Below are 55,978 nucleotides of genomic sequence, written 5' to 3'. Positions count from 1 at the left end.
AATATTGCCGCCGATCATCAGTACGACGCCAAACTCACCGACGGTATGCGCGAAGCCGAGGATCGCCGCTGTAATGAAACCCGGACGCGCGAGCGGCAGGATTACCCTGAAAAAAGTGTCCCAGGGATTGGCGCGCAAGGTCGCGGCCACTTCGAGTGGGCGGGCGCCGATCGCCGAAAACGCGTTCTGCAGCGGTTGCACCACAAACGGCATCGAATACAACACCGAGCCGATCACCAGGCCAGTGAAGCTGAACGTGAGCGTGCCCAGCCCCAGCCACTGGGTGAACTGACCCAAAAAACCGTTCGGGCCCATCACCAGCAACAGATAGAACCCGATAACGGTGGGCGGCAGCACCAAGGGCAGGGCGACAATTGCCCCGACCGGGCCGCGCAGCCACGAGCGAGTACGCGACAGCCAAAGGGCTATCGGAGTGCCGACAACCAACAGGATCGCGGTTGTCAGTGACGCCAGTTTCAGGGTCAGCCAGATCGCCGCGAAATCAGCACTCGTCAGCGACATTTAGAGCGGGTAACCGTAGGACTTGATAACCGCAGCGGCTTTCGGGCCTTTGAGGTATTCAACCAGCGCCTTGGTCGCCGCGTTGTCTTTGCCTTTGTTGAGGATCACGGCGTCCTGTTTGATCGGGTCGTGCATGTCGGCCGGTACGATCCACGCCGAACCGCTGCTGACTTTGCCGTCCTTGTAGATCTGCGAGAGGGCGACGAAGCCCAGCTCTGCGTTGCCGGTGGACACGAACTGATAAGCCTGGGTGATGTTCTGGCCTTCAACGATCTTCGCTTTGGTGGCTTCAGTCAGTTTCAGTTTTTCCAATACCTGGGTCGCAGCCAGACCGTAAGGCGCGGCTTTCGGGTTGGCGATGGAGAGATGCTGGTACTGGTTTTTCTTCAGCACTTCGCCGTTGGCGTCGACGTAGCCTTCTTTGGCCGACCAAAGCGCAAGGGTGCCGACGGCGTAGGTGAAGCGCGAGCCTTTGACCGTGTCGCCTTCTTTTTCGAGTTTTTCCGGGGTGGTGTCGTCGGCGGACAGGAAGACCTCAAACGGCGCGCCGTTTTTGATCTGGGCGTAGAACTGGCCAGTTGCGCCATAGGCTGCTACCAGTTTGTGGCCGGTTTCTTTTTCGAAATCAGCGGCGATGGCCTGGATCGGCGCGGTGAAGTTCGCGGCAACGGCGACCTGGACTTCATCGGCCTGGACAGCGCCGACCGCGAAAACGGCCAGCAATGAAGCCAGGCAGGTGGGGGCAAGACGTAAGGCACGAATGGTCATGTAGCAGCTCCGTTGATGACAAAAGCACGGGCAGTTGTTATTGGAAGTGGGCTGCGCCGAAGTAAAGATGTTTCGCTATATACGGAAATATATAGCGAAATGCCGCCAAACGGAACGCGACGAGAAGAGACATGATTGTTTTTAATGAAACGAGCGCCACGCTCAGGTGCGCGGCGTGAGTTTTTCGAGTGCGCCGGCAGCGAGTTGTTGAGTCAGTTCAGCACTGCTCAGTTCTTTGCCCAAGGTGAATGCCTGACCTGCCCAGAGATTGCTGAAATCCGCCTCACCCTTGGCGCGTAACGGCATCAGTGCGCCGCCGGCCAGTGGAAACGCCGGTGCTTTGCTTGAGATCGGGCCCAATTCGCGCATCACCCGATTGACGATGCCTCGCGCCGGGCGGCCGGTAAAAAGATTAGTGACAGCGGTTTCGCTTTCCTTGGCGGTGCGCAAGGCTTTGTGGTGTGAGGCGCTGACCTTGGCTTCCGGGGTGAACAAATAAGCCGTGCCGACCTGAACCGCCGACGCGCCCAGCACGAATGCCGCCGCCACACCCCGTGCGTCGCCGATCCCGCCAGCGGCAATCACCGGCACATTCACGGCATCGACAATTTGCGGCACCAAGGCAAAGGTGCCGACCTGAGTGTTCAAATCCTCGCTGAGGAAAATCCCTCGGTGACCACCCGCTTCGTAGCCCATGGCGATGATCGCGTCACAGCCGTGCTGTTCGAGCCAGATGGCTTCCTCGACCGTGGTGGCCGATGACAGGATTTTCGCGCCCGTGGCCTTGACCCGATCGAGCAAGGATTTCTCCGGCAGGCCGAAGTGAAAACTCACCACGGGTGGGCGAAATTCTTCGAGTACTTCGCAAGCGGCGGCGTCGAACGGTGCGCGGTTGGACGCCGGGGTTGGTGCATCGAAATCGACTCCGAGCTCGCGGTAGTACGGCTCCAGAAGGTTTTTCCAGTTCTGAGCACGTTGCTCATCGGCGACCGGCGTCTGATGGCAGAAAAAGTTGACGTTGTAAGGGCGTTGGGTGTGTTGGCGGATGGTCGTCAACGCTTCGCGCAACTGCTCGATGCTCAGCATCGCCGCCGGCATTGAGCCGAGGCCTCCGGCATTGCAAGTGGCGATGACCATGGACGAATTCGTCGCTCCGGCCATGGGGCCCTGGATGATCGGCAATTCGATGCCAAGCAGATCAAGAATGCGTGTATCGGGCCAGTGGCTCATGGTCAAGCTTCTCCGACGACAGAACAGGGCAGGGACGGTAGAGGCGTTTTTTAACAGCAATCCTGGATGGAGGCCAGCCGGGATACAAATCTCCTCGTCAACGTAGATTCAATCCGGCGGCCTCAATCCTGAAGACACGGGCGGCTTCGGAGAATCAACCGGCGAATTCGGCATTTAGCGGAAAGTCGGGTAGGGCGATGGGTTGCTTTATGTTATTTCGACTGCACGCAAACCTGAAAAACACACTGAGGAGCGCTCATGTTCAACGGCATCTTGATTGAAAAAGACGACAGCGGTTACCGGGCCAGTTTGCAGCCGATCAGCGACGACAAACTGCCGGAAGGTGACGTGACGGTGCGTGTTGCCTACAGCACGTTGAATTTCAAGGATGGCCTCGCGATCACTGGCAGCAGTCCCGTGGTGCGCCAGTTTCCGATGGTGCCGGGGATCGACCTGGCGGGCACTGTGGAGGCGAGCTCGCACGCCGACTACAACGTCGGCGATCAGGTGTTGCTAAACGGTTGGGGTGTCGGTGAAAGCCACTGGGGCGGCCTGGCGCAGAAGGCGCGATTGAAGGGTGACTGGCTTATTGCGCTACCCAAAGCCTTCACCGCTGCGCAATCCATGGCGATCGGCACCGCCGGCTACACGGCGATGCTGTGCATTCTGGCGCTGGAACACAATGGTGTGACTCCGGAGCAGGGCGAGGTGTTGGTCACGGGCGCCAACGGTGGTGTTGGCAGTTTTGCCATCGCCCTGCTGAACAGACTGGGCTATCGCGTGGTGGCGTCGACCGGTCGGGTTTCGGAGCACGATTACCTGACGCAACTGGGCGCAAGCGAGATCATCGATCGTGCAACGTTGTCCGAACCGGGCAAGCCTCTGGCCAAGGAGCGCTGGGCCGCCGTCATCGACTCGGTCGGCAGCCACACCTTGGCCAACGCTTGCGCGAGCACGCGTGCAAACGGCACCGTCGCCGCGTGCGGTCTGGCACAAGGCATGGATTTCCCGGCATCGGTCGCGCCATTCATTCTGCGTGGCGTGACCTTGGCCGGCATTAACAGCGTGACCCAGCCCAAAGCCCGCCGGATACAAGCCTGGGATCGCCTGGCGAAAGACCTCGATTTAGATTTGCTGCCGCTGATCAGCCGGGAAATCGCCCTGAGCGAAACCCTCGAGGCTGCGCAGCAGTTGCTCGCCGGGAAGCTGCGCGGCCGGGTTGTCGTTGACGTCAATCGCTGATATCCAGGCTGATCTCGCGCTCCAGCAACTGGCGTTTGCGCTCCACGCCCCAGCGATAGCCTGACAGGTTGCCGTCGCTGCGCACCACGCGATGGCAAGGGATGGCCACCGCCAGCTTGTTTGCGCCGCAGGCCTGGGCGACCGCGCGCACGGCGTTGGGCGAGCCGATGCTATGGGCGATGTCGGCGTAGCTGGCGGTGCTGCCAATCGGAATGTTGCGCAACGCCTGCCAGACACGTTCCTGAAACGCCGTGCCGCGAACGTCCAGCGGCAAATCCAGGCCGAGCGCGGGCGCTTCGATGAACCCGACAACCCGGGCGATCAATTGCTCGAAACCGCCATCGGCGCCGATCAGGTTCGCCCGGCGGAACTGATCCTGCAGGTCGCACACCAGTTGATGCGGATCGTCACCCAGCAGAATTGCGCAGACGCCGCGTTCGCTTTGCGCGACCAGAATCGCGCCGAGTGAACATTGACCGACGGCAAAACGAATGTCGTTGTTTTGTCCCGCAGCACGATAATCCGTGGGTTTCATGCCCAGCAAGTGATCGGCCGTTTCGTAGAAGCGACTGTTGGAATTGAAACCTGCCTCATATAAAGCGTCAGTCACCGAGTTGCCATTGGCCAGGCGTTCGCGAACTTTGCGTGAGCGATGAGCCGCGCCATAACCTTTCGGCGTCAGGCCGGTCACGGTTTTGAAGATCCGGTGGAAATGGAATGGGCTCAGGCCTGCCGAGTCGGCCAGTTGGCTCAAGGGTGGCAATGTTTCGGCGGACTCGATTTGTCGGCAGGCCGCCGCAACTGTCGCGGCGTGTTGCGCGTTGATGTCGCTCTGATCCTTCCCGGCACGTTTGCTCGGGCGGTAACCCGCCGCTTCTGCCGCTTGGGCGCTGTCGAAAAACTCGACGTTTTTCGGCTTTGGCAAACGCGACAGACTGCTTGGGCGGCAATAGACACCGGTGGTTTTCACTGCGTACACAAACTGCCCGTCGGCTTGCGCGTCGCGGGCAACGACTGCGGCCCAGCGTGGATCATCTTCAGTGTTGAGCGTCGAGAGCGTTTTCATTGCAGAGCGTCCATTGACCTGTTTCAGTCAGGTTAACCGGCGGCGTCCAGCGCAACACTCCGGGCCTTGCGGTCAAACTCATCGATTATCCGGCCTTGCGAAATGTCAGGTTGATGCGCTGCTCGCCAAGTCGTGGATGATGGCCCGGCTTGATCGGCAGCACGCCATGAAAGCGTAGCCGGTCGACCCCACCCCAGACCACCATGTCGCCGTGCAACAAGGGAATGCGCTGGCTCTTGTCGCCGCGTGCGAAGCCGCCAAACAGGAACATTGCCGGCAAGCCCAGTGACAGGGAAATGATCGGTAAGCCGTAGTCCTTTTCGTCTTTGTCCTGATGTAGCGACATCTTGGCACCGGGAAGATAGCGGTTGATCAGGCAGGAATCGGCTGCAAAGTCGGGGAATCCCGCGACTCGTGCTGCGTCCTGCGCCAGTTTGGCGAATACACCCGGCATCGTTGGCCAGCGAGAACCGGTCAAAGGATCAACAGTCGAATAGCGATAGCCGCTGCGATCGGTGACCCAGCCCAGGTCGCCGCAACTGCTGGTGGCGACCGACATGCTGAAGCCGCCGGGGGTGACCATGTGACGCGAGCAACTGTGCTGCAGAACATCTTTCAATGCCGGCAACAGCAGATCCATGCAGGGCAGGGCGAAGCCACGCAACACCCAAGATTGTTCGCCAATCTGCTCATTGCGCGGGTCTTGCTCGGTTTCGTTCTCTGCGAACAGATCAAAAGTGCTCGGTTGCATACTCGTCACAGTGCGTCGTGGAAAATGATGCCCAGCGTATGCCGATTGCCGCTGTGCAAGCGACTGACGCCGTGGCGCATGGTCACGCGATAATCGCCGCGCAGGCCTTTGACCGGCCGCTGATTGACGGCGAAGATCAGCGCGTCGCCTTTTTTCAGGCCTACCACCATCGGGCGCGATTGCCTGCGTGGCCGCTGTTCCGTCAATACGAACTCGCCTCCGCTGAAATCCTGGTCAGGCTCTGACAGAAGAATCGCCACTTGCAACGGGAAAACGTGTTCACCGTACAGATCCTGATGCAGACAGTTGTAGTCCTGCGGGCCGTATTGCAGCAACAGCGGCGTAGGACGTTGCTGACCGGCGGCTTTGCATTGCTCGAGGAAATCAGCGTGTTGCGCCGGGAAACGTTCCTGCAATGTCATCCTTTCGTACCAGCGGTTGGCGAGCGGCACGAGATGCGAATACAGCGCCGTGCGTAATCGTTGCACCAGCGCCGGCAGTGGATAGCGGAAATACTTGTACTCACCACGACCGAATCCATGACGCCCCATGACGACCTGCGAGCGAAATGGCTCGCTTTGCGGATACAACGCGCTAAGCCGGTCGCAGGCTTCGGGCGGTAACAGCGCCCGGATGACGGCGCAGCCTTGCTGATTCAACTGATCGTTCAGGCTGGCCCAATCGAGCGAATCGAGAGGATTGGTGGGATGGGACATGATTGGCTGGCTCCTTGACTCAAGGTCGAGGCGGGCAGTCTGGTCGACGAGGAGGGCCGGAACACTCCGCTGCTTGCGGTCGAACTTGCCACAGGCGCAGCGGATATTCAAAGGGTGAGGCGATTAAAGGGCTTTGCTGACACTGATGTCGCTGATCACGTCATCGCTTTGGCCATGCAAGGCATCCAGCGCGGCTTTGGCTTCTTCTGCCGTGCCGTTTTCCAGTTGGGCGAACTCGAAACGGCGCTCGCCATTGAGTTTGTACTTGATCACGTATTTGGTCGTTTGGGCCACGGTGATGATACCTGTGTGCGTTGAGCGCGATTCAGCTGAGCTTGGTGCTGGAACGGCGAATGATCTTGATCGAGTGCGTCAGGGTCGGCTTGCGCGTGACGCTGATGGCGCGCCGGTTGACGGTGTCGATGGTGATGTTCCAGAAACCGGTGCTCGGTGCAGTAATGCGGGCCGGGAAGGTGTCGAATGCACCGCCATGGTAAGTGTGACGACCGCCATTTTTGAAACTGCGGAAGTTGGCGTCGTTCATCAGACGGATGTTGCAGGTTTGCGAGCATTGGATGACGACGATGTCGTCTTCGTTGAGGTGCTCGCGTTGGTGGATGAATTTCATGGGCGCCTCCAGAAGGGCTTTTTCTACAAAATCAAATCGATAGCGTGTCGAATGGCGCGAGTTTATCAGCCTGTACGGGTTAATATCCGGCCGAGTCACGCTGGATTCATAATTTAAAGCGCTTATTCGCGCCTCGATGCGCGATAAATGCAGTGAACCTTCGGAGAAAAACGGCCGTCGTGCTGTCCGAGGGTCTTTATCGGAGGTTTTATATGAAGTGGGGTGTGGCATGCCTGCCAGTCGTATTGGCAATGAGTGGTTGCGCAAGCGTTACGGAAATCAATGAAACCTTGCCCACTATGAACGTGATCTCCGGCAAGAAGCCCCATGAATATGCTCAGTGCCTGACCGAAAAACTGGCCGCCAGCCGTGGCGCCTTGCAGATCGAGTCGCATAAGGATGGCGTACGAGTCATCGTTCCGCAGAAGCTTTCTTCCGGTCCTGCTGCCGTTTTCGACATCGAAGACCGCTCCGGCGGCAGCAGCATCAAGCTGCACGAGCGTATTTCCAATGTGCCGCTTCGTCCCAAGGATGTGCCCAATGCCGCCACGGCGTGCATTTCGGGCTGATAGAATGCGGCCGTTAGATGCCGTCAAAGTCATGCTTTGACGGCATTGTCATTCAGGGAGCAGTAGATGAAGCGAGAGCAAGTACGGGAGCGACATTCAGAAGGGCTGATCACCGCGACCCACGTGATCCAGAATCCGGCGAATTCGGGCGAGTGGATCGTATTCTTCAAAAAGAGTGCAGGCCGCAGCTACTTTCTGGTGGACGATAACGATGAGGTTGAGTCTTTCGGCAGACTGGATGATTTGATCGAAGTCGTTCGGGGTCTGGGCATCAAGTTCGCCGAAATTCACATGTAAGCCTATTTGCACACCACGACGACGCTGCGGGTTTTGTAGTTACCGACGTCGACGCCCAAGGTCTTGTCGCTTTCCTCAGGGGCCGGGGTGCCATCTGTGCCGACGATGCGGTAACCGGTGCCCGCACATGAGGCTTCGGCCTTCTCGTAGCAGCTTGCCCAAGAGTTCGCTTCGCCGGAGCACTCAATGCTCAGGCCTTGTTCGCCGTTGTTCAGATAGGTCGTCTGAGAGGTCGCGCAGCCACTCAGGGCCAGAACCGCGAGCAGTGGCAGGATTCGATTCATGTTGTGACTGATCATAAAGTTGTCTTCAAGGGGAAAGGGCTACACGCTCTGACAGCGCCAGTGTGAAAAGGTTATAGCGATTGGCCACGACTGTTTGCATTCAGACAAAAAAAGCCCTGCGCGATGGCAGGGCTCTGATTGATGCTAAGGATCAGTCTTGATCCTTGCCCCGGCGCTTTGGCGCAGCCGGGGTGTCCGAGAACACTGCTGCGACTTCGGCAGCCATTGCTTCGGTAGGGAATGGCCCGGCAATGTGTTCGCCATTGGAGGTGGTGAGATTCCATTGGCCATCTTTCATCTTGTTGACCAAATACCCGTTGACGATCTTTGTAGCGGCCATCTGTTTGTCCTGTCGGTTGGATCGAATGCGCCATGATAGCGGCAAATGCTCGCAACAGGGGCAGATGAGCGTATGGTGGTACGGTTTGCCAGCGTCTTGGAATGCTCGCTTTTGTTGATGTCGAAACATCAGCGGAACTATCAGCAGGATTATTTCTCTATGATGGCATCGGTTAGCCAGCGCGGGGCATTGTAAGGTGCACGCCGCCTGATTAGACTTCGCCGAAACTCGTACACACAGCCTTTTCAAGGACTTATATGATCAAGAAATGCTTGTTCCCAGCAGCCGGTTACGGTACTCGCTTCCTGCCAGCGACTAAAGCCATGCCCAAAGAAATGCTGCCGGTGGTAAACAAGCCACTGATCCAGTACGGCGTTGAAGAAGCACTGGATGCCGGATTGACCGAGATCTCCATCGTTACCGGTCGTGGTAAGCGTGCTCTGGAAGACCATTTCGACATCAGCTACGAGCTGGAAAACCAGATCAAGGGCACCGACAAGGAAAAATACCTGGTCGGCATCCGCAAGCTGCTGGATGAGTGCTCCTTCTCCTACACCCGTCAGACGGAAATGAAAGGCCTCGGCCACGCCATTCTGACCGGTCGACCGCTGATCGGTGACGAACCGTTCGCCGTTGTTCTCGCGGATGACCTTTGCGTCAACCTGGAAGGCGATGGCGTTCTGACCCAGATGGTCAAACTGTACAAGCAGTTCCGTTGCTCGATCGTTGCGATCCAAGAGGTCGATCCTCAAGAAACCAACAAGTACGGCGTCATCGCAGGCGAAATGATCCGCGACGACATCTACCGCGTTCACAGCATGGTCGAGAAGCCGAAGCCGGAAGACGCGCCGTCGAACTTGGCGATCATCGGCCGTTACATCCTGACTCCGGACATTTTCGACCTGATCGAACAGACCGAACCAGGCAAGGGTGGCGAAATCCAGATCACCGATGCCCTGATGAAACAAGCCCAGAACGGCTGCGTAATGGCCTACAAGTTCAAGGGCAAGCGTTTCGATTGCGGTGGTGCTGAAGGTTACATCGACGCGACCAACTTCTGCTTTGAAAACTTCTACAAGACGGGCAAGGCTTACTGATAGCGCTTGATCGAACTGTATGAAAAAGCCACCTTCGGGTGGCTTTTTCGTTTTCCGCCCCCATAACCATCGGCAGTGCTTGCCCAAGCTGTATCTGTGGGTATGCTGATCGCCTGCCGAGGAGATTGAAATGGCCTACGATTTTGACCTTTATGTGATTGGCGCCGGTTCCGGCGGTGTGCGGGCTGCGCGTTTTGCTGCCGGGTTTGGTGCGAAAGTCGCTGTGGCGGAGAGCCGTTACCTGGGAGGCACTTGCGTCAACGTCGGCTGCGTGCCGAAAAAACTGTTGGTCTATGGGGCGCATTTCGCCGAAGACTTTGAGCAGGCATCAGGTTTCGGCTGGAGCTTGGGCGAGGCCGATTTCGATTGGGCGACCCTGATCGCCAACAAGGATCGTGAGATCAATCGTCTCAACGGCATCTACCGCAACCTGCTGGTCAACAGCGGTGTGACCTTGCATGAGGGCCACGCAAAGATCGTCGACCCGCATCAAGTCGAGATCAATGGTGAGCGCTTCACCGCCAAAAACATTCTGATTGCCACGGGTGGCTGGCCGCAGATCCCGGAAATTCCCGGGCATGAGCACGCGATCGGCTCCAACGAGGCGTTCTTCCTTAAAGAACTGCCCAAGCGGGTATTGGTGGTAGGCGGTGGTTACATTGCCGTGGAGTTTGCCGGCATCTTTCAAGGTCTGGGCGCCGAGACGACGTTGCTGTACCGCGGTGATCTGTTCTTGCGGGGCTTTGACGGTTCGGTGCGTAAGCATCTGCAGGAAGAGCTGACCAAGCGCGGTATGGATTTGCAATTCAATGCCGACATTGCGCGCATCGACAAGCAGGCCGACGGCAGCCTCAAAGCTACGCTGAAGGATGGCCGCGCCCTTGAAGCCGACTGCGTGTTCTATGCGACGGGTCGCCGCCCGATGCTGGACAACCTCGGGCTGGAAAACACCGGCGTCACGCTGGATGAAAAAGGCTTCGTCAAAGTCGACGATTTGTATCAGACGGATGAGCCTTCGATTCTGGCCCTGGGCGACGTCATCGGTCGCGTGCAACTCACACCGGTGGCATTGGCCGAAGGCATGGCGGTGGCGCGGCGGCTGTTCAAGCCGGAGCACTATCGCCCAGTGGATTACAAGATGATTCCAACAGCGGTGTTCAGCTTGCCGAACATCGGGACTGTGGGATTGACCGAAGAAGAGGCGCGCACGGCCGGACATGAAGTCGTCATCTTCGAAAGCCGCTTCCGCCCGATGAAATTGACCCTGACGGACTGTCAGGAGCGCACGCTGATGAAACTGGTTGTCGACGCCAAGACTGACAAGGTGCTGGGTTGCCACATGGTCGGCCCGGATGCCGGTGAAATCATTCAGGGCTTGGCGATTGCCTTGAAGGCTGGCGCGACCAAAGGCGACTTCGACGATACCATCGGGGTACACCCGACGGCCGCCGAAGAGTTCGTCACCATGCGCACGCCGGTCGGCGATTAAGCGTCCTTGCCTGTGTCTGGCGCTGTCCTGTCGGCAGCTGCCAGGCGCAGGCTTTCATCCAGGCTCGCCTGAGCCGTCGCCAGTTGTTTCTCCAGTGACTGATTGAGCTGCGTCTGCTCATCGACGTTCAGCTTGAGTGTCTGGCTTTCCATCAAGGCAGCGCGCAGACGCTCCTGGAGGAGGGTGCGCTCGCCATCGACGCGGGCTGCCTGCTCCAATAGCTGATCCTGACGCTGATTGCTGTGCTTGAGTTGATCCTGCAATAGGCTCAGTTCGCGCAATGTCCCGCGGTTTTCCGTCAGCAAGCGTTCGTTGTCGCGATGCAGTTGGGTGATCTCGTCCTGCCGTACCAGCGCACTTTGCTGTGCCTGGCGCAATTCCATCTGAATCTGCTGAAGTTGCCCTTCGTGGCGGCTCTGTTCCTGTTCGCGTTGTTCCTTGACGGCGTTGCGATAGTGCTCGAGCGCTTCGCGTGAGTGCAGGTGCTTTTCTTCCAGAGAGCGAATCTGCTCGTCCTTGTCTTTCAACCGCAGTTCGAAATCGGCGAGCGCCTGATTCAGTCCGGCGTTGCGGGTTTGTTCGGTCTGCAGCATCGAACGGGTGTCTCGCAGCGCTTCTGATTCGCGCTCCAGTGCTGCGCCTAGAACGTCGTGCTGGTGCTCCAGCTGGGTGTGGGCTTGCTGGAGTTCTGTTAGTTCTGCTTCGAGCGCATGCCGCTGCTGATCAAACTCCGCCTGGGCTTGTTCGATGGGTTCCTTAGCCTGTTCCTTGAGGCGCTGGGCCAGGCGCGAAACAAGTGCTGTGAGCTCGTCATCGATGGGTTTGGCAGAAGTTTCGGTAAGTTCGGTGCCGTCATCCAGCTCCTTCAAATAGCGGTGGATTGTGGTTTTTGAGCCGGTATTGCCCATCTCGATGCGTACTGCATCGATGCTCGGATGTTCGCCTCGGGCAATGATCGCTGTGCGCGCTATCTGAACCAGAGCTTTGGTGATGCCGCCACGGGCCATGATGACTCCTACGATTACGTACTGTGGTACATGCCACTAAAGTACGCAGTGTACCACGGACGCTTGTTAATTCAATTAACCACTTATCAGGCGCGGGATATACTCGTATTATCCCGTGTGATGACCTGAATCCGGTTTCAAACGCCTTTCACCCAGTACGACAGTGAGAAAACCAGCCATGAGCGATATGGATCGCTACCTGCAAGCCGCCACCCGCGATAACACGCGCCGCAGCTATCGCGCGGCCGTCGAACATTTCGAATCGGTGTGGGGCGGTTTCTTGCCGGCGACTGCCGAAAGCGTGGCGCGTTATCTGGTGGCGCATGCCGGTGTGCTGTCGATCAACACCTTGAAACTGCGTCTGTCGGCATTGGCGCAATGGCATAACAGCCAAGGTTTTGTCGATCCAACGAAAGCACCGATGGTGCGCAAGGTGCTGAAGGGCATTCGCGCCTTGCATCCGGCACAAGAGAAGCAGGCAGAGCCGCTGCAGCTGCAGCATTTGGAACAAGCGGTGACATGGCTCGAAAAAGAAGCCGAAGAGGCGAGCGCGCAACAGAATCGTCCCGTACTGCTCAGGGCGTTGCGTGACAGGGCGCTGATCCTTCTGGGCTTCTGGCGCGGCTTTCGCAGCGACGAGTTGTGCCGCTTGCAGATTGAGCATGTGCAGGCCCGCGCTGGTAGCGGTATCACGCTGTACGTGCCGCGCAGCAAAAGCGACCGGGACAATCTCGGCAACACCTATCAGACGCCCGCATTGTTGCGCTTGTGTCCGGTTCAGGCGTACATCGTCTGGATGGCCGAAGCGGCGCTGGTACGCGGCCCGGTGTTCCGTGGCATCGACCGCTGGGGCAATCTGAGCGAAGAAGGTTTGCACGCCAACAGCATTATTCCGCTATTGCGTCAGGCTTTGGAGCGCGCTGGAATCCCGGCCGAGCATTACACCAGTCACTCTTTGCGTCGCGGCTTTGCCACCTGGGCGCATCAAAGCGGCTGGGATTTGAAATCACTGATGGCCTACGTTGGCTGGAAGGACATGAAATCCGCGATGCGCTATGTTGAGGCGACCCCCTTTCAGGGGATGGCCCGGATTACGGAAAAGCCGTTGCCGACGTAGATATCGTTTTCTTCTATTAATACAGTCGCCTAATAGCGAAAACAAATCAGCAACATCAGGTTTGCCAATGAGCCATCCGTCACGTGAGTGGGTAGGATTCACCCCATCAACTTCACAACCCCTGACGGAGAGTCATCGATGCCTATCATCAACAGCCAAGTAAAACCGTTCAAAGCTACCGCGTTCAAAAATGGCGACTTCGTTCAAGTCTCGGACGCTGACTTGAAAGGCAAGTGGTCTGTCGTATTCTTCTACCCAGCCGACTTCACCTTCGTTTGCCCAACCGAGCTGGAAGACCTGGCCGACAACTACGCCGCGTTCCAGAAGCTGGGCGTAGAGATCTACAGCGTTTCCACCGACACCCACTTTGCTCACGCTGCCTGGCACAACACTTCGCCAGCCATCGGCAAAATCCAGTACACCATGATCGGCGATCCGACTCAGGTCATCTCCCGTAACTTTGACGTACTGATCGAAGAAGCGGGTTTGGCTGACCGTGGCACCTTCGTGATCAACCCTGAAGGCCAGATCAAAATCGTTGAGCTGAACGATGGCGGCGTTGGCCGTGACGCTTCCGAGCTGCTGCGCAAAATCAAGGCTGCTCAATACGTCGCTGCTCACCCAGGCGAAGTTTGCCCAGCCAAGTGGAAAGAAGGCGAGGCGACCCTGGCTCCGTCCCTGGATCTGGTCGGCAAGATCTAAGTCTGTGACGCGCTACTCAGGGCGGAACTCCGCACCTACTCAGTAAGCTGCACCGCCCTGTAAAACGCCCGGGCGAGATTCGCTCGGGCGTTTTTTATTGTCTCGAATAAAGGAAATCGCCCGTATGTTGGACGCCAATCTTAAAGCCCAGTTGAAATCGTACCTGGAACGGGTCACCCAACCGATCGAGATCGTTGCTTCACTCGACGACGGTGCGAAATCCCGGGAAATGCTCGAACTGCTGAAAGACGTTGCCAGTCTTTCCAGCCTAATTACTTTGATCGACAGCGGTGACGATGCTCGCAAACCATCGTTCTCGATCAATCGTCCGGGTGCTGACATCAGCCTGCGTTTCGCCGGCATCCCGATGGGCCACGAATTCACTTCGCTGGTGCTGGCTTTGCTGCAAGTCGGCGGCCACCCGTCGAAAGCCAGTGCCGACGTGATCGAACAGATTCGCTCGCTCAAAGGCGAATTCAACTTCGAAACGTACTTCTCGCTGTCCTGCCAGAACTGCCCGGACGTTGTTCAGGCGCTGAATCTGATGGCGGTGCTGAACCCGAACATCCGCCACGTCGCCATCGACGGCGCGCTGTTCCAGGATGAGGTCAATGATCGCAAGATCATGGCCGTGCCAAGCCTCTACCTGAATGGCGAGAACTTCGGCCAGGGCCGCATGGGCCTGGAAGAAATCCTGGCGAAGCTCGACACCGGAGCCATTGAGCGCCAGGCTGAAAAAATCAGCGGCAAAGACGCCTTTGACGTGCTGGTAGTCGGCGGTGGCCCGGCCGGTGCCTCGGCAGCGATTTATGCTGCACGCAAAGGCATTCGTACCGGCGTGGCGGCTGAACGTTTTGGCGGCCAGGTGCTGGACACCATGGCCATCGAAAACTTTATCTCGGTGCAAGAAACCGAAGGGCCGAAACTGGCCACGGCGCTGGAAGAACACGTCAAGCAATACGACGTGGACATCATGAACCTGCAACGCGCCGACAAACTGATTCCGGGCAAGAATGGCGAGCTGCACGAAGTCCACTTCGCCAGCGGCGCGACCCTCAAAGCCAAGAGCGTGATTCTGGCGACCGGCGCACGGTGGCGTGAAATGAACGTACCGGGCGAGCAGCAATACCGCAACAAAGGCGTGGCGTACTGCCCGCACTGCGACGGTCCGCTGTTCAAAGGCAAGCGCGTGGCGGTGATCGGCGGCGGTAACTCCGGCGTTGAAGCAGCCATCGACCTGGCCGGTATCGTTTCACACGTCACCTTGCTGGAGTTCGATGTACAACTGCGCGCCGATGCGGTATTGCAGCGCAAGTTGCACAGCCTGTCGAATGTGACCGTGATCACTAGCGCGCAAACGACCGAAGTGACCGGTGACGGGCAGAAGGTCAACGGCTTGCGTTACAAGGATCGCCAGACTGACGAAGTGCGTAATGTCGAGCTGGAAGGGATTTTTGTTCAGATCGGTCTGCTGCCCAACACCGATTGGCTCAAAGGCACCATCGAGCTGTCGCCACGCGGCGAGATCATCGTCGACAACCGTGGTGAGACATCCGTCCCGGGCATCTTCGCTGCCGGTGACGTGACCACCGTGCCGTACAAGCAGATTGTGATTGCGGTGGGAGAGGGCGCCAAGGCTTCGCTGAGTGCCTTCGATCACTTGATCCGGACGTCGGCTCCGGCGTAAGCAAAGCTGAAAATGCAAAAAACCCATGAGCGATCATGGGTTTTTTTTTGCAGATCAAAAGATCGCAGCCTGCGGCAGCGTTTACATATAATCGCCTGACCTGGCTTTTACAGCGGTGCAGGCTGAATGATTTCGACCCAGTAGCCATCCGGATCCTTGATGAATGCCAGGCTTTTCATGCGGCCATCGCTAAGACGCTTCTGGAAATCGCAGCCCAGCTCTTCGAAACGTGCGCAAGCAGAGACGATGTCCGGCACCGAAATGCAGATGTGGCCAAAGCCGCGCGGATCGGTGTTGCCATTGTGATAGGCGAAGTCGGCATCGTTTTCGGTGCCGTGGTTGTGGGTCAGTTCCAGGATGCCGGGAATCGACTTCATCCACTCGGTACGTGCGGCGGCATCGGCGGGGATTTGCGCCTTGTCGACCAGTGCGAGGAAGTACAAGCTGAATTCCGCTTCCGGGAAGTCGCGCTTCTCGACAAGCGAGAAACCCAGCACGCGGGTATAGAAATCCAGCGATTGGGTGATGTCTTTGACACGCAGCATGGTGTGGTTGAAGACGAAGTTGCGGGTTGCGCTGTCTGGCGTAGCGGTAACGCCGGGGAAAGTATTCAGATCGTGCAGGCTCATAGGCCCTCCGTAACAATGGGGCAAGTGAATGGGCGCAATGATACGCATGCAGGCCGGCATCGCCAAACCGAAAGCGCGGGCTTGCCCTGTGGGCGGGTGAGCCTCAGACTTTGAGTCTCAACCCGCGAGTGCCTTTGGTAATGATTCGATCGTTCAAATCGCTTTTCGTTTTCTTCAGCTTGTCTGCCATCTCCGCGATGACCTGCGCACAGGATCCGGCGATCACTTGGCCCGAAGGCTGGCAGGTCGAGCCGGTGCCAGACACGACGGCAGAAGTTTCCCGCCAGCGCGCCGTCAAGAACGACGCCGATGGCAATCAGGTCATGGTGATGGAATTGACGATGAGCCGTGTTGAAAGCGGTCACCAAGTGAATCTGCAAGGCGTCTTGCTGGAGATGCGCAAGTCCGTACAGAAGGACTTTTTTCAAAGCGGATATCAGAGTGTCTGCAACAGAATCCACCCCTCAACGCTAGGATCTTTGTCGGCGTTGGAGACGACTTGCACGATCACCGAAAACGGGCGCCACGTGTTATCGCAAACTATGGTCGCGGCGGTCGACGCGAATAAAGCTTATGTTCTTTCCTATGCCGGCCAAGCGGAAATCTATAAGGCCAGTGAAGGGGAAATAGTGGCGGCCAGAAACAGCCTGAAACTTTAATCGTGACCTGTCCGATCAAACGCATGTTAGATACGCGAAGGGATTAAACAAAAAGTTAGTTTCATTTGTTAGATATTGTCGAAAAATAAAAAGCCCTGCATTGGCAGGGCTTTTTCGGTGCGGGTGCAACCTTAATTGCGCAGCCAGGAATCAACGGTGGCTGCACCGTATTGTTCTTTCCAGGCTTTCAGGCCGCGGTGGTTGCCGCCCTTGGTTTCGATCAGTTCGCCCGAGTGCGGGTTTTGATAAACCTTGACCACGCGCGCACGGCGGGTTTTTGGGGCCGCCCCTGATTGCAGGGAGGATTTCGTCGGGTTCGGATCAAGAATGGCGATGATTTCTTTCAGGCCCTTGCCGTAGGTCTTCATCAGCCCGAGAAGCTTTTCTTCGAATTCGATTTCTTTCTTGAGCCCGGCATCATTCTTCAGCGACTCCAGCTGCTTGAGCTGCTCCTGAAGGGCCTTTTCAGCTGCGCGAAATTCAGCGAGTCTGGACAATATCTTTACTCCAATAGTGTATTCGGCTGATACCAACCGCAAACAAAGCTATAAGCCAAGAGCCTTGAAGCGACTCGGTGATTATGGCTCACCTGTCAATCTTGCAACAGGCATCAAAAATTGTAGTAGTTAAATGGCCAAGAGTAAATCCTGAAGTTTTCTTCATGTAACAACAGTGGTCTTTTTGTATCAATTTGGTGCGTGCTGTCACCTCGCTTGTCTTCATCAGCCGATGTTAACGGTGACTTAATGCACTAATGAACTCGACGGCCGGCATCGGTTTTCCGAACAGATAACCCTGCATGAAATTAACGTGATGCTCGGACAGGTAATCGCTTTGCGCCTGTGTTTCGACCCCTTCGGCCACGATCCCCAAATCAAGTTTGACCGACAGTTCGATGATGCTGTCGAGGATATGCCCTGAAAGGGCATCAACGCCGATCATGGCGACAAAACTTTGATCGATCTTCAGGAAATCAACATTGAATTTGCGCAGATACGCAAGGCTTGAGTGGCCGGTACCGAAATCGTCAATGGCGATCATCACCCCCAGGGCATGCAACTGTTCGAACAGTTGATGGGTGGTATCGGTCGGTTCGATCAACTCGCGCTCGGTCAACTCAAGTACCAGGCTGACGCTTCCCGCAGCGAACGCAGCAAGGAATTCACGACAGTCCTCGACCAGTTCCAGATCCTGGCAATGATTGGCGGTAATGTTGATCCCGACGTGAAAAGGTGTGACGAAGGATGTCGATAACGGTCCCAGAAGCGCGGCAGTTTGCTTCATCAATGCGCGGGTCATCGGCACGATCAGCCCGGAATGCTCGGCGAACGGAATAAACAGATCCGGGCGTACCAGGCCTTCCTTTGGGTGATTCCAGCGCATCAGGACTTCGGCGCCCGACCATTGCTTGCTATCGCCGTGCACCACGGGTTGAAAGTACGGGATGAACTCTCCGGCCTCCAATGCTCGCAGCATTTCATGGCTGGGCGAAGTGGAGCGCTTTTGCAAAACGTGGCTGATGGCGCCGGACACCACCCCCAAAAACATGAGCAGGCTGAACAGCGGCGGGTATTCGTCGCTCATGTAATTCCAGACTTCTCCGTCGGGGAAACCTGCGGACACACTGAATGCATAGCGCGATGACGTCAGTGTGTTTTGCGCCACTGGTAATGGCGGCAGAGCCCCATGGTGTACGGTGCCGTCGTCTGTTATCCAATCACTGCCGATTTGCAACACCAGCAGCGTTTGCCGGCCAATCAGTCGCAGGATATTACTCAGGTGATAGCCATCGAGTGTGGTCAATGCGCCGCCGCGACCGTCGCTCAGGCGATAGACCAGTAGCGCCGTATTGGGCGTTACCGGATTACCGTTCATCAGCCACAATTTACCCTCGGTGTAATCGCCAGCATTGACCGCTTCGCGGTAGTCGCCGAACAACGAACTGCAATAGAGGTTGTCGTCCCACACCAGATTGGTAGAGCGCACGAAGGGGCGTCGAGTGACTTGTTCGCGCAAGGCCAGATTGACCTCGTTACAGGGTTTGCCGGCCAGCGGCAGTAACGCTTGCGCGGCATCAGCCGTGTTATCCAGCATCAGTTCAACTTGGCGCAACGCCTCGTCAGCCGTGCGTTGCGCAAATTGCTGCAAGGTGCGCTCGGCTTGCATGTAAAGAATCACGCTGCCGATCACCAGAGGCAGCAGGCCGCTGAGCAGTGTCAATGCAATCCGCGCGCTGCGTCTGCGGCGGGGCTTTACGGTCAGGGGCATAGGCGCGGCCTGTTACGAAATAGGAGGCTTTCGAAAGCAGGCGGGGCAAACTGGCACCTTCCCTGTGCATTCGGTCACAGGGATGATAGCTGCGCCGCACCACAAAGCGCTTGCACGCACCGCAAAAAAGCGGATTTTAGAGAGAGGGCAGACAAGCCCTTTTACGCTGTGTAGAATCGGTTTACGCATACAATAATAATCGTCTTCTGGCAGCAGAAGCCTCGCCCGCAAAAGCCTTGGGTCGACAATGAAGATATTCGGGTTTCAACTGATCTACGGTGACTTTCTCGCCCGCAGTGTGCGCGGCATTTCCTGCGCGCCACCCACCGGTCTCAGCATTACTGGCAACTAACCCTGGTTAATTGATAAGAATGATGAGGCGCCACCATGGCAGATTTATACGAAAACCCAATGGGCCTGATGGGCTTTGAGTTCATCGAGTTCGCATCGCCGACTCCTAATACCCTGGAGCCGATCTTCGAGATCATGGGCTTCACCAAGGTTGCGACCCACCGCTCCAAAGACGTGCATCTGTACCGTCAGGGCGGCATCAACCTGATCCTCAACAACGAACCCAACAGCGTGGCCTCGTACTTCGCCGCCGAGCACGGCCCGTCGGTGTGCGGCATGGCATTTCGGGTCAAGGATTCGCAAAAGGCCTACAACCGCGCCCTGGAAATCGGCGCCCAGCCGATCCACATCGAAACCGGTCCAATGGAACTGAACCTGCCCGCGATCAAAGGCATTGGCGGCGCGCCGCTGTACCTGATCGACCGTTTCGGCGAAGGCAGTTCCATCTATGACATCGACTTCGTGTTCATCGAAGGCGTTGATCGCAATCCGGTAGGCTCCGGCCTGAAAATCATCGACCACTTGACCCATAACGTTTATCGCGGCCGCATGGCCTACTGGGCAAACTTCTACGAGAAGTTGTTCAACTTCCGCGAAATCCGTTATTTCGACATCAAGGGCGAATACACCGGCCTGACCTCGAAAGCGATGACCGCGCCGGACGGCATGATCCGTATCCCGCTGAACGAAGAGTCGTCCAAGGGCGCCGGGCAGATCGAAGAGTTCCTGATGCAGTTCAACGGCGAGGGCATCCAGCACGTTGCGTTCCTCACGGATGACCTGATCAAGACCTGGGACTCGCTGAAGAAGATTGGCATGCGCTTCATGACCGCACCGCCGGATACCTACTACGAAATGCTCGAAGGCCGTCTGCCGAACCATGGCGAGCCGGTCGATCAATTGCAATCGCGCGGGATTCTGCTCGATGGCGCGTCCGAGTCTGGCGACAAGCGCCTGCTGTTGCAGATTTTCTCGGAAACCCTGATGGGCCCGGTGTTCTTCGAATTCATCCAGCGCAAGGGCGACGATGGGTTCGGCGAGGGTAACTTCAAGGCGCTGTTCGAGTCGATTGAGCGGGATCAGGTGCGTCGCGGTGTACTCGCGACCGAGTAACAGCTGATCGATGTAAAAAGCCCGGCCTGCAATTGATGCAGGCCGGGCTTTTTTTGGATCAAAAAGATCGCAGCCTTCGGCAGCTCTTACAGGGGTTTGCGTTGGCGTATCAAATGTTTGAACCCTTCAAAGATGAGTACGACCACAGCCATCCAGATTGGAATGTAGGTCAGCCATTCGCCGGGCTTGATGCTCTCGCCCAACAGCAGCGCCACAGCCAGCAACAACACTGGCTCGACGTAACTCAACAAGCCGAACAGGCTGAATGGCAACAGTCGACTGGCGATGATGTACACCACCAGCGCCGAAGCACTGATCAAACCGAGTAGCGGGATCAGCCAGGAAAGCGCCGGATACTGATCGAAGACCGCAAAGCCCTGTTCACCGCCGCGCACGAACCAGTACGCAACCGGCAGCATCAGGGTCATGTCTACCCACAAACCGCCGAGGTTATCGGACTTCAGCCACTTGCGCAGCACGAAGTACAGCGGATAACCGACCACCACCACCAGCGTCGCCCAGGAAAATCCACCGACCTGATAGAGCTCATTGAGCACGCCAAGGCAGGCAAAAAACACCGCGATTTTTTGCAGGTACGAGAGCTGATCCCCGTAAGCGATACGGCCCGTCAATACCATGGCCAGCGGCAGAAGGAAGTACCCCAGCGACACATCCAGACTGTAGCCATTGAGTGGCGCCCACATGAATAGCCACAATTGCACACCGAGCAATGCCGCCGAAACGATCAAGCCGCCGACCAGTTTCGGCTGTCGCGCAAATCGCCGCAGCAACTCGACCACGCGCCGCCATTCGCCGGATACCAACATGAATACGGTCATGCATGGCAGCGTCAGCAGCATCCGCCAGCCGAAAATTTCCACACCGCTCAAGGGGGTGAGCAACGAGGTGTAGTAATACATGACGGCAAACAGCACCGAGGCTGAAACTGATAGAGCGATGCCTTTAGACAAACTGTCCTCGCGAGGTTGATGGTCAAACGGGGCGCGAAGGATACGTGTTTTTTGTGTTGAATATTGGGCAGATGCTCAATATTTAAAACATCCAGGCGCTGCCGAAGGCTGCTCCTACACGAGCGTCAAGCTGAAACGGGTTTGCGCCCCGAAACAAAATGGCTGATGTCATTGAAGCCCGGCGTCGATGCATGGCCCGGGGTCACCAGCGAATCGATGAAGGCTTCGTCTTCGGCCGTGATCTTCACCGCTTGTGCCTTGGTGTAAGCGTCCCACTGCTTCTCGGTTCGTGGCCCGACAATGGCCGAACTCACTGCGCTGTTGTTCAGCACCCATGCAATGGCAAATTCGACGATGCCGACGCCGCGATCCTGGGTGTATTGCTGGATTTTCTGGGCGATACGCAGGGATTCCACGCGCCATTCGGTTTCCAGAATGCGTTTGTCCAGTCGTCCCACGCGACTGTTGGCGTCTGGCGTCACGTCCGGCGCATATTTGCCGCTGAGCACCCCACGGGCCAGTGGGCTATAGGGCACCACGCCGAGGCCGTAATTTTGTGCGGCGGTGATTTGCTCGGTTTCGGCCTGACGGTTGACGATGTTGTACAGCGGCTGGCTGATCACCGGGCGATCGACGCCCAGTTTATCGGCGACACGGATGACTTCCGCGATCCGCCAGCCTCGATAATTCGACAAGCCCCAATAGCGGATTTTGCCCTGACGGATCAGATCGCCGATGGCCGACACCGTCACGTCCAGCGGCGTGTTGTGGTCTTCGCGGTGCAGATAATAGATGTCGAGATAATCAGTGCCGAGGCGAGTCAGGCTGGCGTCGAGACCGTTGAAGAGATGCTTGCGGCTCAAACCACTGCGGTTCGGCACACCGTCCACCGGGCCAAACCCGACTTTGGTCGCCAGCACCCACTCATGGCGGCGACTCGCGATCGCTTCGCCAACGATCTCCTCGGAACGGCCGTTGGTGTAAACGTCAGCGGTGTCGATGAAATTGATCCCGTGATCCCAAGCCTTGTCGATGATGCGCAGCGATTCTTCCGTGCTGGTCTGCTCGCCAAACATCATCGTGCCGAGGGTGAGGGTGGACACCTGCAGACCCGAGTGACCCAATGTGCGATAGCTCATGCCGAATTCCTTTTGCGGGTGGGAAAGTGTTTATCAATAGCAAAAAAAGCAAAAAATCGCAGCCACCAACAGCGCCTACACGAAATTAATGTGGAGCTGCCGAAGGCTGCGATCTTTCGACTTGGCTTTTCTAACCCCGCAATGTCCGCGTCATCCGCAACGCCAACAAACTCCCCACAACAATCACACCCGCCAACACATACAACGCCGCATCCGTCGAACCAGTGGTGTCTTTGACCCAACCCACCAGATACGGACTCAAGAACCCGGCCATTTGCCCCATGGAGTTGATCAACGCCAGACCACCCGCAGCCGCACCCGCGCTGAGCATTGCCGTCGGCACTGGCCAGAACATCGGCAGGCCGGTGAGGGCGCCCATGGTTGCGATGGTCAGGCCAAGGATGGCAATGGCCGGGTTGGCCGCGAAATTGACCGCGATGACGAGACCGATTGCGCCCATCAGCATCGGCACGACCAAATGCCAGCGACGTTCCTTGCGCAGATCCGCCGAGCGACCGACCAGCAACATGAACACCGCAGCCAGCAGGTACGGAATCGCGCTCAACCAGCCGATCACCAGGTTATCGCTGAAACCGAGGTTTTTGATGATCGACGGCAGCCAGAAATTGATCGCGTAGACGCCGCTCTGGATGCAGAAGTAGATCAGGCCGAACGCCCAGATCGCCGGGTTCTTGAACACGGCAGCCAACGAATCGGTGGTGGTTTTCGGTTTGTTCGCCAGATCCTCGGCATGATCCGCTTCAAGCACCGAGCGTTCATGCGGGGTCAGCCACTTGGCATTGGCAAAACTGTCGCTGAGCAGGAAGTACGCCAGCGCACCCAGGATGACAGTCGGAATGCCTTGCAGCAGGAACATCCATTGCCAGCCAGCCAAACCGCCCTGACCGGCGGCGAAGTGATTGAGGATCCAGCCCGAGAACGGGCTGCCGAGCAGGCCGGACACCGGAATCGCCGACATGAACAGCGCCATGATGCGGCCACGGCGGAACGTCGGGAACCACTGCGAGAGATACAGCACGACGCCTGGGAAGAACCCGGCTTCGGCCGCACCGGTGAATAAACGCAGGGTGTAGAACTCGGTTGGCGTGGTGACGAACAACAGGCAGGTCGATAACGTGCCCCAAGTGATCATCATCAGAGCAATCCAGCGCCGTGGACCAAATTTGGTCAGCGCCAGATTGCTCGGTACGCCGCACAGCACATAACCGATGAAGAAGATCCCGGCGCCGAGGCCATAGACGGTTTCGCTGAATTTAAGCGCGTCGAGCATCTGCAGTTTGGCAAATCCAACGTTTACCCGGTCGAGGTAGTTGAACAGGTAGCAGATGAAAATGAAGGGGATCAAACGCAGGGTTATACGTTTGTAGACGGCATTTTTGTCGTCCGCGATGGTCTGGGTAGCGGCGGCGCTCTGTGACATAGCGACTCTCTCTTTATTATGATTTTTGCGGGGCAACGGTTAACTTTGATCGCCGGGAGAGTCTCGGCCACCTTTGGCCGGATTGTCTTTGTGCCTGAGCACAGGGTTTTTCGCCAGACCCTGTGCCGGTGAACAATCGTCTGCGCCGTTTCCAAGGATCTTTCATCTATGTTCGAACTCGATCACGACCTGGCCCAGGACATCGTCGACCGGGCCATGGCCATCTTGCCGTACAACGTCAACGTCATGGACAGCCAGGGGTTGATCCTCGGCAGCGGCGAACCAGAGCGCATCAACACGCGTCACGAAGGCGCGCAGTTGGTGCTGGCCAACGGCCGCGTGGTCGAGATCGACACCTCTACGGCTGCACATTTGAAAGGCGTGCAGCCGGGCATCAATTTGCCGCTATTGCTGGATCAGCGCTTGATCGGCGTGCTCGGTATCACGGGCGAGCCGGAGCAACTGCGCACCTACGCCGAACTGGTACGCATGACGGCTGAAATGCTGGTCGGTCAGCGCAACCAGCAAGCCGACCAGCAATGGCGGCGTCAGCGTTGTGATGACTTGCTGGCGTTGCTCCTCAGCGAAGCGGGGGATTCGCCACGGCTGGTGGACGAAGCACAGCAGTTGGGCCTCAAACCGCAACTGACCCGGGTGCCCTATCTGTTTGAGCTGGGCCCGGAGCATGGCCCCGGTCAGACAGTCGACGCGTTGGGTGCCTGGCTGATCTCACGTTATCCCGACAGTTGGTGCGTGAGTTCGGCGCCGTCTTCATTGCTCTGGTGCCGCCCGGCCAGCCATCCCGTCGAGCATGACCGTTTGCTGGAAAAACTCGAAGCGCTGGGCTGGCGCATTCTGCGCATTGCCGTCGGCGGGCAGGCTGACGGTTTGACCGGATTACGCCGATGCTACCGGCGAGTGGGCGATCTGCTTGCCTATGGCCGCGAGGTGTTGCCACGTTCGCAGTTGCTGATTCTTGACCGCTATCGTTTGCCGGTGATGCTCTGGCGACATCGCAACGATGACGCTCTCGATGAACTGCTCAAACCGTTGCGCAAAGTCATCGCCAAAGACAGCAACGGCCAGTTGCTGATGACGTTGCGCAGTTGGTGCGATCACGACGGCCAGAGCCAGGCCTGCGCCGATGCGCTGGGCATTCACCGCAACAGCCTGCGTTATCGCATGGAACGGATTGCTGAGCTGAGCGGCGTTGATCCGTTGCGCCTCAACGGCATGCTCGCGTTGTACCTTGGCGTTCAGTTATTGCCTCAAACCTGAGAGATCAAAAGATCGAAGCGTGGGAACGATCAGGTGACAGATCGGATTTTGTGGAAATGAACAACAATCCACTGCGCCACTTGTGCACCGGACAGGCGTCAAAGTTCATGGTCGCTGGCACGATGAGGGCACTGGAACAGGAGAGTTTTCATGAAAATCGTCATCGCCCCCGATTCGTTCAAGGACAGCCTCAGCGCTCAAGGCGTTGCCGAGGCCATTGCCTCGGGATTGGCGCAGGTCTGGCCGCAAGCGACGCTGATCCAATGCCCGATGGCCGATGGCGGCGAGGGCACGGTTGAGTCGATTCTCGCCGCGTGTGAAGGCGAACTGCGCCGCAATCGGGTACGCGGGCCTTTGGGCGCACCGGTGGATGCCGCGTGGGGCTGGTTGCCGCACAACCACACCGCGATCATCGAAATGGCCGAAGCCAGCGGTCTCCAACTTGTGGCCCCAGGGAAGCGCGATGCGTGCATCAGCAGTACGTTCGGCACCGGTGAATTGATCCGTGCGGCGCTGGATGCCGGTGCGCAGCGAGTCATCCTCGCCATTGGCGGCAGCGCCACCAACGACGCGGGCGCCGGGGCGATGCAGGCACTCGGGGTGAAACTGTTCGATGCACACAGTCAGCCGCTGGTGCCCGGCGGTCTGGCATTGGCGCACCTGGCGCGGCTCGATTTGAGCGAACTGGATCCGCGTCTGGCCAATGTCCGATTCGACATCGCCGCCGACGTCAACAATCCGCTGTGCGGCCCTCATGGCGCTTCGGCGATTTTCGGCCCGCAAAAAGGCGCGTCACCCGCTCAGGTCGAACAACTTGATCGAGCCCTCGGACACTTTGCCGAACTGTGCGCCCAAGCCTTGGGCAAGGATGTGCGTGATGAACCGGGCAGTGGCGCGGCCGGTGGTTTGGGGTTCGCCGCCAAAGCATTCCTCGGCGCGCGTTTTCAGGCTGGCGTGGAGGTGGTCGCCGAGTTGGTCGGTCTGGCGCAAGCCGTCACAGGCGCCGACCTGGTGATTACAGGCGAAGGCCGTTTCGATGCCCAGACGTTGCGCGGCAAAACCCCGTTCGGTGTGGCGCGGGTGGCCAAGGCGCACGGCGTCCCCGTCATCGTTATCGCCGGCACCTTGGGCGAGGGCTATCAGGCACTCTACGAACACGGCATTGATGCGGCATTTGCATTGGCAAGTGGGCCGATGACCCTGGAGCAAGCCTGCCGCGAAGCCCCACGTCTATTAAGTGAACGCGCCACCGACATCGCCCGCGTCTGGCAAATCGCCCAATACAAGTCTCTGTAAATACCTGTAAGCCTGGCTTGCCACCTCACACAGGGATTTGTGCTGGCTCATGAAATCCAGGTTTACCGCCAGACACTGTGGGAGCGTGCCTGCTCGCGAAGGCGGCAGCACGGCCAATGCCGATGCTGAATGATCAATTGCTTTCGCAAGCAGGCTCGCGCCTACACGGAGCCGATGTAGCAGGAATGAGACACCTGCAATACCGAAATATATTTGCCAGCCACCTAAAAAAATCCCGCCTCGGCCGATACAACTATCAGGCGCACTCAAGACTTCTCCCATAGTGATTGCCGCACTGATTACCGCGTTCGCGGATCAGCGATAAACGGCATGGACGCTCGCAGTTTTCATCTATTGAGAGTTTCCCCCATGTCTTTGCGTAGCTTGAATATCGCGCCTCGCGCCTTCCTCGGTTTTGCCTTCATTGCCTTGCTCGTGATCGGGCTGGGTGCTTTTTCCGTCAACCGTATGTCGGTCATCCGCCAGGCGTCCATGGAAATGAGTGCCAATCAGGTGCCCAGCATCACGTACCTCGGTGTCATGACAGAAAACGTCTTGCGCCTGCGCGTGCTGTCGTTCCGCGTTTTGGTTAACCGCGACGCGTCCGAGCGGCAGGAAGCCCAGGCCCGAATCGGCGTCCTCACCGATAAGGTGCGCAACGCCCAGGCCAGCTACGCCGCGTTGCCGGCCGGGCCGCAAGAGAAGGCGCTGTACCAGACCTTCGGCACGACCCTCGACAATTATCTGCAAGCGCAAAACCAGATGCTCGAACTGTCGCGTCAGGACAAGCTGGATGAGCTGCGCAACCTGATCAACACCCGCATCAAGGACGGCACCGATCAAATGGGCGAACAGCTCAATAAACTGATCGCGATTAACGCCGCCGACGGCAAAGCCAATGCCGCGTTGGCGGGCGTGCATTACAGCAGCGCCATCAACGCGATCATTGGCGTTGCCGTATTCGCGGCCCTGATGACCGTCTTGCTGGCCTGGCTGTTGACCCGCAGCATCGTTGCGCCGCTGAGCCGCGCCGTTCAGGCCGCGCAAACCATTGCCGGCGGCAACCTGACCAAAGCCATTGAGATCGATGGCAACGACGAACCGGCACGGCTGCTCGAAGCACTTTCGGCAATGCAGACCAACTTGCGTCAAACCATCGACCAGATTGCCGGTTCCGCCACCCAGTTGGGCGCCGCCGCCGAAGAACTCAGCGCCGTGACGGAAGAAGCCTCTCGCGGCCTGCAACAGCAGAACGACGAAATCGAACAAGCCGCCACCGCCGTCAACGAAATGACCGCCGCCGTGGAAGAGGTTGCCCGCAACGCCGTATCGACCTCCGAAGCGTCGAATCAGTCGACTCAAGCCGCGCGTGAAGGTCGCGACCAGGTGGTGAAAACGGTCGACGCGATCCAGACCATGACTCACGACGTGCAGAACACCGCGCAAATGATCGAAGGCCTCGCTGCTCAGGGTCGTGACATCGGCAAAGTGCTTGATGTGATTCGCGCCATCGCCGAACAGACCAACCTGCTGGCCCTCAACGCCGCCATCGAAGCGGCCCGTGCAGGGGAGGCCGGACGTGGTTTTGCCGTGGTCGCCGACGAAGTTCGCGCACTGGCTCACCGCACGGCGCAGTCGACCCAGGAAATCGAAAAAATGGTCGCCGGCATCCAGAACGGCACGGGCGAAGCGGTGGACTCGATGCAGCAGAGCAATCAGCGCACCCAATCCACCCTGGAAATGGCCCGCGCCGCCGGCATTGCGCTGGAGCAAATCACCCAGTCGATCCACCAGATCAACGAGCGCAACCTGGTAATCGCCAGCGCTTCGGAAGAGCAGGCGCAGGTGTCACGCGAGGTCGACCGCAACCTGGTAAACATTCGCGATTTGGCCACGCAGTCGGCGGCCGGAGCCAACCAGACCAGCGCCGCTACCCACGAACTGTCGCGCCTTGCAGTAGATTTGAATGCCATGGTGGCGCGTTTTGTGATTTGAGATAGGGTGAAGGCTGGAACCCGCGCAATCAGGAGACGTACATGCGCTATTCAGCCTTGACCCAACGAATCGCCGGGGAAGGAGCCGCTGCCTGGCAGATTCACGACCGAGCGCTGGAGTTGCGCGAACAGGGTGTCGATGTGTTGTTGCTGACTGTCGGCGACCCGGATTTCGACACGCCGTTGCCGATTGTTCATGGGGCCATCGACAGTCTGCTGGCCGGTGACACTCATTACTCTGACGTGCGCGGCCGTCTTGCGCTGCGCAAGCTGATCGCCGCACGCCATCAGCGGCGCAGCGGCCAAGCGGTGGATGCCGGTCACGTCATTGTCATGCCCGGCGCGCAATGCGCCGTGTACTCGGTGGCGCAATGTCTGCTCGATCCGGGCGATGAAGTGTTGGTCGCCGAACCCATGTACGTCACTTACGAAGGCGTCTTTGGCGCGTGCGGCGCGACAGTGGTGCCGGTGCCGGTAAGCCCGGAAAACGGCTTTCGCGTCGATCCGGCAGATGTCGCGGCCCGCATCACGCCGAAAACCCGCGCCTTGTTGCTCAACAGCCCCAACAATCCTTCCGGCGCCAGCCTGCCGCTGCTGATCTGGCAGGAGCTGGCGGCGTTGTGCATCCGGCATGACCTGTGGCTGATCAGTGACGAGGTGTATAGCGATCTCCTTTATGAAGGTGAGCACATCAGTCCGGCGAGCCTGCCGGGCATGGCCGAACGCACGGCGACGATCAACAGCTTGTCCAAATCCCATGCCATGACGGGTTGGCGCATCGGCTGGATGATCGGGCCAAAACCGCTGGCCGAGCACTTGGTGAACCTGTCACTGAGCATGTTGTTCGGCTTGCCGGATTTTGTGCAGAAAGCCGCGCAGGTTGCGCTCGAAAGGGATCTCCCGGAAGTGGCGCACATGAGGGAGGAATATCGGCTGCGTCGGGATCTGGTGTGCGACCGTTTGCGCGGCTGCCCCGGGTTGTATCCGATCAGGCCGGATGGCGGCATGTTTGTGATGGTCGACATTCGCCAGACCGGGCTGTGCGCGCAGAGTTTTGCCGAGCGATTGCTGGAAGGGTATGGCGTGTCGGTGCTGGCCGGTGAAGCATTCGGGCCCAGCGCGGCGGGGCACATTCGCATTGGATTGGTCGTCGATCGAGTAAAACTCGCAGACGCCTGCGCGCGAATCGCCCTGTGCGCATCGGATCTGCTGCAACTGCGCAGCGCCTGAAAAAGATTCGATCTGATTGTTCCCACGCGGAGCGTGGGAACAATCAGATTTGAAGGTGAAGCTGCATTCCCATGCGGAGCGGGGGTGTCAGGTGTTGCGTTGGGTCAGGCTGCGCTCCATGCGGGCGATGCCTTCTTCGAGCAGCGAGCGCGGGCAGCCGAAATTCAGGCGCACGAATTGTTGGCTGTGGTCGCCGAAGTCCGGGCCTGCGCTCAAGCCAACCTTGGCGTTTTCCAGGAAGAACTGCTGCGGATTCGCCAGATCCAGCGCCGAGCAATCAAGCCAGGCCAGATACGTGCCCTGCGGAACATTGAGGGTCACGCCGGGCAAACGACTGCGCACCGCGTCCACCAGCCAGTCACGGTTGGCTTGCAGATAGCGCTTGAGTTCGACCAGCCATTCGCCTGCCTCGCTGTAGGCGACGCGGGTGGCTTCCATGCCCAGCGGATTGACACTGTCGACCATGCCGCAACGGGCGTGGTTGACCTTCTCACGCAGCGCGGCGTCCTGAATGATCATGAACGACGTCTTGAGACCGGCGATGTTGTAAGCCTTGCTCGCCGACATCAACGTGATGGTGCGCTGGGCGATTTCCGGGCTCAGGGATGCGGTCGGAATGTGTACGCGGCCGTCGAAACACAGCTCGGCATGGATTTCGTCGGAGATCAGCCAGGCGTCTTGCTGAACGCAGATGTCGGCCACTGCTTGCAACTCTTCGCGACCGAACACCTTGCCGATCGGATTGTGCGGATTGCTCAGCAACAAGGCACCGCCACCGCTGAGGGATTCACGCAGGGTTTCAAGCGGTGTGGCATAGGTGCCGTCGGCCTGGGCGACGAATTCCAGCTCGACCTTGTTCAGACCCCAATGCCCCGGCGCATGACGCAGCGGCGGATAATTCGGGGTTTGCACCACGACGTTTTGTTGTGGCTGCACCAGCGCCTTGAGCGCCATGTTGAAACCCGACTCGACGCCCGGCAGAAAAATCAGCTCCTGAGGTTTGACGCGCCAGGCGTACTTGTTCCACAGATCCGCAACAATGGCTTCACGCAGGTCGTCCTGCGCCACGCTGTAACCCACCAGCGGATGCAACAGGCGTTGCTGCAAGGCTTCGATGACCATCGGCGGAGCGGCGAAATCCATGTCGGCCACCCACATCGGCAACACATCGGCCGCATAGCGACTCCACTTGGTGCTGCCGGTGTTGTGGCGGTCGAATACCTGATCAAAATCGAAAGTCATGCGCGGTCTCGTGAAGGCGGGGTTAAACATGGTCGCCATGATAAGCCCCAACCCCCAGAGGCGCGAGCCGTACGTGATGACCACAGGATTTGATCGTTCCCACGCTCTGCGTGGGAATGCAGCCAGGACGCTGCGCGTTCCTTTTTGCAGTCAAAAGATCGCAGCCTTCGGCAGCCACTACACGGGAACTCGTGTTCCGACAAACGGCCGACGGTCGGTTTTCACACATGGCGCAGCGTCGTTGACTAGAGTCTGTTTACCGGCAACGCAGATTGCCGCAACCGTGATTGTCCAGAACAAGCCCGGCACAAGATCCGGGTTCCACCTGATCAGGAGTGCACGATGGATCTCAGCCGTCGTCAGTTCTTCAAGGTCGCCGGCATCGGCCTTGCAGGCTCAAGCCTGGGCGCGTTGGGCATGGCCCCGACGCCTGCCTTCGCCGAGCAGGTGCGCCACTTCAAGCTCACCCACACCCATGAAACCCGCAACACCTGCCCGTATTGCTCGGTCGGTTGCGGCTTGATCATGTACAGCCAGGGTGACACAGGGAAGAACGTGGCGCAGAACATCATCCACATCGAGGGCGACGCCGACCACCCGGTCAATCGCGGCACCCTCTGCCCGAAAGGCGCGGGACTGCTGGACTTCATCCACAGTCCTGGCCGCTTGCAATACCCGCAGGTACGCAAGCCGGGCAGCAGCGAGTGGACACGGATCTCTTGGGATGAAGCGCTCGACCGTGTCGCCGACCTGATGAAGGCCGACCGCGACGCTAATTTCGTCGAGCAGAACGCCCAGGGGCAGACCGTCAACCGCTGGCTGACCACTGGATTTCTCGCAGCCTCGGCGGCGTCCAACGAAGCCGGCTACATCACCCACAAGGTGATTCGCAGCCTCGGCATGCTGGGGTTTGATAACCAGGCGCGTGTCTGACACGGTCCGACGGTGGCAAGTCTTGCCCCGACGTACGGCCGTGGTGCCATGACCAATACCTGGACCGATATCGCCAACGCGAATCTGGTTCTGGTGATGGGCGGCAACGCAGCAGAAGCGCATCCGTGCGGCTTCAAATGGGTGACCGAAGCCAAGGCCCACAACAAGGCGCGGCTGATCGTGGTCGATCCACGGTTTACCCGTACCGCTTCGGTGGCCGATTACTACGCACCGATCCGCACCGGCACCGACATCGCCTTCATGGGCGGGCTGATCAATTACCTGCTGACCGAGGACAAGATTCAGCACGAATACGTGCGCAACTACACCGACGTGTCATTCATCGTCAGGCCCGGATATGGTTTTGAGGACGGGATTTTCAGCGGCTACGACGCAGACAAGCGCAGCTACACCGACAAGTCCGGCTGGGGCTACGAAATGGGCGAAGACGGTTTCGCCAAAGTCGACCCGACCCTGCAGGATCCGCGTTGCGTCTATCAATTGATGAAGCAGCATTACAGCCGTTACAACATCGACCTCGCGAGCCAGATCTGCGGCATGCCGGTCGATGCCATGCAGAAAATCTGGGAAGAGATTGCCACGTGCTCGACACCGGGCAAGACCATGACGATTCTCTACGCGCTGGGCTGGACACAGCACTCGGTCGGCGCGCAGATCATTCGCAGTGCGGCGATGGTGCAACTGCTGCTGGGCAATGTCGGCATGCCGGGCGGGGGCGTCAATGCCTTGCGCGGGCACTCCAATATTCAGGGGCTGACCGACCTCGGTCTACTGTCCAATGCGCTGCCGGGCTATCTCACGTTGCCCCAGGACGCCGAGCAGGAATACGCGGCGTTCATCACTAAACGCACGCAAACGCCACTGCGCCCGGGGCAGCTGTCTTACTGGCAGAACTACAGCAAATTCCATGTCAGCCTGATGAAGGCCTGGTACGGCGTCAACGCCACCGCCGAGAATAACTGGGCCTATGACTATCTGCCGAAACTGGACATTGCCAACTACGACGTCCTGAAGATGTTCGACCAAATGGGGCATGGCCTGGTCAACGGTTACATGTGCCAAGGCTTCAACCCGATCGCCGCATTACCGGATAAAAACCGGGTGATGGCGGCGTTGGCCAAGCTGAAATGGCTGGTGGTGATGGATCCGCTGAGCACCGAAACGTCGGAGTTCTGGCACAACGTCGGGCCGTACAACGATGTGAAAAGCGCCGACATCCAGACCGAAGTCATTCGCCTGCCGACGACCTGTTTTGCCGAAGAGGACGGCTCGCTGGTCAACAGCAGCCGCTGGCTGCAATGGCACTGGAAAGGCGCCGACGGCCCGGGCGAGTCGCGCACCGACGTGCGCATCATGACCGAGTTGTTCCTGCGGCTGCGCCGGCGTTATCAGGCCGAGGGCGGCACCTTTGCCGAGCCGATCCTGAAGCTGTCGTGGCCGTACAAAGTGCCCGATGAGCCGTCACCGGAAGAGATCGCCAAAGAGATCAACGGCTATGCCATCAACGACTTCGCCGATGCGGCGGGTGTGCCGGTCAAGGCCGGCACGCAACTGGCGGGGTTCGGTTTGCTCAAGGACGACGGCAGCACCGCGTCCGGTTGCTGGATTTTCGCCGGCAGCTGGACAGAGGCCGGCAACCAGATGGCCCGGCGCGACAATAACGATCCGTACAACATGCATCAACATCAGGGTTGGGCCTGGGCGTGGCCGGCCAACCGGCGGATTTTGTACAACCGCGCCTCGGCGGATCCGCAGGGCAAACCCTGGGATCCGAACAAACGCTTGGTGTGGTGGAACGGCAAGGCCTGGGGCGGCACCGACGTGCCGGACTACAAGGCTGACGTGCCGCCGGAAGCCGGAATGAACCCGTTCATCATGAACCCCGAAGGCGTGGCACGGTTCTTCGCCGTCGACAAGATGACCGAAGGCCCGTTCCCCGAGCACTACGAGCCCTTTGAAACGCCGATCGGCATCAATCCGTTGCACCCGCAAAACAAGAAAGCCACCAGCAACCCGGCGGCGCGGATCTTCGATTCGGTGTGGGAAACCCTCGGCGAGGCCAAGGACTTCCCGTACGCGGGCACCAGTTACCGGTTGACCGAGCATTTCCACTTCTGGAGCAAGCACTGCAAATTGAACGCGATTGCCCAGCCCGAGCAGTTCGTCGAAATCGGTGAAGTGCTGGCGAAAGAGAAGGGCATTGCCGCCGGCGACAGGGTGCGGGTCAGCAGCAAACGCGGCTTTATCGAAGCGGTGGCAGTGGTGACCAAACGGATTCGACCGCTACAGGTCAACGGCCAGGTGGTGCATCAAATCGGCATCCCGCTGCATTGGGGATTCACCGGCCTGACGCGTCACGGTTACCTGACCAACACACTCGTGCCATTCCTCGGCGACGGCAATACACAGACCCCGGAATCCAAGTCGTTCCTGGTCAACGTGGAGAAGCTATAAATGGCCAGCCAAGACATCATTGCCCGCTCGGCCACCACCACAACGCCGCCGTCGGTGCGCGAACAAGAAGCCGTCGCCAAGCTCATCGACACCACCAAGTGCATTGGCTGCAAGGCTTGCCAGGTTGCGTGTTCGGAATGGAACGAGCTGCGCGACGAGGTTGGTCACAACCACGGCACCTACGACAATCCGCAGGATCTGACGGCGGATTCGTGGACGCTGATGCGATTCACCGAGCATGAAACCGATGCCGGCAACCTCGAATGGCTGATCCGCAAGGACGGCTGTATGCACTGCGCGGAACCCGGTTGCCTGGCCGCATGCCCGAGCCCTGGCGCGATCATCAAGCATGCCAACGGCATTGTCGATTTCGATCAGGATCACTGCATCGGTTGCGGCTATTGCATCACCGGCTGCCCATTCAACATTCCGCGCATTTCCCAGAAGGATCACAAGGCCTACAAATGCACGCTGTGTTCGGATCGGGTCGCCGTGGGCCTGGAACCCGCCTGCGTGAAAACCTGCCCGACCGGGGCCATCGTCTTCGGTACCAAGGAAGACATGAAAGTCCACGCCGCCGAGCGCATCGTCGACCTGAAAAGCCGTGGCTTCGACCAGGCCGGTCTGTACGACCCTGCGGGCGTCGGCGGCACGCACGTCATGTACGTGTTGCACCACGCCGACACCCCGAAAATCTATGCCGGCCTGCCGGACGATCCGACCATCAGCCCATTGGTGGGTTTGTGGAAAGGTGTGAGTAAACCCCTGGCGCTGCTGGCGATGGGCGCGGCGGTACTGGCCGGATTCTTCCATTACGTGCGCGTCGGGCCGAACCGGGTCGAGGAAGATGAACATCCGCAACCGCCCGACACCTCCGTGCACGAAGTCGACCCTGCGGTACACACCTTCGATCCTCGCCGGGAGGGCAGGCCATGAACGACAAACCGATCCTGCGTTACTCCGCCAACCAGCGCACCAATCACTGGCTGGTGGCGATCCTGTTCATGATGGCCGGGCTGTCCGGGTTGGCGTTATTTCATCCGGCGCTGTTCTGGCTGAGCGGCCTGTTTGGCGGTGGAACCTGGACGCGGATACTGCATCCGTTCTTGGGCGTGGCGATGTTTGTGCTGTTCCTCGGCCTGGTGTTGAGCTTCTGGCGCACCAATTTTTTCATCGCCAATGACCGGCAATGGTTGCGGCGCATCGACAGGGTGATGGTGAACGACGAAGAAAGCGTACCGCCGGTAGGCAAATACAACGCCGGACAGAAGCTGCTGTTCTGGACGCTGATGCTGTGCATGCTCGGGCTGTTGTTCACCGGGCTGGTGATCTGGCGTGCGTATTTCAGCCATTTCTTCGGTATCACCACGATTCGCTGGGCGATGCTGCTGCATGCGCTCGCCGGGTTCGTATTGGTGTTGAGCATCATCATTCACATCTACGCGGGACTCTGGATCAAGGGCTCGGTGGACGCGATGATGCATGGCCGGGTCAGTCGTGCGTGGGCAAGAAAACATCATCTACTCTGGTATCGCGAGGTCACTCGCGAGGACGCGCCACCGAGATCCACAACAAAAAAGGGCTAAGCCTTGGCTACGATTCTCGAACCCGGACAAATCGAAGCGTCGGCCAGTTCGCCGCCGTTCCTTTACCTGCCGCCGCGTAATCTGTTCGCGCTGCGCGCCCAGCGTCTGGAACGCCTGGCTGAAGGGCATCCGCTGGCCGCGTATCTGATGTTGATCGCCGGTGTGTGTCGCGCGCAGCAGCAGATGTTCGATGATCCGCCGCCGATCAAGCCTCTGGATCCCCAACGCTTGCAAGCCTGCCAGCAACACGCGATGCCACCCTTCGCTGTCGATACGCTGATCCGTGAAGATGACTGGCAAATCTGGCTCCATGGGTTTCTCAAGCATTACTCGCCACTGCATCAGCCGGCGGTGAAGGTCGCACTCGACACCTTGCGCAGCGCTGATTCCGGGCAGTTGCGCGCCTGGGGCGTTGCGCTTGCCGGTGGGCAATATGCGTTGGTGCCGGCGGCGTTGGTGCCTTTTCTCGGCGCAGCCTTGCAAATCGCCTGGAGCCACTGGTTGCTCAGCGTGCCGAACCTGCAACTCAAACCCGGCAACAGCCTCAGCCAATGCCCGGCCTGCGGTTCACCGGCGATGGCCGGGGTGATCCGCCATCGCGGCAAGCACAACGGTTTGCGTTATCTGGTCTGTTCCTTGTGTGCCTGTGAGTGGCATGTGGTGCGCGTCAAATGCGTGTATTGCGAATCGAGCAAAGGCCTCGATTACGTCAGCCTTGAGGATCACAACCGCGCTGGCGATCAGGCACCGCTGCGAGCCGAAATCTGCGCGAGCTGCAAAAATTATCTGAAGCTGCTTTATCTGGAGAACGACGCCGAGGCCGAGGCGCTGTCGGCGGATCTCGCCAGTTTGTTACTTGACATGCTGCTGGATCAGGACGGTTATCAGCGTCTGGCGCCGAATCTGTTGCTGGCGCCGGGAGGTGATTGACCACAGCGTCTACACTGCATCGCGCCAGTCACCGGTTTTCAGGAGCGCTTGATGCCTGCCAGTGTTGCCCCGCGGTTACCTTCCGTTGATAGTTTGTTGCGACATCCAGCGTGCCTGCCGTTGGCCGAGCGCTATGGCCGCGAGGCGTTGCTGGCGCAGCTGCGGCAATTGCTTGATGACCTGCGTGACGCTGTTTTTGCCCGGCAAGTGTCCGCCATCGAAATCAGCCCCGAGGTGCTCGCCGGTCGCGTGGGCGAACGTCTTGCGGCGCAGCAACGCAGCCATGTGCGGCGGGTGTTCAATCTGACCGGCACCGTGTTGCACACCAACCTCGGCCGCGCATTGCTGCCGGACGAAGCCATTGAAGCGGTGCAAATGGCTGCCCGGTATCCGCTGAACCTGGAGTTCGATCTGGCCAGCGGCAAACGCGGCGATCGCGATGATCTGATCGAAGGCCTGATCCGCGAACTGACCGGCGCTGAAGCGGTGACGGTGGTCAACAACAATGCCGCCGCCGTACTGCTAACCCTCAACAGTCTCGGTGCACGCAAGGAAGGCATCATTTCCCGGGGCGAGCTGATTGAAATCGGCGGAGCGTTCCGCATTCCCGACATCATGGCCCGCGCCGGTGTGCGCCTGCACGAAGTCGGCACCACCAATCGCACCCATGCCCGCGATTATGAAGCGGCTATCAGCCCACGCAGCGGTTTGATCATGCGCGTGCACGCGAGCAACTACAGCATCGAAGGGTTTGCCGCGCGCGTGCCGACGGCTGAACTGGCGGAACTGGCTCATCGTAACGGCTTGCCGTTGCTGGAAGATTTGGGCAGCGGCAGCTTGCTCGATTTGACGCGCTGGGGGTTGCCGGCGGAACCGACGGTGCGCCAGGCACTGCTCGATGGCGCTGATATCGTCACCTTCAGCGGCGACAAACTGCTCGGCGGGCCGCAGGCCGGGTTGATTGTGGGGCGCAAAGACCTGATCGCGAAAATTAAAAAGAACCCACTCAAACGTGCGTTGCGCGTCGACAAGCTGACACTGGCGGCGCTGGAAGCGGTGCTCGGTTTGTACCGCGATCCGGATCGACTGGCCCAGCGTTTGCCGAGTCTGCGCCTGCTGACGCGTCCACAAGCCGACATCCTCGCGCAGGCCGAGCGTGTGCAACCGATGCTGGCGCGGGTGTTGGGCGAGCCGTGGAGTGTGAATGTGGTGACGGCGTTGGGGATGATCGGCAGCGGCAGCCAACCGGTGGCGCGATTGCCGAGCGCGGCACTGTGCATTCGCCCGCACGTCTCCAAACGCCTTCGCGGTCGCTGCCTGCTAAATCTTGAAGCAGCGCTGCGGGCATTGCCGATTCCCGTGTTGGGGCGTATCGATGATGACGCCTTGTGGCTGGATCTGCGCCAACTCGACGATGAACCGGCGTGGCTGGGGCAGTTGAATCAACTGCAGGTGCCGGCATGATTGTCGGCACGGCGGGGCATATCGATCACGGCAAGACCTCGCTGCTGCAAGCGCTGACCGGGCAAACCGGCGACCGTCGCCCGCAGGAACGTGAACGCGGGATGACGATCGATCTGGGTTATCTGTACGCCGAACTGGCACCTGGCGCCGGACTGACTGGTTTCATCGACGTGCCCGGCCACGAGAAATTCACCCACAACATGCTCGCCGGGGCGCAGGGCATTGATCTGGTGTTGTTGGTGGTGGCGGCCGATGACGGCGTGATGCCGCAGACGCGAGAGCATCTGGCGATTGTCGAGCTACTGGGCATTGCGCGGGCGCTGGTGGCGATCACCAAGATTGATCGGGTCGACACCGGGCGGGTGACACAGGTGCGGCGGCAGGTCAGCGAATTGCTGGCGCGCGGGCCGTTTGCCGGCGCATCGGTGCTGGAGCTGTCGAGCGTGACCGGGGAGGGCGTCGAGGCATTGCGTCAGGCGTTGTTGCAGGCGCAAAACGAGGTACTGATTCGCGGCGTGACGGGCGGTTTTCGTTTGGCCATTGATCGTGCGTTCAGCGTGGCCGGTTCAGGAATTGTGGTCACCGGTACAGCGTTGTCGGGTTCGGTGGCAGTCGCAGACAAGTTGGCGCTTGGGCCATCGGGTAAATCCGTTCGCGTGCGGGGCATGCATGCGCAGAACCGGCCCACCGAAAAAGCCTTCGCCGGGCAACGGGTCGCCTTGAATCTCACCGGAGAACGGCTGGAACTCAGTCAGATTCATCGCGGCCAATGGTTGCTCGCCGAATGGCTGCATGCGCCGACGCAAAGGGTGGACATCGAGCTGCAATTGCTCGCCGATGAACCGCGAACGTTCGAACACTTTCAGCCGGTGCACCTTCACCTTGGCACGCAGGATGTGATCGCCCGGGTGGCGCTGCTGGAAGGGTCGAATCTGCCACCGGGGGGGCGGATGTTTGCGCAATTGCTCACCCATGCACCGGTGCACGCCGTGAGAGGCGATCGGCTGATCATTCGCGACGCGAGCGCTCAACGCACCCTTGGCGGTGGCCGGGTGCTTGATCCGTTCGCCCCGGCGCGGCAACGTCGCAGCCCCGAGCGGCTGGAGCAATTAAAGGCCTTGGCCGACAGCGACACCTTAGAACAGGCCTTGCCGGTGCTGCTCAGCTACAGCGACAGAGGCCTCGATCCGCAACGGCTGGAGCGTCAGTTCAATCGCCCGCGGTCGGGCTGGACGCTGGCGGATAACATGCAACTGGTCAACACCCGCCAGGATTCAGTGCTGTTCAACGCCCAGCGCTGGGCGCGATTAAAATTCACGCTGCTGGAACAACTGGCGCGCTTGCATGAACTGGAACCAGACCAGATGGGGCCGGATCGTGATCGCCTGCGAAGGTTTTGTGGTTTTTCGCTGGAGCGCTCGACGTTTGCCAGTTTGCTCGATGAATTAAGGGCCGTGGGTGCGATCACCGCCAGCGGCCCGTGGCTGCATCTGCCGGATCATCAGGTACGTTTGAATGCGGATGACGAAACCCTGTGGCAGAGCATGCAACCGTTGTTCGAGGTCGCAGGCATGGAGCCGCCGTGGATGCGTGAGATCGCCACTGCGCTGGAGCAGGATGACGCCGTGGTGCGTTTGCTGTTGCGAAAACTTGCGCGGCAGGGATTGATGCATCAAGTGGTGCGGGATCTATTTTTCACCGATCCAACGCTGCGCCAAATGGCAGCGGTGTTGCTGCACCTGGCAAAAGAAAATCCACAGATTCAAGTGACGGCGTTCCGCGATGCGCTAGGCTTGGGACGCAAGCGCAGTATTCAGATCCTCGAATACTTCGACCGCCTCGGCCTGACCCGACGCATGGGCGCCTGCCGCCAGATCCGTCTCGACAATGCCCTGGCGCAGGTCGCAGGGACATAACCGTTTCAAGGAAGGCAATCGCGCCCGGTGGCGCGGCCGGGCTTCAAACCCGGTTGGGGACGGCATCCGTTCCCGGGCAGGTTCGACTCCGGCTGCCTTCCGCCAATTTCCCCCGCTTCCTGTAGGCGCAGCCTTCGGCAGCGCCTACACGAGCATCAAAACCCCAGCGGGTATTCGATCACCACATACACCCGATCTATGTCGTCCCCCGCCTGGGCACTGTTTGCACGGTGTGAAACGTGGGACACCTGCACCGACAAATCCTTCGCCGGCCCTGACTGGACGATGTAATGCAGATCGATGTCGCGTTCCCAATGCTTGCCACCACGACCTTGCTGCGGTTCATATCCGCCGCTGCCGGCATCGAACGGATTGTAGGCGCCACCCTTCGGCGCATGCGTCCCGTCGATATGATCGCCAGACACATAACGGGTCATGAACTTGAGCCCGGGAACGCCGAACGCCCCCAGATCCAAGTCATAGCGCGCCTGCCAGGAACGCTCATTGGCGCCATTGAAGTCGGCGTATTTGATCGAGTTCGCCAGATAAATCGAATCACCACCGACAAAATCAAACGGCGTGTCGCCATCGATGCGCTGCCAACCCAGCATCAGCGCGTGGGCACCCACTGTGTATTTGCCCGACAGACTGAACGCCGTGTTGTCGATGGCGCCGGCCAATGCCTGGCCGGTGTCACGGGTGTGATAGAGATTGGCGTCGAGAAAAAACCCCGACTGTTTGTAATGCAGATTGCCGTAATACTGGTGCCAGGTGTCAGTCAGTTCGGAGGCGTATAACGCGCCGCCAACAGGGCTGTCACCGAACAGATCGGCGCCGGCAAACGTAATCGCGCCAGCCTCGGTGTTCGCGCCATAGCCGTAAAAGTTGCCTTTGCTCGAAGAGCTGTCCTGATTCTTGAACGCGGTGAAGCGCCCGGCGACCAGATTCAGGTTCTCGAACTCACGGCTGTTGAGGAGAAAACCCGTGGCGTATTCCGGCTGCAAGCGTTTATCGGACGTGTCGAACACAGGCGTTTCAACAGTCATTTCACCGTAGGCCAGGGTGGTTTCCGAAGCACGCAATTTGAGTGCGCCACCCCCGCTGGAATAGTTGCTCTCGCTGCGCCCGTCGCTGTCCAGCGGCAACAGGCCCGTGCCGGAATGGCCCCTGCCACCATCCAGTTTCAATCCGGCAAACGCATGCGCGTCCAGACCAAAACCGATGGTTCCCGATGTGAAACCAGATTCAAAAGTGCCGATAAACCCTTGAGCCCACTCCTGTTTGTAATTCTTGTCCGCAGGTGAGGGAGAGCGGTAATCGTTGCTCAGATAGAAGTTGCGACTGAGCACTTCAGTCTTGGCATCCTCCAGAAAACCACTGGCAGCGGCGATATCGCTCAGCCCGCAAAACACAACCAGCAGAGCGATACGCGGTGGTGCAGAACCTGTCATGTGTCATTGATCCGCAACTAGGAAAAGTCTGCGGATTGTCCGGGGAACGCCTGCCGATTGATTGGATGGATGTGCGCAATTACTGGCGGACTTCTTTTGGTTCCGGATGATGAGCAATGCGCTTGGGTCCTGCGACGGCCCACAGGATCAGGCCGATCAGCGGCACGAACACGATGATCACCATCCACAAGCCTTTGGTGCTGGATTTGCCTTCACTTTTACGAAGCCGATTGATCGCCCAGAGTTCGACGAGAACAAGAGCGGCCGCGAGTACGATCCAGATAGTTTCGATATGCATGGGCTACCTCCTGATTGGTCAAGGGTTTAGGCGACTGCGATGGATGAGAGTTCAGAAAAAACAGGCCGCGACGGATCCTTTTACCGGGCCGACTACTCTCAAATTGCAGATAGACGTCCAGCGTTTGATCGCTGGGGAGGTATCAAGTGGAACGGTTCAAGGGTGGCTGCCTGTGCGGCGATGTTCGTTTTGAAGCGACGGGACAGCCTTATCGCGTCGGTGTTTGCCATTGCCTCGATTGCCGCAAACACCATGGCGCATTGTTCAATGCTTCTGCGATTTTTCCTCAGGACGCCGTGACGATCGAGGGCGAAACACGAGATTACGCCGGGCGTTTTTTTTGTCCGCGTTGCGGCTCGTCCGTGTTCTCGCGTACTGACGATGAAATTGAAGTGAACCTCGGATCCCTGGATGCCTCCGATTTATTGATGCCGACGTATGAAATCTGGACTGCGCGCCGCGAAGCGTGGTTGCCGGCATTTCCATTGAAGCGCTGTTATGGGCGGGATCGTGAAGGCTCGGGGCGTTCCGAGTCGTAAAAGGTCAGGAAGGAGAGAACGATGAGCCATGCATTCAAGGTCGGCGACGCTGTGCGCTGGAATAGCGAAGCAGGTGAAATCCACGGCAAGGTCACTAAAGTGCACACCACGGATGTCGAGTTCATGGGCAAGCATCGACCGGCCTCGAAAGACTCGCCCCAATACGAGGTGAAGAGCGACAAGACCGGCCACTCGGCGATGCATCACGAAGATGCGTTGCACCGCGCCTGATCCGCATTCGAAGGCGTTCGACGACCGGCACGCGGATAAATCGAACGTCGTGATTCGCTCCTCTCTCCAACTTGTACGCCCTCAATAACGAGGGCACCGAGAGGTGATTATGAATATCGATCCGAAGCTGCAGGGCGGGACAGGACAGGACGATCCGATGCCGACTTCACCCGATCCGTTGAGTCCGGGACGCACCGAAGTCGACCCGATGAGAGAACCGGGGATTGACGAGTTGCCGGACAACGAAGGGGAACGTCCGCTGGACAACGATGATGCGGGACTCGATCCGGATCAGGTACGCGAAGAGACCGACAACGCGGTGATGGACAACCAGCAAGATCCCCGCTGATGGAGCAGGGAAGAAGCCCGGCGTTGAGCCGGGCTTTGTTCTGGCGCGTTGGTAATTGAATCAGCTGCCTTTTAACTGCCAGAACCGTTGCTGGTTTTGGTTTTTTTGTCTTTCGTACTGTCGATCGGTTTTGTTTCCTTGTCCGCCGTTGAAGGGTCGGAACTGGAGTTGGAACCTGACGCTTCCTCGCCTTTTTTACTGGTATTGGCTGCATCGGCTTTCGAGCTCTTTTTCTGATCGACTTCGGGGATGGGTGTGCCTGGGGGCAGGGCGGAAGCAACAGTGACTGGCGCGGCTGCCAACCCATGCAACGAGGTTGAGAGCAGGCCGGCGAAGGTCAGGGCAGCGAGGATTTTCTTCATCTTGAGTCTTCCGTGCAGGGGGTCTACGACATTGGAAGAACCCGGGAAGAAAAGGTGCAGTGCAGTTGACCGGCGGTGCGGCGGCGATGCGCAAAGCGCCGGTAATCGACTCCCACAGGGGCGGGGCAATCCGAAGTGACCTCGAGTGAATGCTCGCGGCTGATCGTGGTCTCTCTTGAACACACCTTTCGATGTTGAATGACCGCCTGCAACAAGCATTGCGGAACATGAGAGATCGCACATGAACACGCCACAACAAATGGACGGGGCCACCCAGACCTTGAAGCTTGAGCGCAACGGCTGGGTGCCTAACAGTCCGCACCTGCCCGTACTCATCTACCCCGGCGCGGTCGACCCGCAGACCGGCGATCTGGCTGCCCGTTTTGAAGAGATCTTCAGCGCCAACGGCTGGCCGCCACAGTGGCGCTATACGATTTACGACTTCCACCACTATCACACCGAAGGCCACGAAGTGCTCGGCATCGCCAGCGGTCGTTCGCGCGTGATGCTCGGCGGGCCGGATGGCGTTGTCCTTGAAGTGAGTGCCGGTGACGCATTGCTGCTGCCAGCAGGCACGGGCCATTGCAGTCTGGAATCCAGTGAAGACTTTCTGGTGGTCGGCGCGTACCCGCCCGGGCAAGGCAACGACATCTGCATGCAAGCGCCGAGCCACGCACAGCAGGCGCGGATCGAGGTGTTGCCGTTTCCGGACGAGGATCCGGTGCAAGGGCTGGACGGCGCGGTGCGTCGGTATTGGGTGGGTAACCGTCCGACATGAAGTGACTGCGCGCCGGCCATCCCGGCGCGCGCAAGCTTGTCACGTTACTTTCCAGGATTAGCTACCAGGATTAGCGTTTTTTCGATCCCTGGCGACTCAGTGCATACGCGACACCGCCAAACAACAACGCCGTGCCGACGGCGACCATCAGCGAAGGGCTGTGTTTCGCGTTTCTCCACCCACCCTCGACGCGACGTTCACCGGCAGGTGGCGCAAACAGGTTGCCGGAAGAAGTGGCGGACTGCGGGCTGCGGCCCAAGCCCATTCGTGTCAGCCATCCAGAGAGTTGGGGGAAACCTGGCACCATGAAATGGGCTATCCGCACGATCGTTGCGGCACTGCCCACGGTGGTGTTTTTTCTGGGTTTCAACGCGCAAGCGACCATCGCTTGTGCCACCAGATTGGGATCGTAGACCGGTGGCGGTGGCTTCAGCGCATGACCGGTAAAGTTGCCGCCGTCGCGAAACCCGGGGGTGTCCATTACGGCGGGGTAGATGTCGCAGACATGAATATTCGCAAATCCGCTGAGCTCACCTCTTAGCGCCTCGCTGAGCCCGCGCAAACCGTATTTGCTGGCCGAGTAAGCGACCGCATACGGCTGCGCGACCCAGCTACCCAGCGACAAGGTGTTGATCAGAATGCCGCTCTTCTGCGCCTTGAAATACGGCCACGCCACATAAGCGCCACGCAGATAGCCGAGCAAATCGGTTTGCAGGACTTGTTCGTGAGCCTCCAGCGGCGTCTCTTCGAAGCTGCCGACTGCACCGACGCCGGCATTATTGATCCAGATGTCGATACGGCCATCACCAAACGCGGCAGCTTGATCGGCGAGCGCTTTCATTTGGTCGCTGTGGGTGACATCGGTTTGTACGGCGATGGCTTCGGCGCCTCGGGACGCACATTCCTCGACAACTTCGGCGAGTGCCGCTTCATCGCGCGAACCCAGCACCAGTCGGGCGCCTTCGCTAGCGAACGCATGGGCGGCCGCACGACCGATGCCGCTGGACGCGCCGGTGATGACGACCAGTTTGTCCCTGAGTCGTCGGGTGTCGTCGGACGTGGAAGTTTCATCAGACGCAGGGCTTTGCGGTGCGTCGTCACGGGCATGAACCTCCACTTCACTCAATGAGAGCCGGGCGCCATCGTTTAATACCAGCGTCAGGTTTTCGATGGTGCCGGCGACTCGATCCGGATACACAGGGTCGCCCTTGGCATCCAGTTCGTCGTAGAAGAACCGCTGACCCTCAAGCCACCCGACTGCCGTCATCAGCTCGGGATCCAGATAATATTTTCCGTCGAGGAAAAATCCGGAAAACTTTCGTGAGTGCTCGCCGCTTTCCACTGAATACCGTTCACCGGGTCTCATTCCGGTTGCTGAGTCGATCATGGTGCCATCCTCCGCTCGCTGGTTTTGCGATAGAGAGGGCGCTGTGAATGATCGTTCAATCGGGATGACCGAACGCTGCAGAAGATACGTAATGTTGTAAGTCGACAACCGGTCGCCTGATAAATCGAACGGCCGAAATCGCGGATGCCTCCAACCTATACACCCCTGAACCGAGGTGACGTCATGTATAGCCATATCATCGTCGGCGCCCGCGACCTCAAGTTGATGGCCGCTTTCTACGAATCGATCCTGTCCCACCTCGGCCTCGTCCGGATGCCCGACGACCTCGACGACCAGGAGCCGCCAGGCGTTGGCTGGCAACACCCGGAACGACGCTGGCCGCAGTTTTTCGTACAGCGCCCCATCAATGAGTTGCCCGCAACATGGGGCAACGGCACTCAAGTCAGCTTCGCTGCCAGTTCCCATGAACAGGTCGTAAAAGCCTGGGAGACAGCCATTGCCCTAGGCGGAAAAGACGAAGGCCCCCCAGGATTCCGCCCGCAATATTCAGACGATTACTTCGGCGCGTATTGCCGCGATCCCGAAGGCAACAAATTGTGCTTCGTGCATGCGGACGGCTTGGGCGATTCGAAGAGGTAAACGAATCAAGAAGAAACGGCAATGCCTAGAACCCATCGCAAACTGGTCATGGCACTGTCGGCAATCGGGATACGCGCCGACATGGGCGAACGTGCGCGCGATCCTGAAAACCCGTCCATTACCCAACCGGCCGTCAGCGGCATCAAAAGCATGTGATTAATTGACTTTTCGGAAGGATCCGTTAGCAAATTCGGATTCGCCCTACATAAATGTAAAAAGCGTTCGGATTAGTGTGTGCGATCCACTACAACGAGTAAAAGCTATGGCTAATCACGGATATATGACCATTAATGGTAAAACCCAAGGCTTGATCTCCGGAGGTTGCTCGACTCAAAACTCTATTGGAAATAAGTGCCAAGTGGGACATGTAGATGAAATCATGATTCTTTCTTACAGTCACAATATGGTCAATGCTGGAAATATTAACAAGCCTACTCACAGCCCGATTGTTATCACAAAAAATGTTGATAAGGCTTCTCCGCTTCTCGCCCAAGCGCTGTCAACTAGAGAAGAGTTAAACTGCACTATCAGTTTTTATAGAGTATCGTCGGTGGGTATGCAGGAAAAATTCTATTCCATTACGATCAGCGGCGGAATCGTTGCAGATCTCACACTTGAAATGCCTCATGCTATTTTGCAAAACGATGCAGAGCCTCAAGAACATATGGCTATCCGTTATCGGGAAATCACTTGGACGCACCATGCCGCAGGCACCAGCGGATACAGTATGTGGGGCGACAACGAGTGAAATCCTCAAACGAGACCTGCATGCCAGACCGTTGTGATTACTGGATGGTCAGCTCGGCTGCTGCAAAACTTGGCAGCCAGGCCAGCACCTTGGGTGCCAGACATATCAAAGATAGTGCGCTGCGGTTGCAATTTAACCGAGAAGTCGCTTATTACGCCAAAAGCATCGTAAATGATGTTGCGCAAGGGAAAAAAACTCCTGAACAGGGGTTGCAGGATCTCAAGAACGAACAGAGCAGTCTGCTCATTCAATCATGGGAAGTAGCCAAAAAAGGTGTCGGAGCTATCGCTGGTGCGATGCAAGTTTTAACCGGCGGGGGAATATGCTATGCCTCTGCAGGAACGCTCTGTCTCGTGGCTGGTGTACCGATGATGGCCCATGGTGCGAATAATATTTATGAAAATGGGCGCAATCTTTTGAATGGTCGAACTGATACAGAGGGCCCAGTCAGGAAAGGTTATCAAGCGGTATCAAAGGCTATCGGATATGAGGGCCGTGAAGGAAATTTAGCCTACAACTCTGTTGACTTGGGTCTATCTGTCTATGGGCTTGGTCGCTATGTGTTGAAGCCAGATACTTGGCGTTTATTTAGATACATTAGAGCCGATTATGTCCGATCGTATAAAGGTATGGGTTCCGGTGCTTGGGGATTAGAGATTCACACGGACTTTCAAACAGGCAAACAGCTATATCAGGAGGCGAAAAAATGATCCCTTGGGCATTTTTAATCATTGCGCTTTTCGGTATATTTTTTGCGTTTTTTCTAAAAGTATATTTATCGGGCGTCAACTTAAATCGCGCCAAACTATTTTTTTGCCTAATATTCAATGGCTGTTTTATTGTTCCTTATATTAATATTATTGAGGGAAATGCTTTGCCATTTGTCTCCAACGGTTTAGAGGTAGGTACAGCACATCCATTTATCGGTTGGGTAGCTTTTTTTTGCATATTTATTCATTCATCTGCGCTTCCTGTTAAGCGAAAGATCAAACCGTGGTTTATGCGCAGCTGATTAATTTTCTTTTATTTGATGGCATATGGAGCTTTCCTAATATACCTCTTGGCATGAGCGATAGAAGATGTTGTGGTGGGAAACCTGTGCTACGCCCAACGCTGCAAGAGCGAATTGTGATGCGCACAGATCTTCCCCAGCACCCGGATATATGCATATGCCTTTTTAAGCGTTGATTCCCTATCGTTTTGCCTTTCAACTTGCCCCTTTTTGACAGGCATCAGTCGATGGTCGAGCGGTGTGAGGCAGTGGTGTTGGGCTTGGGTGCGATGGGCGCCGCAACGGTTTATCAGTTGGCGAAAGCCGGGGTGAATGTTGTTGGTATTGATCGCTATCACCCACCACACAATTTGGGTTCCAGCCACGGCGATACGCGCATCACGCGACTTTCGGTCGGCGAGGGCGCGCAATACGTTCCTATCGTGCGCAACGCCCACCGTATCTGGCGCGAGCTGGAAGCGTTGTCGGGTGAATCGCTGTTCGAGCAATCGGGCCTGTTGGCGCTGACGTCGAGTGCGGATTTCGATCCCGACGACACCAGCGATTTCACACTGCGCACCATCGGCCTTGCGCGGACTTACGGCATCGATCACGAAGTTTTGACCGCCGAACAGATTCGCCAGCGCTTTCCGCAATTCGCCCATGTTCATGACACCGCCATCGGCTATTTTGAGCCTGGTGGCGGTTTTCTGCGCCCTGAACGTTGCATCGACGTGCAGCTCAAACTGGCGGAGCAACACGGTGCGATCTTGCACAAAGGCGAGACCGTCATCGCGATCACCGCCAACGCACAAGGCGTCACCGTTACTACGGATCTGCGCACGCTGTCGGCCGACAAACTGGTGATTTGTGCGGGCAACTGGAGCGGTGGTTTGTTAGGCAAGCCATTTGACAATCTGCTGACCGTTTACCGGCAGAAGTTGTTCTGGTTTGCGCTGGAGGAGGGCGCCGCACTGGTTGGCCGGTCGCCGACATTTATCCTGACCCACGGGCGTGGCGACGACAAAATCAACTACGGTTTTCCGGCGCTGCCCGGCGAGGGCAGCCTGAAAATTGCCACCGCGCAGTACCACACGGCGTCATCGCCGCAAACCTTGGATCGAATGGTTTCGGCGGCTGAAGAACAGGCCATGTACGAGCATCAAGTGCGCGGCCGCATCGCCGGTGTAACGTCCAAAGTGGTCAAGTCCGCCGTGTGCGCCTACACCGTGACGCCGGATCGTCATTTCATCATCGACGAACATCCTTCGCTGCAGCACACCCTGGTGGTATCGGCCTGTTCCGGGCACGGTTTCAAACATTCCGCCGCCCTCGGCGAGGCGTTCGCACAATGGTGCATGCGCGGCTCGACCGACCTGGATCTCTCCTCTTTTTCCCTGAAACGCTTTGAAGGTAAATCATCGTGAAACGTGCCGCTCTGTCGCTTGCCTTGCTGGTCGCCACCATGGGCTCCGCTTATGCCGAAACCCTGAAAATCGCCGTGGTGCCGCTTCCCCACGCCGAGATCCTCGAATTTCTTAAGCCCGAGTTGGCCAAACAAGGCGTGACGCTGGAGGTGAAGGTGTTCTCTGACTACATCCAGCCCGATCGGCAGACGGACGAAGGCCTGCTGGACGCCAATTATTTCCAGAGCAAACCCTATTACGAAGCCTACAAGAAGGATCGCCCGAGCAGCGACCAGGTGCCTGTCGTGGCGGTACATATCGAGCCCTTTGGCGCTTACTCGAAGAAAATCAAATCCATCAGCGAACTGAAGGACGGCGCGACCATCGCCATTCCCAACGACCCGACCAACTCGGGCCGTGCGCTATTGTTGATCGCCAAGCAAGGCCTGATCACCCTCAAGGATCCCGACAACATCATGGCCACGCGCCTCGACATCACCGGCAACCCCAAGCACCTGAAGTTTCAGGAACTGGAAGCCGCCATGCTGCCGCGTGTGCTGAATCAGGTCGACCTGGCGTTGATCAATGCCAACTACGCGCTGGAAGCGAAGCTTGAGCCGCACAAAGACGCGCTGTTCATCGAAAGCTCGGAGTCGCCGTACGCCAATTATCTGTACGTACGCCGCGATAAAGCCAACGACCCGGCCGTGCAGAAACTCGGAGCATTGCTCAATTCGCCGCAGGTAAAGCAATTCATTCTTGAGCGTTATCACGGCGATGTGGTGCCTGCATTCTAAGACGAGCACCTGAGCGGTCTTGCCGCTCAGGATCGCCCGATAGCGCCACGGCTCAGCTGGCCTGTCGAACCACGTCATCCTGGCGCTGGTAGCACTGCCATCGCCAGTTTCGACCGGGTCGTGGTGATGGAGGAGAAGAAGGTGGTGCAAGACGGCACACCTGAAGAACTACGCCCGCGCCATGGACGATTTCGCACACTCTGACAGATTGCAGACGATGGCTGCCGTTGATGGCGGGCGTCCTTAAGGGAATTGCGCGTCGGCCGATAATGATGACTGAACATCCCTTTTTGAAGCCTCGTCACCATGAATTCCATCTCCAAGATCGGCTCACCGATCGTCGATACGCTGGCCGCCAATCATTCAAGCGTGGGCCTGATCCGCACTTCGCTGGTCAAGTTCGCAGCGCTATTGGCAGGCGTCTTTTTGCTTGCCAGTGGCTTACTCATTTATGTAGCGCAGGAACTGGACCGCACTGAAGCAGCAGAAAGCGCTTTTTATACAAAAAAAGCCGTGAGTTCGGTGGAAAGCACCGCGAGCTTGACGGTCAAGGACTATGCCTTCTGGGGCGATGCCTACAAGCATCTGCGTGAAAATGTAGACACCGATTGGGCCTTTACGCGTCAAAACCTGGGGCCGACGCTGTTCTCGGACTTCGGTTTTGAAGGGGTATTTGTCGTCGACGGAACCGATCGTACCGTTTACTCGGTTATTAACGGTGACCTCAAAACGGTTGAAATGCCTGAATGGCTGGGCCAGCCCGTCGACGCGTTGATTGATCGGGCGCGAGCGGCTGCTGAAGACGAGAAGCCGGTCAGCGCGTTCATCAGCGTTCGCGGTGTGCCAGCGGTCATCGCGGCCGCAGCGCTCACACCCGGAACCGATCCGACTGTGCAGGCTGATGATGGTCCGGCATCGGTCATGGTCTTTATCAATGTGCTGGATGCCGATCAACTCCAGGCCATCGGTGAAGAGTATGGCGTCGAGGGTCTGCGCAGGTTGGCGCCGGCCGAGGCTGTCTCCTCCACGGTTTTGCCCATTGGAGAAGATGGTGCTGCGGGTGGTTTGTACTGGGAGCCGGAAAAGCCTGGCAAAAAAATGCTCGGCTACATGCTGCCATTGATGGGCGGGGCTGCTCTGCTCGTTTGGTTGATGACTTGGCGTTTATTGCGTCGAACAGGGCTCGCAGCCCAGGCGCTCTATGAAAGCTATGCATCGCTGGAGGTCAGCAAGATCGCACTTGCGGGAAGTGAACAACGGTTTCGCGACGTCGTTGAGGCCTGCTCGGACTGGATATGGGAAATCGACGCCAGCTACCGTTTTACTTATTTGTCTGAGCGGTTTGAGGAAGTGACGGGGCTTTCCAGAGAAGCCTGGGTCGGCGCTGCAGTAGATAATCTGTTGCGCATTGAGGTCGGAACACTGTCACACGCCCTGAACGTGGCCCAGCGAGGGCATACCGTTACGTTGCAATGCTATTACAGTGATTCGAACGGCCAGGCTCGAATCGCCAGAATCTCTGCACGAAACATGGCCGGCGACGGCTTCCGTGGTACCGCCAGTGACATCACCGAAGAAATCGAAGCCCGTCGACGCATCGATTATCTTTCTCAACATGACGCACTGACGGGCCTGCCGAACCGGGCACGCCTGCACGAATTCCTCGATGGCAAGCTCAAGGCCGCGACTGCTCAAGAACGTCCGCTGGTCATGCTTTGTCTGGATCTGGATCGCTTCAAACCCGTGAACGATCTTCTGGGTCATGCGGCGGGTGATCAAGTACTCAATGAAGTCTCGGCGCGTCTTGCGGAATGCGTGCGCAGTGGCGACCTGGTCGCGCGAGTCGGTGGCGATGAGTTCGTTTTGATCGTCACCGATATCAACTCTGAAGATGAGGTCGAAACGCTGTGCCGGCGCCTGATCAGCTCGATTGAACAGCCGATAGTCATCAACGAGCAGGAAGTGTATATCAGCGCCAGCATTGGCGTGGCGAGGTCGCCCGACGACGCGAGCCAGGCAACCGAACTGCTGCGCTATGCCGATATTGCTTTGTACGAAGCCAAGGCCGGGGGCCGGAGCACCTGGCGTTTCTACGCCGTTGACATGAACGTCAGGATCATCGAACGCCGTCGATTGGAGAGTGACCTGCGTTACGCCATTCGGCACGACGAATTACGTCTACATTTCCAGCCACGCTTCAATATTGCCGATGGCCGTATGGTTGGCGCCGAAGCGCTGGTGCGTTGGCAACATCCGGTACAGGGTCTGATCCCGCCAGACACCTTCATAGCGATCGCCGAGGAAACCGGTCTGATTGTGGAGCTGAGCAATTGGGTACTCAACTGCGCTTGCGACAACGCCAATCAGTGGCCAAAGGATTTGTTTATTTCGGTCAACTTATCGTCCATCGATTTCCAGCAGGATAATCTGATTGAGCGCGTTCGAAAGGCACTGTCCGAGACAGGACTGGATCCGTCTCGGCTGGAATTGGAACTGACGGAAAGCGTCATGCTTGATGATGCGCAAAACGCCCTTGAAGTTATGCGCGAGCTGAAAAGTCTCGGCGTTCGTCTGGCGATGGATGATTTCGGTACGGGCTATTCGTCACTCAGCTATCTGCGGACATTTCCGTTCGACGGTTTGAAAATCGACCGTAGCTTTGTCACCCGACTGGGCGAAAACGAAGGCGATAATTCAGTCATTCAAGCGATAGTCGGACTGGGCCGAGCGTTGTCATTGACCGTTACGGCAGAAGGCATCGAAACAGCCGAGCAATTGAGTCTGCTTAAGTCAGTACGTTGTGACGAGGGCCAAGGTTATCTGTTAAGCCGACCGCTGGATGCTGATGGATTCAAGGCTTTTACAGAGGCTTCGGCAAAACCGGTTGCACCGGTACCGGATAGCAATGCCTGACGGCTTCTGACGTGAAGTCCTGAGCGATCATGCCGCTCACCGGTACTGCTGAAAATGCCATGACGCATGGCAAGGTTCTCTGAATGGCAGGAGGCGCTAAACCGCTGTCGAGCAGGATGATCGGTAGCTATCGGCCAATACCGGCCGGCGCATCACAAGGCGTTTCTACGATAAACGCTCGCGGAGAAAATCGATGAACGCCATCGTCCGTGCTGAACGTCGCCGCTCACGACTGAGCACGGCGCTGACAGGCAGCGCACTGGTCTGATAATTGTCGAGTACGGTGACCACCGTGCCTTGCTCAATGTCAGCTGTGAACAGCCATTCCGGTGAGAGGGAAATACCCAGACCTGAGAGAACCATTTCGCGGATGGCCTCGCTGCTGTTACTGGTGACGTTGCCCTTGATAGCGACATCGAGCTCTTGGGCGATGTGCGTGAATTGCCAACGGTCGTAATGCTCCAGCAATGTGAAACCGATGCAGTTGTGGCCTGTCAGCTCGTTGGGCTCACGTGGCATGCCGTGTCGTTCCAAGTAGCCGGGCGCGGCATAGACCCGCCGCGGGCTGGTGCCCAGTGGCACTGCCACCAAGCCCTCGCTCTTCACCACGCCAATGCGGATAGCCAGGTCGATATTTTCTTTGAGCAGGTCTTCATTGTGGTCACTCAGCCTTAGGTCAATCCGGACATCGGGATGGCGTTCAAGGAAAGTCCCTAAGAGCGGCGCGATGCATAACCTTCCATAACTGACCGGGGCGGCGATTCGCAGAGGGCCGGCGATCTGCTCCTGGCCGCTGGTGAAGCTGCGCGTGGCGGTTTCGAGGTGGCCGAGAATTTCCTGGCAGTGGCTGTAGAAACGATGCCCTTGGTCGGTCAGGGCCAGGTGCCGGGTGCTGCGGGCGAACAGTGGCCCGCCCAGATACCGCTCCAGAGCGCGCACCTGCTTGCTTACTGCCGGCTGGCCCATGTTCAGTTCGCGGGCCACCGCGGAAAACGACCCGCGCTCAACGACGCGTACGAAGGTGCGCATGCTGTCAAACAAGTCCATCGGCCTTTAGGTCTCTATGTGGAATAAGTGATATGCCCATCTAGTTTCTTATCGGAATGATGAAAGCGCGGCAATCTGAAGGTGTCAACTCAAACAGAGGTACCTGTCATGAACCACACCATGCTCGCCGCTGTCGCCGAATCCGCTCAGGCTCCTCTGGCTGTCCGCCAAATTGATCGCCCTGTTCCCGGTCAGGGTCAGGTACTGGTCAGGGTTCACGCCGCAGGGGTGAATCCACTCGATACCAAAATAGCCGTCGGCGCGGGGGCTCATGCCCGGCAAGCTCTGCCGGCGGTTCTCGGCCTAGACCTTGCCGGTACGGTCGTCGAACTGGGCGAAACGGTCGAGGGGTTCACCGTAGGCCAGGAAGTCTTCGGCATGCCCGGCGGGATCGGTGGTGCCCAAGGCACTATGGCTGAGTATATTGCCGTGGATACCCGGCTGATCGCTGCCAAACCACACACCCTCGACATGCGTGAAGCAGCTGCATTGCCTTTGGTATTCATTACCGCATGGGAAGGGCTGGTTGATCACGCGAATGCCCGCGCCGGTCAGCGTGTACTGATTCATGGCGGCGCAGGTGGGGTCGGCCAAGTGGCTGTGCAACTGGCCAAGGCTCGCGGTGCCGATGTTTACGCCACCGGTTCGGCGGGGAGTCTCGACTTCATTCGCTCGCTGGGGGTTACAGCGATCGACTATCAGGCACAGAGCGTCGAGGACTATGTCGAGCAGTACACGGCTGGTGAAGGGTTCGACATTGTCTACGACACTGTCGGCGGCAGCACACTGGATGCTTCATTCAAAGCGGTGAAAGCTTATACCGGGCACGTGCTGAGTTGCCTGGGTTGGGGCCAGCACAGCCTGGCGCCGTTGTCGTTCAAAAGTGCAACCTACTCGGGCGTTTTCACCCTGGCGCCGCTGCTCACCGGCAAAGGGCGCGAACACCACGGCGCCATCCTGCGCGAGGCCGCCGCGCTGGCCAATGCTGGTCAACTGAAGATCCGCGTGGATCAACAGCGTTTTGCGCTGCCAGACGTCAACGAGGCATTTCGCCAAGTCGCCGAAGGCCGCGGCAAGGGCAAGACGGTTATTCAGTTGGTGAGTGAATAGTTTCTGGTGAGGCCAGTGCAAACGGCCAGAAGCGTACTTTTCTGGCCGTTTGCTGCCTCTGGCGAGCTGCTCAAACCAACCCTCGATTGGTACACACAAAAAGAATTCGCGCCTGAATACCGCACATCCCCAGATGCGCGGCATGACACCGTTTCAATACTCAGGAACCTATCGCGAGACAAACGTGGTTTTTACAACGCAAACGTCGTCCCGCGAGTATTCACAAACAGCGAATAAATCGAGTGACTGCTGGCCATGAATAGCCGGTTCCCTTCGCGCCCACCAAAGCACACGTTCGGGCAGCGCTCCGGCAGTGAAATGTGTCCGATGGCTTTGCCCTGCGGGTTGAAAACGCGCACACCGTCGAGTTTTTCCAGATCGGCTTTGGGATCGCCATTGCCGCCCCAGCCGCACCACAGGTTGCCCGCTTCGTCGCATTTGATGCCGTCGATTGCGGCGTAGTCCAGCCCTTCGATGTGTTTGCGGCGTTCGCCCAGGGTGCCGTCGTCTTTCACGGCAATCGCCCAGACCAGGCGATTGGGTT

Annotated in this window: 57 protein-coding genes and 1 tRNA gene (1 of these 58 cut by a window edge); 34 read left to right on the top strand and 24 right to left on the bottom strand. The window is 58.2% G+C overall.

What is annotated here, in order from left to right; translation table 11 throughout:
* The 3 genes from modB to GIW69_RS12485 all read right to left on the bottom strand — a co-directional run.
* On the bottom strand, positions 1 to 522 hold the 5' portion of the coding sequence (modB, locus tag GIW69_RS12495; protein ID WP_236482909.1) for a molybdate ABC transporter permease subunit. Its footprint begins 159 nt before the window's first position; 522 of the gene's 681 nt are visible here — the first part of the coding sequence; it begins with the start codon at positions 520 to 522; its stop codon lies off the left edge, out of view.
* Positions 523 to 1,290 carry a molybdate ABC transporter substrate-binding protein gene (modA, locus tag GIW69_RS12490; RefSeq protein WP_236482907.1) on the bottom strand — a complete coding sequence of 256 codons (768 nt, stop codon included), beginning with the start codon at positions 1,288 to 1,290 and terminating at the stop codon, positions 523 to 525. It abuts the gene before it with no gap.
* Positions 1,291 to 1,452: 162 nt separating this feature from the next.
* Positions 1,453 to 2,520, bottom strand: a complete 1,068-nt coding sequence (locus GIW69_RS12485; RefSeq protein ID WP_236482905.1) for an NAD(P)H-dependent flavin oxidoreductase — start codon at positions 2,518 to 2,520, stop codon at positions 1,453 to 1,455.
* A gap of 258 nt (positions 2,521 to 2,778) precedes the next feature.
* On the opposite strand from GIW69_RS12485, the gene acuI reads away from it, so the two are divergent.
* Positions 2,779 to 3,762, top strand: a complete 984-nt coding sequence (gene acuI, locus GIW69_RS12480; protein WP_236482903.1) for an acrylyl-CoA reductase (NADPH) — start codon at positions 2,779 to 2,781, stop codon at positions 3,760 to 3,762.
* Here acuI and ada read toward each other — a convergent pair.
* From ada to GIW69_RS12455, 5 genes are all read right to left on the bottom strand, one after another.
* Positions 3,752 to 4,828 (bottom strand): bifunctional DNA-binding transcriptional regulator/O6-methylguanine-DNA methyltransferase Ada, encoded by a 1,077-nt coding sequence (gene ada / locus GIW69_RS12475; protein WP_236482901.1) that lies wholly within the window; start codon positions 4,826 to 4,828, stop codon positions 3,752 to 3,754. The genes acuI and ada overlap by 11 nt on opposite strands.
* An 85-nt stretch (positions 4,829 to 4,913) precedes the next feature.
* The gene (alkB, locus tag GIW69_RS12470; RefSeq protein ID WP_236482899.1) at positions 4,914 to 5,579 is read right to left on the bottom strand and encodes a DNA oxidative demethylase AlkB; all 666 of its coding nucleotides are present in this window, start codon (positions 5,577 to 5,579) and stop codon (positions 4,914 to 4,916) included.
* Between the two features lie 5 nt (positions 5,580 to 5,584).
* Complete coding sequence (locus tag GIW69_RS12465) at positions 5,585 to 6,295, bottom strand: 2OG-Fe(II) oxygenase (protein WP_236482897.1); 711 nt, start codon at positions 6,293 to 6,295, stop codon at positions 5,585 to 5,587.
* A gap of 123 nt (positions 6,296 to 6,418) precedes the next feature.
* On the bottom strand, positions 6,419 to 6,589 hold the full coding sequence (locus GIW69_RS12460) for a hypothetical protein (protein WP_236482895.1): 171 nt from the start codon (positions 6,587 to 6,589) through the stop codon (positions 6,419 to 6,421).
* A 31-nt stretch (positions 6,590 to 6,620) separates the two neighbouring features.
* Positions 6,621 to 6,923 carry a DUF1883 domain-containing protein gene (locus tag GIW69_RS12455; RefSeq protein ID WP_236482894.1) on the bottom strand — a complete coding sequence of 101 codons (303 nt, stop codon included), beginning with the start codon at positions 6,921 to 6,923 and terminating at the stop codon, positions 6,621 to 6,623.
* Between the two features lie 212 nt (positions 6,924 to 7,135).
* On the opposite strand from GIW69_RS12455, the gene GIW69_RS12450 reads away from it, so the two are divergent.
* Positions 7,136 to 7,492 (top strand): hypothetical protein, encoded by a 357-nt coding sequence (locus GIW69_RS12450; protein WP_236482892.1) that lies wholly within the window; start codon positions 7,136 to 7,138, stop codon positions 7,490 to 7,492.
* A 66-nt stretch (positions 7,493 to 7,558) separates the two neighbouring features.
* The gene (locus GIW69_RS12445; protein ID WP_236482890.1) at positions 7,559 to 7,789 is read left to right on the top strand and encodes a hypothetical protein; all 231 of its coding nucleotides are present in this window, start codon (positions 7,559 to 7,561) and stop codon (positions 7,787 to 7,789) included.
* Positions 7,790 to 7,791: 2 nt separating this feature from the next.
* On the opposite strand, the gene GIW69_RS12440 is transcribed toward GIW69_RS12445, so the two are convergent.
* Together GIW69_RS12440 and GIW69_RS12435 are read right to left on the bottom strand one after the other, a co-directional pair.
* Positions 7,792 to 8,073, bottom strand: coding sequence for a hypothetical protein (locus tag GIW69_RS12440; RefSeq protein ID WP_236483002.1), 282 nt, complete (start codon positions 8,071 to 8,073; stop codon positions 7,792 to 7,794).
* Positions 8,074 to 8,224: 151 nt separating this feature from the next.
* Positions 8,225 to 8,413 (bottom strand): hypothetical protein, encoded by a 189-nt coding sequence (locus GIW69_RS12435; protein WP_236482888.1) that lies wholly within the window; start codon positions 8,411 to 8,413, stop codon positions 8,225 to 8,227.
* A 257-nt stretch (positions 8,414 to 8,670) separates the two neighbouring features.
* Between GIW69_RS12435 and galU the strand changes: the two genes are divergently transcribed.
* Together galU and gorA are read left to right on the top strand one after the other, a co-directional pair.
* Positions 8,671 to 9,510: a UTP--glucose-1-phosphate uridylyltransferase GalU gene (gene galU, locus GIW69_RS12430; RefSeq protein WP_003182953.1), complete on the top strand. Its 840-nt coding sequence runs from the start codon at positions 8,671 to 8,673 to the stop codon at positions 9,508 to 9,510.
* Between the two features lie 130 nt (positions 9,511 to 9,640).
* Positions 9,641 to 10,999, top strand: coding sequence for a glutathione-disulfide reductase (gene gorA, locus GIW69_RS12425; RefSeq protein ID WP_236482886.1), 1,359 nt, complete (start codon positions 9,641 to 9,643; stop codon positions 10,997 to 10,999).
* Here the strand turns inward: gorA and GIW69_RS12420 are convergent.
* Positions 10,996 to 12,006, bottom strand: coding sequence for a DNA-binding protein (locus GIW69_RS12420; protein WP_236482884.1), 1,011 nt, complete (start codon positions 12,004 to 12,006; stop codon positions 10,996 to 10,998). The two genes, gorA and GIW69_RS12420, sit on opposite strands and share 4 nt — an antisense overlap.
* Positions 12,007 to 12,184: 178 nt before the next feature.
* On the opposite strand from GIW69_RS12420, the gene GIW69_RS12415 reads away from it, so the two are divergent.
* The 3 genes from GIW69_RS12415 (at position 12,185) to ahpF (ending at position 15,512) form a co-directional block, all read left to right on the top strand.
* A complete protein-coding gene (locus GIW69_RS12415; RefSeq protein ID WP_236482882.1) occupies positions 12,185 to 13,123 on the top strand; it encodes a site-specific integrase in 939 nt (312 codons plus the stop codon).
* 138 nt (positions 13,124 to 13,261) lie between these two features.
* On the top strand, positions 13,262 to 13,825 hold the full coding sequence (ahpC, locus tag GIW69_RS12410; RefSeq protein WP_007958941.1) for an alkyl hydroperoxide reductase subunit C: 564 nt from the start codon (positions 13,262 to 13,264) through the stop codon (positions 13,823 to 13,825).
* Positions 13,826 to 13,949: 124 nt separating this feature from the next.
* The gene (gene ahpF / locus GIW69_RS12405; protein ID WP_236482881.1) at positions 13,950 to 15,512 is read left to right on the top strand and encodes an alkyl hydroperoxide reductase subunit F; all 1,563 of its coding nucleotides are present in this window, start codon (positions 13,950 to 13,952) and stop codon (positions 15,510 to 15,512) included.
* 107 nt (positions 15,513 to 15,619) lie between these two features.
* On the opposite strand, the gene gloA is transcribed toward ahpF, so the two are convergent.
* Positions 15,620 to 16,141, bottom strand: a complete 522-nt coding sequence (gene gloA, locus GIW69_RS12400) for a lactoylglutathione lyase (RefSeq protein WP_236482879.1) — start codon at positions 16,139 to 16,141, stop codon at positions 15,620 to 15,622.
* Positions 16,142 to 16,281: 140 nt separating this feature from the next.
* Here gloA and GIW69_RS12395 point away from each other — a divergent pair, with 140 nt between their 5' ends.
* Complete coding sequence (locus GIW69_RS12395) at positions 16,282 to 16,800, top strand: DUF4946 domain-containing protein (protein ID WP_236482877.1); 519 nt, start codon at positions 16,282 to 16,284, stop codon at positions 16,798 to 16,800.
* Positions 16,801 to 16,931: 131 nt separating this feature from the next.
* Here GIW69_RS12395 and GIW69_RS12390 read toward each other — a convergent pair whose 3' ends face one another.
* Entirely contained in the window at positions 16,932 to 17,297 is a 366-nt protein-coding gene (locus tag GIW69_RS12390) for a histone-like nucleoid-structuring protein, MvaT/MvaU family (protein WP_236483000.1), read from the bottom strand.
* A gap of 235 nt (positions 17,298 to 17,532) precedes the next feature.
* The gene (locus GIW69_RS12385) at positions 17,533 to 19,068 is read right to left on the bottom strand and encodes a cyclic diguanylate phosphodiesterase (RefSeq protein ID WP_236482875.1); all 1,536 of its coding nucleotides are present in this window, start codon (positions 19,066 to 19,068) and stop codon (positions 17,533 to 17,535) included.
* A 387-nt stretch (positions 19,069 to 19,455) separates the two neighbouring features.
* On the opposite strand from GIW69_RS12385, the gene hppD reads away from it, so the two are divergent.
* Complete coding sequence (gene hppD, locus GIW69_RS12380) at positions 19,456 to 20,532, top strand: 4-hydroxyphenylpyruvate dioxygenase (protein WP_236482873.1); 1,077 nt, start codon at positions 19,456 to 19,458, stop codon at positions 20,530 to 20,532.
* Positions 20,533 to 20,618: 86 nt separating this feature from the next.
* On the opposite strand, the gene rarD is transcribed toward hppD, so the two are convergent.
* From rarD to GIW69_RS12365, 3 genes are all read right to left on the bottom strand, one after another.
* Positions 20,619 to 21,503, bottom strand: coding sequence for an EamA family transporter RarD (gene rarD / locus GIW69_RS12375; protein ID WP_236482871.1), 885 nt, complete (start codon positions 21,501 to 21,503; stop codon positions 20,619 to 20,621).
* A gap of 125 nt (positions 21,504 to 21,628) precedes the next feature.
* Positions 21,629 to 22,642 (bottom strand): aldo/keto reductase, encoded by a 1,014-nt coding sequence (locus GIW69_RS12370; protein ID WP_236482869.1) that lies wholly within the window; start codon positions 22,640 to 22,642, stop codon positions 21,629 to 21,631.
* Between the two features lie 130 nt (positions 22,643 to 22,772).
* On the bottom strand, positions 22,773 to 24,083 hold the full coding sequence (locus GIW69_RS12365; protein WP_236482867.1) for an MFS transporter: 1,311 nt from the start codon (positions 24,081 to 24,083) through the stop codon (positions 22,773 to 22,775).
* 168 nt (positions 24,084 to 24,251) lie between these two features.
* Between GIW69_RS12365 and GIW69_RS12360 the strand changes: the two genes are divergently transcribed.
* From GIW69_RS12360 to GIW69_RS12345, 4 genes are all read left to right on the top strand, one after another.
* The gene (locus tag GIW69_RS12360) at positions 24,252 to 25,361 is read left to right on the top strand and encodes a sugar diacid recognition domain-containing protein (protein ID WP_236482865.1); all 1,110 of its coding nucleotides are present in this window, start codon (positions 24,252 to 24,254) and stop codon (positions 25,359 to 25,361) included.
* 150 nt (positions 25,362 to 25,511) lie between these two features.
* Entirely contained in the window at positions 25,512 to 26,657 is a 1,146-nt protein-coding gene (locus GIW69_RS12355) for a glycerate kinase family protein (RefSeq protein WP_236482863.1), read from the top strand.
* A gap of 369 nt (positions 26,658 to 27,026) precedes the next feature.
* Positions 27,027 to 28,652, top strand: a complete 1,626-nt coding sequence (locus GIW69_RS12350) for a HAMP domain-containing methyl-accepting chemotaxis protein (RefSeq protein ID WP_236482861.1) — start codon at positions 27,027 to 27,029, stop codon at positions 28,650 to 28,652.
* A 41-nt stretch (positions 28,653 to 28,693) separates the two neighbouring features.
* Complete coding sequence (locus tag GIW69_RS12345) at positions 28,694 to 29,881, top strand: aminotransferase class I/II-fold pyridoxal phosphate-dependent enzyme (RefSeq protein WP_236482859.1); 1,188 nt, start codon at positions 28,694 to 28,696, stop codon at positions 29,879 to 29,881.
* An 87-nt stretch (positions 29,882 to 29,968) separates the two neighbouring features.
* On the opposite strand, the gene GIW69_RS12340 is transcribed toward GIW69_RS12345, so the two are convergent.
* Positions 29,969 to 31,123: a PatB family C-S lyase gene (locus GIW69_RS12340; RefSeq protein WP_236482857.1), complete on the bottom strand. Its 1,155-nt coding sequence runs from the start codon at positions 31,121 to 31,123 to the stop codon at positions 29,969 to 29,971.
* 342 nt (positions 31,124 to 31,465) lie between these two features.
* Here GIW69_RS12340 and fdnG point away from each other — a divergent pair, with 342 nt between their 5' ends.
* The 7 genes from fdnG (at position 31,466) to GIW69_RS12305 (ending at position 40,532) form a co-directional block, all read left to right on the top strand.
* Positions 31,466 to 34,531: a formate dehydrogenase-N subunit alpha gene (gene fdnG / locus GIW69_RS12335; RefSeq protein ID WP_236482855.1), complete on the top strand. Its 3,066-nt coding sequence runs from the start codon at positions 31,466 to 31,468 to the stop codon at positions 34,529 to 34,531.
* Positions 34,532 to 35,467 carry a formate dehydrogenase subunit beta gene (gene fdxH, locus GIW69_RS12330; RefSeq protein WP_236482853.1) on the top strand — a complete coding sequence of 312 codons (936 nt, stop codon included), beginning with the start codon at positions 34,532 to 34,534 and terminating at the stop codon, positions 35,465 to 35,467. It begins immediately after the preceding gene.
* Positions 35,464 to 36,117, top strand: coding sequence for a formate dehydrogenase subunit gamma (locus tag GIW69_RS12325; protein WP_236482851.1), 654 nt, complete (start codon positions 35,464 to 35,466; stop codon positions 36,115 to 36,117). Before fdxH ends, GIW69_RS12325 begins: the two co-directional genes overlap by 4 nt.
* A gap of 3 nt (positions 36,118 to 36,120) precedes the next feature.
* Positions 36,121 to 37,047, top strand: a complete 927-nt coding sequence (gene fdhE, locus GIW69_RS12320; RefSeq protein WP_236482848.1) for a formate dehydrogenase accessory protein FdhE — start codon at positions 36,121 to 36,123, stop codon at positions 37,045 to 37,047.
* 51 nt (positions 37,048 to 37,098) lie between these two features.
* The gene (selA, locus tag GIW69_RS12315; protein WP_236482846.1) at positions 37,099 to 38,511 is read left to right on the top strand and encodes an L-seryl-tRNA(Sec) selenium transferase; all 1,413 of its coding nucleotides are present in this window, start codon (positions 37,099 to 37,101) and stop codon (positions 38,509 to 38,511) included.
* Positions 38,508 to 40,427, top strand: a complete 1,920-nt coding sequence (gene selB, locus GIW69_RS12310) for a selenocysteine-specific translation elongation factor (RefSeq protein WP_236482844.1) — start codon at positions 38,508 to 38,510, stop codon at positions 40,425 to 40,427. Before selA ends, selB begins: the two co-directional genes overlap by 4 nt.
* Before the next feature lie 9 nt (positions 40,428 to 40,436).
* Positions 40,437 to 40,532, top strand: a tRNA-Sec gene (locus tag GIW69_RS12305).
* A gap of 50 nt (positions 40,533 to 40,582) precedes the next feature.
* Here the strand turns inward: GIW69_RS12305 and GIW69_RS12300 are convergent.
* Both GIW69_RS12300 and GIW69_RS12295 read right to left on the bottom strand, forming a co-directional pair.
* The gene (locus GIW69_RS12300; RefSeq protein WP_236482842.1) at positions 40,583 to 41,878 is read right to left on the bottom strand and encodes an OprD family porin; all 1,296 of its coding nucleotides are present in this window, start codon (positions 41,876 to 41,878) and stop codon (positions 40,583 to 40,585) included.
* A 79-nt stretch (positions 41,879 to 41,957) separates the two neighbouring features.
* Positions 41,958 to 42,176 (bottom strand): PLD nuclease N-terminal domain-containing protein, encoded by a 219-nt coding sequence (locus tag GIW69_RS12295; protein ID WP_236482840.1) that lies wholly within the window; start codon positions 42,174 to 42,176, stop codon positions 41,958 to 41,960.
* Positions 42,177 to 42,322: 146 nt separating this feature from the next.
* Between GIW69_RS12295 and GIW69_RS12290 the strand changes: the two genes are divergently transcribed.
* The 3 genes from GIW69_RS12290 to GIW69_RS12280 all read left to right on the top strand — a co-directional run bounded on the left by GIW69_RS12290 (position 42,323) and on the right by GIW69_RS12280 (position 43,295).
* Entirely contained in the window at positions 42,323 to 42,715 is a 393-nt protein-coding gene (locus GIW69_RS12290; protein WP_236482838.1) for a GFA family protein, read from the top strand.
* Between the two features lie 21 nt (positions 42,716 to 42,736).
* Positions 42,737 to 42,946, top strand: coding sequence for a hypervirulence associated TUDOR domain-containing protein (locus GIW69_RS12285; RefSeq protein WP_236482836.1), 210 nt, complete (start codon positions 42,737 to 42,739; stop codon positions 42,944 to 42,946).
* Positions 42,947 to 43,055: 109 nt separating this feature from the next.
* Positions 43,056 to 43,295 carry a hypothetical protein gene (locus tag GIW69_RS12280; protein WP_236482834.1) on the top strand — a complete coding sequence of 80 codons (240 nt, stop codon included), beginning with the start codon at positions 43,056 to 43,058 and terminating at the stop codon, positions 43,293 to 43,295.
* Positions 43,296 to 43,366: 71 nt separating this feature from the next.
* Here the strand turns inward: GIW69_RS12280 and GIW69_RS12275 are convergent, their stop codons facing one another.
* Complete coding sequence (locus GIW69_RS12275; protein WP_236482832.1) at positions 43,367 to 43,657, bottom strand: hypothetical protein; 291 nt, start codon at positions 43,655 to 43,657, stop codon at positions 43,367 to 43,369.
* Between the two features lie 241 nt (positions 43,658 to 43,898).
* Here GIW69_RS12275 and GIW69_RS12270 point away from each other — a divergent pair, with 241 nt between their 5' ends.
* Positions 43,899 to 44,435: a cupin domain-containing protein gene (locus GIW69_RS12270; RefSeq protein WP_236482830.1), complete on the top strand. Its 537-nt coding sequence runs from the start codon at positions 43,899 to 43,901 to the stop codon at positions 44,433 to 44,435.
* 70 nt (positions 44,436 to 44,505) lie between these two features.
* Here GIW69_RS12270 and GIW69_RS12265 read toward each other — a convergent pair whose 3' ends face one another.
* On the bottom strand, positions 44,506 to 45,822 hold the full coding sequence (locus GIW69_RS12265) for an SDR family oxidoreductase (RefSeq protein WP_236482829.1): 1,317 nt from the start codon (positions 45,820 to 45,822) through the stop codon (positions 44,506 to 44,508).
* Positions 45,823 to 46,005: 183 nt separating this feature from the next.
* Here GIW69_RS12265 and GIW69_RS12260 point away from each other — a divergent pair, with 183 nt between their 5' ends.
* From GIW69_RS12260 to GIW69_RS12230, 8 genes are all read left to right on the top strand, one after another.
* Positions 46,006 to 46,422, top strand: a complete 417-nt coding sequence (locus GIW69_RS12260; protein ID WP_236482827.1) for a VOC family protein — start codon at positions 46,006 to 46,008, stop codon at positions 46,420 to 46,422.
* 21 nt (positions 46,423 to 46,443) lie between these two features.
* Positions 46,444 to 46,578 carry a hypothetical protein gene (locus GIW69_RS26215; RefSeq protein WP_268945570.1) on the top strand — a complete coding sequence of 45 codons (135 nt, stop codon included), beginning with the start codon at positions 46,444 to 46,446 and terminating at the stop codon, positions 46,576 to 46,578.
* A 106-nt stretch (positions 46,579 to 46,684) separates the two neighbouring features.
* Positions 46,685 to 47,170, top strand: coding sequence for an Hcp family type VI secretion system effector (locus tag GIW69_RS12255; protein WP_236482825.1), 486 nt, complete (start codon positions 46,685 to 46,687; stop codon positions 47,168 to 47,170).
* A gap of 20 nt (positions 47,171 to 47,190) precedes the next feature.
* The gene (locus tag GIW69_RS12250; protein WP_236482823.1) at positions 47,191 to 47,880 is read left to right on the top strand and encodes a DUF4225 domain-containing protein; all 690 of its coding nucleotides are present in this window, start codon (positions 47,191 to 47,193) and stop codon (positions 47,878 to 47,880) included.
* The gene (locus GIW69_RS12245; protein ID WP_236482821.1) at positions 47,877 to 48,182 is read left to right on the top strand and encodes an NADH dehydrogenase subunit F C-terminal domain-containing protein; all 306 of its coding nucleotides are present in this window, start codon (positions 47,877 to 47,879) and stop codon (positions 48,180 to 48,182) included. The genes GIW69_RS12250 and GIW69_RS12245 overlap by 4 nt, the downstream gene beginning before the upstream one ends.
* A gap of 227 nt (positions 48,183 to 48,409) precedes the next feature.
* On the top strand, positions 48,410 to 49,588 hold the full coding sequence (gene solA, locus GIW69_RS12240) for an N-methyl-L-tryptophan oxidase (RefSeq protein ID WP_236482819.1): 1,179 nt from the start codon (positions 48,410 to 48,412) through the stop codon (positions 49,586 to 49,588).
* The gene (locus tag GIW69_RS12235; protein WP_236482818.1) at positions 49,585 to 50,364 is read left to right on the top strand and encodes a MetQ/NlpA family ABC transporter substrate-binding protein; all 780 of its coding nucleotides are present in this window, start codon (positions 49,585 to 49,587) and stop codon (positions 50,362 to 50,364) included. Before solA ends, GIW69_RS12235 begins: the two co-directional genes overlap by 4 nt.
* A 306-nt stretch (positions 50,365 to 50,670) precedes the next feature.
* Entirely contained in the window at positions 50,671 to 53,277 is a 2,607-nt protein-coding gene (locus GIW69_RS12230; protein ID WP_236482816.1) for an EAL domain-containing protein, read from the top strand.
* Positions 53,278 to 53,442: 165 nt separating this feature from the next.
* On the opposite strand, the gene GIW69_RS12225 is transcribed toward GIW69_RS12230, so the two are convergent.
* A complete protein-coding gene (locus GIW69_RS12225; RefSeq protein ID WP_236482814.1) occupies positions 53,443 to 54,324 on the bottom strand; it encodes a LysR family transcriptional regulator in 882 nt (293 codons plus the stop codon).
* Between the two features lie 108 nt (positions 54,325 to 54,432).
* Here GIW69_RS12225 and GIW69_RS12220 point away from each other — a divergent pair, with 108 nt between their 5' ends.
* Positions 54,433 to 55,434, top strand: coding sequence for a zinc-dependent alcohol dehydrogenase family protein (locus tag GIW69_RS12220; RefSeq protein ID WP_236482812.1), 1,002 nt, complete (start codon positions 54,433 to 54,435; stop codon positions 55,432 to 55,434).
* Positions 55,435 to 55,625: 191 nt separating this feature from the next.
* Here GIW69_RS12220 and GIW69_RS12215 read toward each other — a convergent pair.
* Positions 55,626 to 55,978, bottom strand: a 353-nt coding sequence (locus GIW69_RS12215) for an SMP-30/gluconolactonase/LRE family protein (protein WP_236482810.1), incomplete at its 5' end; no start/stop codon positions are given.

The organism is Pseudomonas syringae (assembly GCF_021605415.1).
GTDB classification, from domain to species: domain Bacteria; phylum Pseudomonadota; class Gammaproteobacteria; order Pseudomonadales; family Pseudomonadaceae; genus Aquipseudomonas; species Aquipseudomonas syringae_S.
This window is presented reverse-complemented; position numbering and strand designations above follow the sequence as displayed.

Coding starts and splice junctions, on each gene's coding strand:
- modA (WP_236482907.1), bottom strand. CDS start 1,290: ATGACCATTCGTGCCTTACGTCTTGCCCCCACCTGCCTGGCTTCATTG.
- GIW69_RS12485 (WP_236482905.1), bottom strand. CDS start 2,520: ATGAGCCACTGGCCCGATACACGCATTCTTGATCTGCTTGGCATCGAA.
- acuI (WP_236482903.1), top strand. CDS start 2,779: ATGTTCAACGGCATCTTGATTGAAAAAGACGACAGCGGTTACCGGGCC.
- ada (WP_236482901.1), bottom strand. CDS start 4,828: ATGAAAACGCTCTCGACGCTCAACACTGAAGATGATCCACGCTGGGCC.
- alkB (WP_236482899.1), bottom strand. CDS start 5,579: ATGCAACCGAGCACTTTTGATCTGTTCGCAGAGAACGAAACCGAGCAA.
- GIW69_RS12465 (WP_236482897.1), bottom strand. CDS start 6,295: ATGTCCCATCCCACCAATCCTCTCGATTCGCTCGATTGGGCCAGCCTG.
- GIW69_RS12455 (WP_236482894.1), bottom strand. CDS start 6,923: ATGAAATTCATCCACCAACGCGAGCACCTCAACGAAGACGACATCGTC.
- GIW69_RS12450 (WP_236482892.1), top strand. CDS start 7,136: ATGAAGTGGGGTGTGGCATGCCTGCCAGTCGTATTGGCAATGAGTGGT.
- GIW69_RS12445 (WP_236482890.1), top strand. CDS start 7,559: ATGAAGCGAGAGCAAGTACGGGAGCGACATTCAGAAGGGCTGATCACC.
- GIW69_RS12440 (WP_236483002.1), bottom strand. CDS start 8,073: ATGAATCGAATCCTGCCACTGCTCGCGGTTCTGGCCCTGAGTGGCTGC.
- GIW69_RS12435 (WP_236482888.1), bottom strand. CDS start 8,413: ATGGCCGCTACAAAGATCGTCAACGGGTATTTGGTCAACAAGATGAAA.
- galU (WP_003182953.1), top strand. CDS start 8,671: ATGATCAAGAAATGCTTGTTCCCAGCAGCCGGTTACGGTACTCGCTTC.
- gorA (WP_236482886.1), top strand. CDS start 9,641: ATGGCCTACGATTTTGACCTTTATGTGATTGGCGCCGGTTCCGGCGGT.
- GIW69_RS12420 (WP_236482884.1), bottom strand. CDS start 12,006: ATGGCCCGTGGCGGCATCACCAAAGCTCTGGTTCAGATAGCGCGCACA.
- GIW69_RS12415 (WP_236482882.1), top strand. CDS start 12,185: ATGAGCGATATGGATCGCTACCTGCAAGCCGCCACCCGCGATAACACG.
- ahpC (WP_007958941.1), top strand. CDS start 13,262: ATGCCTATCATCAACAGCCAAGTAAAACCGTTCAAAGCTACCGCGTTC.
- ahpF (WP_236482881.1), top strand. CDS start 13,950: ATGTTGGACGCCAATCTTAAAGCCCAGTTGAAATCGTACCTGGAACGG.
- gloA (WP_236482879.1), bottom strand. CDS start 16,141: ATGAGCCTGCACGATCTGAATACTTTCCCCGGCGTTACCGCTACGCCA.
- GIW69_RS12395 (WP_236482877.1), top strand. CDS start 16,282: ATGATTCGATCGTTCAAATCGCTTTTCGTTTTCTTCAGCTTGTCTGCC.
- GIW69_RS12385 (WP_236482875.1), bottom strand. CDS start 19,068: ATGCCCCTGACCGTAAAGCCCCGCCGCAGACGCAGCGCGCGGATTGCA.
- hppD (WP_236482873.1), top strand. CDS start 19,456: ATGGCAGATTTATACGAAAACCCAATGGGCCTGATGGGCTTTGAGTTC.
- GIW69_RS12370 (WP_236482869.1), bottom strand. CDS start 22,642: ATGAGCTATCGCACATTGGGTCACTCGGGTCTGCAGGTGTCCACCCTC.
- GIW69_RS12365 (WP_236482867.1), bottom strand. CDS start 24,083: ATGTCACAGAGCGCCGCCGCTACCCAGACCATCGCGGACGACAAAAAT.
- GIW69_RS12360 (WP_236482865.1), top strand. CDS start 24,252: ATGTTCGAACTCGATCACGACCTGGCCCAGGACATCGTCGACCGGGCC.
- GIW69_RS12355 (WP_236482863.1), top strand. CDS start 25,512: ATGAAAATCGTCATCGCCCCCGATTCGTTCAAGGACAGCCTCAGCGCT.
- GIW69_RS12350 (WP_236482861.1), top strand. CDS start 27,027: ATGTCTTTGCGTAGCTTGAATATCGCGCCTCGCGCCTTCCTCGGTTTT.
- GIW69_RS12345 (WP_236482859.1), top strand. CDS start 28,694: ATGCGCTATTCAGCCTTGACCCAACGAATCGCCGGGGAAGGAGCCGCT.
- GIW69_RS12340 (WP_236482857.1), bottom strand. CDS start 31,123: ATGACTTTCGATTTTGATCAGGTATTCGACCGCCACAACACCGGCAGC.
- fdxH (WP_236482853.1), top strand. CDS start 34,532: ATGGCCAGCCAAGACATCATTGCCCGCTCGGCCACCACCACAACGCCG.
- GIW69_RS12325 (WP_236482851.1), top strand. CDS start 35,464: ATGAACGACAAACCGATCCTGCGTTACTCCGCCAACCAGCGCACCAAT.
- selA (WP_236482846.1), top strand. CDS start 37,099: ATGCCTGCCAGTGTTGCCCCGCGGTTACCTTCCGTTGATAGTTTGTTG.
- selB (WP_236482844.1), top strand. CDS start 38,508: ATGATTGTCGGCACGGCGGGGCATATCGATCACGGCAAGACCTCGCTG.
- GIW69_RS12300 (WP_236482842.1), bottom strand. CDS start 41,878: ATGACAGGTTCTGCACCACCGCGTATCGCTCTGCTGGTTGTGTTTTGC.
- GIW69_RS12295 (WP_236482840.1), bottom strand. CDS start 42,176: ATGCATATCGAAACTATCTGGATCGTACTCGCGGCCGCTCTTGTTCTC.
- GIW69_RS12285 (WP_236482836.1), top strand. CDS start 42,737: ATGAGCCATGCATTCAAGGTCGGCGACGCTGTGCGCTGGAATAGCGAA.
- GIW69_RS12280 (WP_236482834.1), top strand. CDS start 43,056: ATGAATATCGATCCGAAGCTGCAGGGCGGGACAGGACAGGACGATCCG.
- GIW69_RS12275 (WP_236482832.1), bottom strand. CDS start 43,657: ATGAAGAAAATCCTCGCTGCCCTGACCTTCGCCGGCCTGCTCTCAACC.
- GIW69_RS12270 (WP_236482830.1), top strand. CDS start 43,899: ATGAACACGCCACAACAAATGGACGGGGCCACCCAGACCTTGAAGCTT.
- GIW69_RS12265 (WP_236482829.1), bottom strand. CDS start 45,822: ATGATCGACTCAGCAACCGGAATGAGACCCGGTGAACGGTATTCAGTG.
- GIW69_RS12260 (WP_236482827.1), top strand. CDS start 46,006: ATGTATAGCCATATCATCGTCGGCGCCCGCGACCTCAAGTTGATGGCC.
- GIW69_RS26215 (WP_268945570.1), top strand. CDS start 46,444: ATGCCTAGAACCCATCGCAAACTGGTCATGGCACTGTCGGCAATCGGG.
- GIW69_RS12255 (WP_236482825.1), top strand. CDS start 46,685: ATGGCTAATCACGGATATATGACCATTAATGGTAAAACCCAAGGCTTG.
- GIW69_RS12250 (WP_236482823.1), top strand. CDS start 47,191: ATGCCAGACCGTTGTGATTACTGGATGGTCAGCTCGGCTGCTGCAAAA.
- GIW69_RS12245 (WP_236482821.1), top strand. CDS start 47,877: ATGATCCCTTGGGCATTTTTAATCATTGCGCTTTTCGGTATATTTTTT.
- solA (WP_236482819.1), top strand. CDS start 48,410: ATGGTCGAGCGGTGTGAGGCAGTGGTGTTGGGCTTGGGTGCGATGGGC.
- GIW69_RS12230 (WP_236482816.1), top strand. CDS start 50,671: ATGAATTCCATCTCCAAGATCGGCTCACCGATCGTCGATACGCTGGCC.
- GIW69_RS12225 (WP_236482814.1), bottom strand. CDS start 54,324: ATGGACTTGTTTGACAGCATGCGCACCTTCGTACGCGTCGTTGAGCGC.
- GIW69_RS12220 (WP_236482812.1), top strand. CDS start 54,433: ATGAACCACACCATGCTCGCCGCTGTCGCCGAATCCGCTCAGGCTCCT.